The 57,671-nt window shown below is 54.0% G+C and carries 51 protein-coding genes and 2 pseudogenes (2 of these 53 running past the window's edge); 33 read left to right on the top strand and 20 right to left on the bottom strand.

What is annotated here, in order from left to right; translation table 11 throughout:
- Positions 1 to 2,085, top strand: the 3' portion of a protein-coding gene (locus BN2106_RS15210; protein ID WP_050699396.1) for a TasA family protein. It extends 132 nt beyond the left edge of the window; only the last 2,085 of its 2,217 coding nucleotides appear in the window; its start codon lies beyond the left edge, outside the window; the stop codon is at positions 2,083 to 2,085.
- Between the two features lie 147 nt (positions 2,086 to 2,232).
- Here the strand turns inward: BN2106_RS15210 and BN2106_RS15205 are convergent, their stop codons facing one another.
- Complete coding sequence (locus tag BN2106_RS15205) at positions 2,233 to 2,688, bottom strand: hypothetical protein (protein ID WP_050699395.1); 456 nt, start codon at positions 2,686 to 2,688, stop codon at positions 2,233 to 2,235.
- 596 nt (positions 2,689 to 3,284) lie between these two features.
- Here BN2106_RS15205 and BN2106_RS15200 point away from each other — a divergent pair.
- Positions 3,285 to 3,824, top strand: a complete 540-nt coding sequence (locus tag BN2106_RS15200; protein ID WP_050699394.1) for a stage V sporulation T C-terminal domain-containing protein — start codon at positions 3,285 to 3,287, stop codon at positions 3,822 to 3,824.
- 303 nt (positions 3,825 to 4,127) lie between these two features.
- Positions 4,128 to 8,576 (top strand): leucine-rich repeat domain-containing protein, encoded by a 4,449-nt coding sequence (locus tag BN2106_RS15195; RefSeq protein ID WP_082236546.1) that lies wholly within the window; start codon positions 4,128 to 4,130, stop codon positions 8,574 to 8,576.
- 344 nt (positions 8,577 to 8,920) lie between these two features.
- Here BN2106_RS15195 and BN2106_RS15190 read toward each other — a convergent pair whose 3' ends face one another.
- The gene (locus BN2106_RS15190) at positions 8,921 to 9,478 is read right to left on the bottom strand and encodes a GNAT family N-acetyltransferase (protein WP_050699392.1); all 558 of its coding nucleotides are present in this window, start codon (positions 9,476 to 9,478) and stop codon (positions 8,921 to 8,923) included.
- Positions 9,479 to 9,984: 506 nt separating this feature from the next.
- On the opposite strand from BN2106_RS15190, the gene BN2106_RS15185 reads away from it, so the two are divergent.
- The 8 genes and pseudogenes from BN2106_RS15185 (at position 9,985) to BN2106_RS15155 (ending at position 17,713) form a co-directional block, all read left to right on the top strand.
- Complete coding sequence (locus tag BN2106_RS15185) at positions 9,985 to 10,491, top strand: ribosome maturation factor RimP (RefSeq protein WP_242846343.1); 507 nt, start codon at positions 9,985 to 9,987, stop codon at positions 10,489 to 10,491.
- A pseudogene (locus BN2106_RS16865) lies at positions 10,488 to 10,793 on the top strand (NusA N-terminal domain-containing protein); the annotation flags it as partial. The gene BN2106_RS15185 and the pseudogene BN2106_RS16865, both read left to right, overlap by 4 nt.
- 369 nt (positions 10,794 to 11,162) lie before the next feature.
- A pseudogene (locus tag BN2106_RS16860) lies at positions 11,163 to 12,026 on the top strand (translation initiation factor IF-2); the annotation flags it as partial.
- A 60-nt stretch (positions 12,027 to 12,086) separates the two neighbouring features.
- A complete protein-coding gene (gene rbfA, locus BN2106_RS15175; RefSeq protein WP_050699390.1) occupies positions 12,087 to 12,458 on the top strand; it encodes a 30S ribosome-binding factor RbfA in 372 nt (123 codons plus the stop codon).
- Positions 12,459 to 12,628: 170 nt separating this feature from the next.
- Complete coding sequence (locus tag BN2106_RS15170; RefSeq protein WP_050699389.1) at positions 12,629 to 13,609, top strand: DHH family phosphoesterase; 981 nt, start codon at positions 12,629 to 12,631, stop codon at positions 13,607 to 13,609.
- Positions 13,610 to 13,896: 287 nt separating this feature from the next.
- Positions 13,897 to 14,817 (top strand): riboflavin biosynthesis protein RibF, encoded by a 921-nt coding sequence (gene ribF / locus BN2106_RS15165; protein ID WP_050699388.1) that lies wholly within the window; start codon positions 13,897 to 13,899, stop codon positions 14,815 to 14,817.
- 191 nt (positions 14,818 to 15,008) lie between these two features.
- Positions 15,009 to 15,272: a 30S ribosomal protein S15 gene (rpsO, locus tag BN2106_RS15160; RefSeq protein ID WP_050699387.1), complete on the top strand. Its 264-nt coding sequence runs from the start codon at positions 15,009 to 15,011 to the stop codon at positions 15,270 to 15,272.
- A 176-nt stretch (positions 15,273 to 15,448) separates the two neighbouring features.
- The gene (locus BN2106_RS15155) at positions 15,449 to 17,713 is read left to right on the top strand and encodes a polyribonucleotide nucleotidyltransferase (protein WP_082236543.1); all 2,265 of its coding nucleotides are present in this window, start codon (positions 15,449 to 15,451) and stop codon (positions 17,711 to 17,713) included.
- A 98-nt stretch (positions 17,714 to 17,811) separates the two neighbouring features.
- Here the strand turns inward: BN2106_RS15155 and BN2106_RS15150 are convergent, their stop codons facing one another.
- Positions 17,812 to 18,327 carry a helix-turn-helix domain-containing protein gene (locus BN2106_RS15150; protein WP_050699386.1) on the bottom strand — a complete coding sequence of 172 codons (516 nt, stop codon included), beginning with the start codon at positions 18,325 to 18,327 and terminating at the stop codon, positions 17,812 to 17,814.
- Between the two features lie 347 nt (positions 18,328 to 18,674).
- Between BN2106_RS15150 and BN2106_RS15145 the strand changes: the two genes are divergently transcribed.
- A complete protein-coding gene (locus BN2106_RS15145) occupies positions 18,675 to 19,664 on the top strand; it encodes a TasA family protein (protein ID WP_050699385.1) in 990 nt (329 codons plus the stop codon).
- Positions 19,665 to 19,961: 297 nt separating this feature from the next.
- Here the strand turns inward: BN2106_RS15145 and BN2106_RS15140 are convergent, their stop codons facing one another.
- Together BN2106_RS15140 and BN2106_RS15130 are read right to left on the bottom strand one after the other, a co-directional pair.
- A complete protein-coding gene (locus BN2106_RS15140) occupies positions 19,962 to 20,297 on the bottom strand; it encodes a hypothetical protein (protein WP_050699384.1) in 336 nt (111 codons plus the stop codon).
- Between the two features lie 975 nt (positions 20,298 to 21,272).
- Positions 21,273 to 22,574 (bottom strand): cation:proton antiporter, encoded by a 1,302-nt coding sequence (locus tag BN2106_RS15130; protein WP_082236542.1) that lies wholly within the window; start codon positions 22,572 to 22,574, stop codon positions 21,273 to 21,275.
- A gap of 978 nt (positions 22,575 to 23,552) precedes the next feature.
- Here BN2106_RS15130 and proB point away from each other — a divergent pair.
- From proB to BN2106_RS15115, 3 genes are read left to right on the top strand one after another with little or no spacing between them, the layout of a single operon-like run.
- Positions 23,553 to 24,353: a glutamate 5-kinase gene (gene proB / locus BN2106_RS15125; RefSeq protein ID WP_050699382.1), complete on the top strand. Its 801-nt coding sequence runs from the start codon at positions 23,553 to 23,555 to the stop codon at positions 24,351 to 24,353.
- Between the two features lie 55 nt (positions 24,354 to 24,408).
- Positions 24,409 to 25,653: a glutamate-5-semialdehyde dehydrogenase gene (locus BN2106_RS15120; RefSeq protein WP_050699381.1), complete on the top strand. Its 1,245-nt coding sequence runs from the start codon at positions 24,409 to 24,411 to the stop codon at positions 25,651 to 25,653.
- Between the two features lie 33 nt (positions 25,654 to 25,686).
- Positions 25,687 to 26,673 (top strand): hypothetical protein, encoded by a 987-nt coding sequence (locus tag BN2106_RS15115; protein WP_050699380.1) that lies wholly within the window; start codon positions 25,687 to 25,689, stop codon positions 26,671 to 26,673.
- Between the two features lie 111 nt (positions 26,674 to 26,784).
- On the opposite strand, the gene BN2106_RS15110 is transcribed toward BN2106_RS15115, so the two are convergent.
- Genes BN2106_RS15110 through BN2106_RS15100 form a run of 3 tightly spaced genes read right to left on the bottom strand, consistent with a single transcriptional unit; the run spans position 26,785 to position 27,924 of the window.
- Complete coding sequence (locus BN2106_RS15110; RefSeq protein ID WP_050699379.1) at positions 26,785 to 27,294, bottom strand: hypothetical protein; 510 nt, start codon at positions 27,292 to 27,294, stop codon at positions 26,785 to 26,787.
- A 53-nt stretch (positions 27,295 to 27,347) separates the two neighbouring features.
- A complete protein-coding gene (locus BN2106_RS15105; protein ID WP_050699378.1) occupies positions 27,348 to 27,716 on the bottom strand; it encodes a hypothetical protein in 369 nt (122 codons plus the stop codon).
- 28 nt (positions 27,717 to 27,744) lie between these two features.
- On the bottom strand, positions 27,745 to 27,924 hold the full coding sequence (locus tag BN2106_RS15100; protein ID WP_050699377.1) for a hypothetical protein: 180 nt from the start codon (positions 27,922 to 27,924) through the stop codon (positions 27,745 to 27,747).
- 145 nt (positions 27,925 to 28,069) lie between these two features.
- Here BN2106_RS15100 and BN2106_RS15095 point away from each other — a divergent pair, with 145 nt between their 5' ends.
- The 6 genes from BN2106_RS15095 (at position 28,070) to BN2106_RS15065 (ending at position 35,188) form a co-directional block, all read left to right on the top strand.
- On the top strand, positions 28,070 to 28,561 hold the full coding sequence (locus BN2106_RS15095) for a YfcE family phosphodiesterase (protein WP_050699502.1): 492 nt from the start codon (positions 28,070 to 28,072) through the stop codon (positions 28,559 to 28,561).
- Positions 28,562 to 30,036: 1,475 nt separating this feature from the next.
- Positions 30,037 to 31,731, top strand: coding sequence for a phospho-sugar mutase (locus BN2106_RS15085; RefSeq protein ID WP_050699375.1), 1,695 nt, complete (start codon positions 30,037 to 30,039; stop codon positions 31,729 to 31,731).
- Positions 31,732 to 31,860: 129 nt separating this feature from the next.
- The gene (locus BN2106_RS15080) at positions 31,861 to 32,787 is read left to right on the top strand and encodes a DUF7916 family protein (protein ID WP_050699374.1); all 927 of its coding nucleotides are present in this window, start codon (positions 31,861 to 31,863) and stop codon (positions 32,785 to 32,787) included.
- A gap of 327 nt (positions 32,788 to 33,114) precedes the next feature.
- Positions 33,115 to 33,903 (top strand): alpha/beta hydrolase, encoded by a 789-nt coding sequence (locus tag BN2106_RS15075; RefSeq protein WP_050699373.1) that lies wholly within the window; start codon positions 33,115 to 33,117, stop codon positions 33,901 to 33,903.
- Between the two features lie 160 nt (positions 33,904 to 34,063).
- A complete protein-coding gene (locus BN2106_RS15070) occupies positions 34,064 to 34,411 on the top strand; it encodes a cupin domain-containing protein (protein WP_050699372.1) in 348 nt (115 codons plus the stop codon).
- Between the two features lie 63 nt (positions 34,412 to 34,474).
- On the top strand, positions 34,475 to 35,188 hold the full coding sequence (locus BN2106_RS15065) for a nitroreductase family protein (RefSeq protein WP_050699371.1): 714 nt from the start codon (positions 34,475 to 34,477) through the stop codon (positions 35,186 to 35,188).
- 193 nt (positions 35,189 to 35,381) lie between these two features.
- Here the strand turns inward: BN2106_RS15065 and BN2106_RS15060 are convergent, their stop codons facing one another.
- Positions 35,382 to 35,903 (bottom strand): ClbS/DfsB family four-helix bundle protein, encoded by a 522-nt coding sequence (locus tag BN2106_RS15060; RefSeq protein ID WP_050699370.1) that lies wholly within the window; start codon positions 35,901 to 35,903, stop codon positions 35,382 to 35,384.
- On the opposite strand from BN2106_RS15060, the gene BN2106_RS15055 reads away from it, so the two are divergent.
- On the top strand, positions 35,887 to 36,285 hold the full coding sequence (locus BN2106_RS15055) for a hypothetical protein (protein ID WP_154666556.1): 399 nt from the start codon (positions 35,887 to 35,889) through the stop codon (positions 36,283 to 36,285). The genes BN2106_RS15060 and BN2106_RS15055 overlap by 17 nt on opposite strands.
- A 704-nt stretch (positions 36,286 to 36,989) precedes the next feature.
- Here the strand turns inward: BN2106_RS15055 and BN2106_RS15050 are convergent.
- Positions 36,990 to 37,187 (bottom strand): YlcI/YnfO family protein, encoded by a 198-nt coding sequence (locus BN2106_RS15050; protein ID WP_050699368.1) that lies wholly within the window; start codon positions 37,185 to 37,187, stop codon positions 36,990 to 36,992.
- 139 nt (positions 37,188 to 37,326) lie between these two features.
- On the opposite strand from BN2106_RS15050, the gene BN2106_RS15045 reads away from it, so the two are divergent.
- The 4 genes from BN2106_RS15045 (at position 37,327) to BN2106_RS15030 (ending at position 41,132) form a co-directional block, all read left to right on the top strand.
- Complete coding sequence (locus BN2106_RS15045) at positions 37,327 to 37,539, top strand: helix-turn-helix domain-containing protein (protein ID WP_050699367.1); 213 nt, start codon at positions 37,327 to 37,329, stop codon at positions 37,537 to 37,539.
- 242 nt (positions 37,540 to 37,781) lie between these two features.
- Positions 37,782 to 38,252: an RNA polymerase sigma factor gene (locus tag BN2106_RS15040; protein ID WP_195891860.1), complete on the top strand. Its 471-nt coding sequence runs from the start codon at positions 37,782 to 37,784 to the stop codon at positions 38,250 to 38,252.
- The gene (locus BN2106_RS15035) at positions 38,249 to 40,327 is read left to right on the top strand and encodes a DUF5050 domain-containing protein (protein WP_050699365.1); all 2,079 of its coding nucleotides are present in this window, start codon (positions 38,249 to 38,251) and stop codon (positions 40,325 to 40,327) included. Before BN2106_RS15040 ends, BN2106_RS15035 begins: the two co-directional genes overlap by 4 nt.
- A 28-nt stretch (positions 40,328 to 40,355) precedes the next feature.
- Positions 40,356 to 41,132 (top strand): YdcF family protein, encoded by a 777-nt coding sequence (locus BN2106_RS15030; protein ID WP_050699364.1) that lies wholly within the window; start codon positions 40,356 to 40,358, stop codon positions 41,130 to 41,132.
- A gap of 111 nt (positions 41,133 to 41,243) precedes the next feature.
- On the opposite strand, the gene BN2106_RS15025 is transcribed toward BN2106_RS15030, so the two are convergent.
- Positions 41,244 to 41,477 carry a helix-turn-helix domain-containing protein gene (locus BN2106_RS15025; RefSeq protein ID WP_050699501.1) on the bottom strand — a complete coding sequence of 78 codons (234 nt, stop codon included), beginning with the start codon at positions 41,475 to 41,477 and terminating at the stop codon, positions 41,244 to 41,246.
- A 540-nt stretch (positions 41,478 to 42,017) separates the two neighbouring features.
- On the opposite strand from BN2106_RS15025, the gene BN2106_RS15020 reads away from it, so the two are divergent.
- Positions 42,018 to 42,281: an AbrB/MazE/SpoVT family DNA-binding domain-containing protein gene (locus BN2106_RS15020; RefSeq protein WP_050699363.1), complete on the top strand. Its 264-nt coding sequence runs from the start codon at positions 42,018 to 42,020 to the stop codon at positions 42,279 to 42,281.
- 342 nt (positions 42,282 to 42,623) lie between these two features.
- On the opposite strand, the gene rbr is transcribed toward BN2106_RS15020, so the two are convergent.
- The 9 genes from rbr to BN2106_RS14965 form a co-directional block, all read right to left on the bottom strand.
- On the bottom strand, positions 42,624 to 43,163 hold the full coding sequence (rbr, locus tag BN2106_RS15015; protein ID WP_050699362.1) for a rubrerythrin: 540 nt from the start codon (positions 43,161 to 43,163) through the stop codon (positions 42,624 to 42,626).
- A 610-nt stretch (positions 43,164 to 43,773) separates the two neighbouring features.
- Positions 43,774 to 44,613, bottom strand: a complete 840-nt coding sequence (rsmI, locus tag BN2106_RS15005) for a 16S rRNA (cytidine(1402)-2'-O)-methyltransferase (RefSeq protein ID WP_050699360.1) — start codon at positions 44,611 to 44,613, stop codon at positions 43,774 to 43,776.
- Complete coding sequence (locus BN2106_RS15000) at positions 44,610 to 45,371, bottom strand: tRNA1(Val) (adenine(37)-N6)-methyltransferase (protein ID WP_242846342.1); 762 nt, start codon at positions 45,369 to 45,371, stop codon at positions 44,610 to 44,612. The genes rsmI and BN2106_RS15000 overlap by 4 nt, the downstream gene beginning before the upstream one ends.
- Positions 45,372 to 47,223: 1,852 nt before the next feature.
- Positions 47,224 to 47,775, bottom strand: coding sequence for a hypothetical protein (locus tag BN2106_RS14990; RefSeq protein ID WP_050699357.1), 552 nt, complete (start codon positions 47,773 to 47,775; stop codon positions 47,224 to 47,226).
- Between the two features lie 225 nt (positions 47,776 to 48,000).
- Positions 48,001 to 48,171, bottom strand: coding sequence for a DUF362 domain-containing protein (locus BN2106_RS15705; RefSeq protein ID WP_074017534.1), 171 nt, complete (start codon positions 48,169 to 48,171; stop codon positions 48,001 to 48,003).
- A 101-nt stretch (positions 48,172 to 48,272) separates the two neighbouring features.
- On the bottom strand, positions 48,273 to 49,166 hold the full coding sequence (locus tag BN2106_RS14980) for a PSP1 domain-containing protein (protein ID WP_050699355.1): 894 nt from the start codon (positions 49,164 to 49,166) through the stop codon (positions 48,273 to 48,275).
- Positions 49,167 to 49,215: 49 nt separating this feature from the next.
- Positions 49,216 to 50,094, bottom strand: a complete 879-nt coding sequence (locus BN2106_RS14975) for a DNA polymerase III subunit (protein WP_050699354.1) — start codon at positions 50,092 to 50,094, stop codon at positions 49,216 to 49,218.
- Positions 50,091 to 50,414 (bottom strand): cyclic-di-AMP receptor, encoded by a 324-nt coding sequence (locus BN2106_RS14970; RefSeq protein ID WP_050699353.1) that lies wholly within the window; start codon positions 50,412 to 50,414, stop codon positions 50,091 to 50,093. Before BN2106_RS14970 ends, BN2106_RS14975 begins: the two co-directional genes overlap by 4 nt.
- Positions 50,415 to 50,468: 54 nt before the next feature.
- On the bottom strand, positions 50,469 to 51,659 hold the full coding sequence (locus BN2106_RS14965) for an aminotransferase class I/II-fold pyridoxal phosphate-dependent enzyme (RefSeq protein ID WP_050699352.1): 1,191 nt from the start codon (positions 51,657 to 51,659) through the stop codon (positions 50,469 to 50,471).
- Positions 51,660 to 51,923: 264 nt separating this feature from the next.
- Between BN2106_RS14965 and BN2106_RS14960 the strand changes: the two genes are divergently transcribed.
- From BN2106_RS14960 to ilvN, 6 genes are all read left to right on the top strand, one after another.
- Positions 51,924 to 53,426 carry a CARDB domain-containing protein gene (locus tag BN2106_RS14960; protein ID WP_050699351.1) on the top strand — a complete coding sequence of 501 codons (1,503 nt, stop codon included), beginning with the start codon at positions 51,924 to 51,926 and terminating at the stop codon, positions 53,424 to 53,426.
- A gap of 12 nt (positions 53,427 to 53,438) precedes the next feature.
- Positions 53,439 to 54,047, top strand: coding sequence for a hypothetical protein (locus BN2106_RS14955; protein WP_050699350.1), 609 nt, complete (start codon positions 53,439 to 53,441; stop codon positions 54,045 to 54,047).
- 235 nt (positions 54,048 to 54,282) lie between these two features.
- Entirely contained in the window at positions 54,283 to 54,822 is a 540-nt protein-coding gene (locus tag BN2106_RS14950; protein WP_050699349.1) for a hypothetical protein, read from the top strand.
- A gap of 71 nt (positions 54,823 to 54,893) precedes the next feature.
- Positions 54,894 to 55,226 (top strand): DUF2500 family protein, encoded by a 333-nt coding sequence (locus BN2106_RS14945; protein ID WP_050699348.1) that lies wholly within the window; start codon positions 54,894 to 54,896, stop codon positions 55,224 to 55,226.
- 430 nt (positions 55,227 to 55,656) lie between these two features.
- A complete protein-coding gene (gene ilvB, locus BN2106_RS14940; RefSeq protein WP_050699347.1) occupies positions 55,657 to 57,279 on the top strand; it encodes a biosynthetic-type acetolactate synthase large subunit in 1,623 nt (540 codons plus the stop codon).
- A gap of 12 nt (positions 57,280 to 57,291) precedes the next feature.
- Positions 57,292 to 57,671, top strand: the 5' portion of a protein-coding gene (gene ilvN, locus BN2106_RS14935; protein WP_050699346.1) for an acetolactate synthase small subunit. 121 nt of this gene lie beyond the right edge of the window; only the first 380 of its 501 coding nucleotides appear in the window; its start codon is at positions 57,292 to 57,294; the stop codon falls past the right edge of the window.

The raw sequence follows: 57,671 nt of genomic DNA, 5'->3' as shown, positions 1-57,671 counted from the left end.
CTGGATATCAACGTGAAGCCGGACATTGAAAATCAGGCAACCTTGGAATTCAAGAATCTGCGCCCGATGCAGTATGACAATTTCTATGCCGAACTGAATGCAGCGGGTGGCGCCAACAACGTGGCGGCAAATGAAATGGATGAAAATGATTTCGCGCCGGCGCCAGTCTACTTCCAGCCGGTCAAGATCACGAACGACGGCACACTGCCTGTCAAGTATGAAATTTCCGTTGAGGACATCGGCGCACAGAATGACATGGTCAAGAATGTGCTTAAAAATGACGAGGGCGGCGTTTATCAGCCGAAGGACCAGCTTGAAATCCCCTGTGAGGAAGCTCCCTATATCCTGAAGGATGTCCTGAAAATTTTTGTTTACAAGAATGTGAATAATGTCTGGACCCTAGTAGAAGGCGTCAACCTCAATAGTGTAACTGCAAAAGCGGACAAGGAAGAAGACGTCTATAAGGCGGATGCGATCATGCCCGCCAAGGGTGAGGAGACCTATGTAATCGCGGGTTATCTTCCGGAAGGTGTAACCAACGAATATCAGGGCAAACATTTCCACGGCAATGTGGTTGTAAATGCTTATCAGCCGGACAGCACGGAAGGCGCGAGCAGCGGCGGAAGCAGTGAGCCGGAAGTAAAGGATATTCCGATTACGATTCACTATACCCTGGCGGATGGCACAAAGGTAGGGAATGATTATCAAATTACCGCAAAATCTGATGCGTTCCCCTACACGGTAACGGAAGCGAAGGCAACTCCAGGCCTGCCGAAGGGCTACCATTTTGCAGATCCGGAGCAAAGCTATGAATCCACCTTAACGGGAGATACGGCTTCTGACGTAACGTTCATCGTAGAAAAAGATGAAGAGCCGGTTCCGGAATACGATGTAACAATCAATTTCTATGATGTTATCAATGAAAATTCTGCGGGAAGCACAGTTGTAAAGGTAAGCGAGACAACAGTCTTTAATAAGGATAATCTCGTCCTGCCGGAGAAGTTTGTTCTGTTCCCGGAAAGCCAGTCCTATACCGTTACGGTAGAGAATAACACCGTAACTCCGTCTTCCATCACAGTCAATGTAGTTAAGATGGATGGCGACAGCATCGTTTTGAACACCAAAGAGGGTGTTTGGAATGTTGGTAAAGACATGACTGCGAAATACGTCATGGAAAACGATATTACTCTTGCCCGTGGCTGGGAAGTACTTGGACTGGGCAGCAACACGGACACCAGCTTTACTGGTACCTTTGATGGAGCGGGCTATACAATTTCCGGCTTGCATTCCGTCAAGAATGATTACAATAATATTGGACTCTTTGCGCTGAACAACGGTACAATTAAAAACCTGAACTTGTCTGTAAATCAGATGGAGGGCAGCCAGTATGTCGGTACGGTTGCAGGCCAGAATGAGGCAAGCGGCGTTATCTCCAATGTGCATGTAACCGGAAATTATGTTGGTGCGCTCAGTAAAGGCAGCGATGGCGGTTTCGCGGGCGGTATTGTTGGTGTGAACAGAGGTGTTATGGAAGATTGCAGCAGCAATATTAAAGGTTCTGGAGTCACTAGGGGCGTTGTCGCTTATAACTACGCGGGCGGCATTGCAGGCGGAAACTATGGAACCATCCGTACCAGCTATGCGCTTGGTGGTATCAACAGCGGATATGTAAATGATATTAATGCTGGAAATGTATCTACATATTATGCAGGCGGTTTGGTTGGAGGAAATACCGGAACCATTGAAAACTGCTATGCAAATGTAGGCGATTATATTGCTGGAGTGCAAAACGTAGGCGGTTTTGCCGGATTAAATGGTAGTACTGGTCAAATCCGTAACTGCTATGTAATTCCGAATGATAAAGTATATGGTGGCACATATAATAGCACCATCAGTATCGGTAAAAACTCTGGTTCTGTCAGCAACAGCTATGCGGAATCCACAACTTCTGGTACGGTAAATGGCTTTACCAGAAGAACCAAAGCTCAGATGACCTCCAGTACTGCTCTGAACGGCTTTGATGCTTCTATTTGGAACTTCACCGCTGGCAGCTATCCGGACCTCGTCAGCAATCCCAGAGCGTAATTTTAACACACAGAACCCCCGGCACTTGCCGGGGGTTCTCTTTATGTCTCTATCTTTTTACGTTTCATCAGCAGGTATGAGAAACGCCCGGCAGGACAAAGTAAAGCTTGTCCCGCCGGGCGTTTGCCATTTTTCAGTTGCCATACATCAATATTTGATGCTGTCAAACAAGGTGTTCATTTTATTCTGGTGAATAATTTTGCCTTTACCTAGCGCTACCGTATCTTCCAAACGAACCACCACGTAATAAATTTCGCCGTTCTCCACCGTATAGCGGCTGTAAGCGGAGGAATCCACATTTTTGGTTTTTGCCAGATCGGTCATTTTAATGTTGTTTTTAATGCTGTTGTAGGTGTCGACGGCGGTCTGCTGGTCCTTGCAGACGGCGAAGTCGACCTCCATACCGGCTTCCTGGTCCAGTGCAATGCGGAAATCCACAAGGTCTTCCGAGCTCGTTTCGGGCGCCTGTACGATAAATCCGGCGTTTTCTGCGTGCGTTTGAAACTCCTCTGAGGAAACGGGCGTGCGTGCCGCGCAGCCGGTGCACGCGAGTACGGCGGCCAGCGCCAGTGCAACGGCGCCCAGTCGAAACCAATTTTTCAAAAGAAACCCTCCAACTTGTAATAGGATGCTTCTATTATACGACTTTTTTTCTGTTTGTACACCCTCAATTGTGAGAGCAGAACGCACGAACGGTGTTTTCCGGGAGCATATTGTTTCTGTCATGCTATTGCGTTTTATCTTTGGCATAAAGAAGCGCTGTGGAGTGAGATATAAAAGAAACCGTTAATGATAATGACCTACGGGAAAGACCACCGCAGATGCGAAAAAGGAAATACCTTCGCTCGCTCTATCTTGGTCGGAAAATCGGGAGCATGTCATTTCCGTCGCGGACATCCGTGGTACCGTGCTTTGCGCAACGACCGCCCGCGCCGACCCGACCGGAGGTCCCGTCGCGGACATCCGTGGTACCGTGCTTGAGTAAGCGACCGCCCGCGCCGACCCGACCGGAGGTCCGGAGGTCAAAATTTGCCTTGTCAAAACCTGTATAGTCAGGAGTTTCCTGTGGATAATAAGACCATGCCGGATCAAACGCCGTTTTAAAATGGTAAACAGGGCGGGAGAACCATCCCCGCTGTGAGGTGGGTCCGGATTAATCGGTGAATGTGTCTCATTAAATAGATCAGGAGGGAATTAACTTGAAGGCCACAGGAATTGTCAGACGTATCGACGATCTCGGAAGAGTCGTAATCCCAAAGGAAATCCGCCGCACGCTGCGCATCCGTGAAGGGGATGCGCTGGAGATTTTTACTGACGCGCAGGGCGGTGTTATTTTTAAGAAGTATTCGCCGGTCGGCGAAATGTCCGTGTTTGCGGGCCAGTACGCGGAGGTGTTGGCAAAGGTAACCAACCTGCCCGCTGTTGTCTGCGACCGCGACCATGTGATTGCCGCGGCGGGCGTGTCCAAGAAGGAGTATCTGGAACGCCGGGTTTCTCCGGAACTGGAGGAATACATGCAGAACCGGCATTCGTATGTCAGCGGAAAAGACAGCGGCGAGGTTCGCCCGGTTGAGGGCGTCGATAAAAGCGCTTGCGTGATTTACCCGATCATTGCCGCCAGCGACGTAACCGGCGCGGTGATCCTGCTCAACGGCGAGACGAAAGAACCCGCCGGAGAGACAGAGGAAAAGATTGTACAGACCGCCGCCTGCTTCCTTGCAAAGCAGATGGAGGAATAAGCTCCCGGAACGGGTAAATGCCAGTCAGTCTTCTGCTCTTGAAAGCGGACGGAATCGATGAAAAATTTTGCCTGCCGGAAATGCATTTTAATAGAAGATGATTTCATTTGATCCTAGTATTCCCGGCTTTTGCGCGGTTCTGCAGCGGTTTATCCTCTTTTAGAAACAAAATAACATGTTCTGGAATCCCCTGAGTTTTTCGGGGGATTCTTTTTTATGGAAATTTATTTATATTGAATAATAAATATGAATGCATGTTTACAAATTTTAGGGAATGTATTATGATCGAAGGAGAAGAAATTTATGAAAAGGAGTGGTTTCATGTTCAAAAAGTATCTGTCCCTCTTGCTCTGCCTGACCATGGTGTTTTCCTGTGTAAGCTTCTCCGCGCAGGCAGCGCGCGGGGCGGACGACGCCGGGCCGGAAATTGCCTGCTCCGAGGAAGGCATTCCGGATGCAAATCTGTATGCGGCGCTCTGCAAAGCGGCAGGGACCGAAACGCTGCATGAAAACGACCTTGCGCAGGCAACGGAACTGGACCTGCGCAGGAGTGAAATTGCCTCCCTCGCGGGCCTCCAGCTTTTAAATCTGGACAACCTGCAAACGCTCGACCTGAGCCGCAACAGCCTGACCGCGATTGCGGCGGAATCGCTGTCCGCGCTTCCGGCCCTGACGCATCTCAACTTGGAAAACAACGGTTTCACGGACCTTACCGCGATTGAAATGGCATCGGACACGCTGGAAATCCTGGATCTGTCCAACGAAGCGTTCACGGAGCTGCCGGAAGGGGCGTTCCAAAACCTGGACCTGCCCGCCCTGAAACAGTTGTACTTCTATGAAAATGACATCGCGGACATCGCGCCCGGCGCGTTTGAGGGCGCGCCGCCGCAACTAGAATGGCTCGACCTGTCGTACAACAGCCTTTCCCAGACGCCGGTGGGGGCGTTTGAAGGGCTTTCTCAGCTCACAACGCTCGACTTGGAGTACAACGAGGTCGAGGTTTTCAGCGAAATGCACTTCGACGGTTTGGACAGCCTGGAAAACCTGCTGTTCAGCTGGAACAATCTGGAGGCACTGGAGTCCGGCGACTTTGACCGCGAGGGTTTGCGCAATTTGAAGTACATCGACTTTCGGCGCAACGCCATCGACAACGTGCCCGCCGGGACCTTTGCGGGCGCGGACAGCATTGTTTCCATCGATTTCACCAGCAACGTGCTGGAGAACTGGACCTATGTGGATGAGGACACGCCCTACGTCGACCTCACCGGACTGGACAACCTGGAGACGCTCGACCTGAACGACACCTGGATCAAAACGCTTCCGGCGGACGCGTTTGCCGCCATGCCGAAGCTCAAGACCCTGATCGTTTCCACCACCTATCTGGAGGCCCTTGTGCCGGGAACCTTCCGCGGCCTTGCCCAGCTGGAGACGCTCGATCTCAGCGGAAACCGCGTCACAAATATTCCGGCCGGCGCGTTTGAAGGCCTGGGCGAGTCTCTGACGACGCTTTCTCTCTGGAACAACGACATTGAATCCATTGAGGAAACGGCGTTTGCCGGATTGACTGGCTTGCAGCGGTTGAACCTGAGCAACAATAAACTTGCCGCACTGCCTGACCTGACCGGCCTGACCGCGCTCAATACGGAGGAGAGCGAAAACAACTGGATCACCAATTTCCGGGGAAATTATCTGCTCAGCACGGAGCTGGCGGACAAGCTGCCCGCACAGCTCACGGCGGACGCGGACTGGCTGCTGAACCAGGCGGAAGGACAGCAGTATACTGTCGTGTCGGTTACACAGCCCGGCGACGTCAGCGTGGAAAAGGGTGACGTGCTCTTCTTCCTGCAATTGCCGAACCAGCTGACCGCGACGATGGAGGACGGCGGCACCTATCCCGTGACCGTTTTCTGGGACAGCAGCCCCGTGAATATCAACGCCTACGGCACTTATCCGATCACCGGCAAGGTGCCCGGCTACAGCCAGCCGGTACATATCAATGTGATCGTCGCCCGCCCGCCGCGCACGGACCCGATTCCCAGTTCCGCCTTCACGGTCTCCGCCAATTCGGTCGACCGCGACCAGGTGGCGATTGCGAACGCGTTCGACGGCGACAACGATACCCGCTGGCACACGAAGATCAGCGAGCCGGACAGCTATCCCTATATTGTGGAAATCCTCTTTAACGAAACGCACACCATCAACGAGGTGCAGTATGTTCCGCGCCAGGACGAGACGGACAATGGAACCATCCAGCAGATGGCGATCTACGCGGGCGCGGACGCCGCATCCGCCGTCAAGGTGGGCGACTATACGCTCGTGAACGACAAAACCACCAAAATCATGAACTTTGACGCGGTCGAAGCGGATTATGTGAAATTTGAGATCACACAGGGCGTCGGTGGATGGGCCAGCGCCTCGGAATTCCGCCTGTACGACGCGTCCGTGCCGCTCAGCAAGACGGAAATCGTCTCCGTCGCGGCCAGCTCCACGCAGCCGAACAACAACACCGACATTGAAAATGCGTTTGACAACAACAATGATACCAAGTGGCACAGCAAATGGGACGAGGTCAACCAGTACCCCGTGACCGTGGAGGCCACACTCAAGAGTTCGCATGTGCTGCACAAGGCGCAGTATGTGCCGCGCCAGGACAGCCAGACGAACGGCATCATCACCAGCCTGTCGGTCTATGTCGGCGCGGACGCGGAAAGCGCTGTCAAGGTGGGCGATTACACGCTTGCCGGCGACGCGACCGTAAAGTGGCTGGAGTTCGAGCCGACAGCGGGCAGCTATATCCGGTTTGAGATCCACGCGGGTTTGGCCGGGTTCGCCAGCGCGGCGGAATTCCGCTTGTATGAGACGTACGAGGAGCCGCAGCCGGATACGTATGATGTCACCGTTGCATCCGTTGTTGGAGGCACTGCCGCGGTTACAGCGGACAAGCAAATTGCGGCGGCGGGCGAGACCGTCACCGTGCGCATCGCGGACGTTGAGGCGGGCAAGCGCTTTCAGAGCATCGCGGTCACAGACGCGAGCGGCGCGTCCGTGGACGTGGCGGAGGTCACCGCGGGCGAAGCTTATACGTTCACAATGCCAGCCTCCGCCGTCACCATTACGGTAACACTGTCCGCCCCGGTGGACAAATCCGGACTGGAAGAACTGTTTGAGCTCTGCGGCGTGGCGGATGAGAAGGACTTCACCCCCGCAACCTGGGCAGAGATGGTCAAGGTCTGGGACGAGGCGAAGCTTGTCTATGAAAATCCCAATGCCACACAGGAACAGGTCACCGGCGCATACGATGCATTGTATAGCGCGTTGGAAAACCTGAAAATCCGCGCCAATACCGCGGAATTGCAGAAGACAATCGAAGAAGCGGCGGCGGTCAGAACCATCATCGACCGGTATACTTCCACCGGCAAGGCGGAATTCCTCCGCGCGCTGGATGCGGCAGAAATCGTTCTTGCGAACGGAGAGGCGACGCAGGCGGAAGTCAACAGCGCCAGAGCAGCATTGTCCGAGGCCATGGCAGTGCTCGTCCCCAAGGGAGATAAAACCCCGTTGGCGGAGATGATTGCGGGCACAATGGAACTCAATCCGTCCACCTACACAGCGGAGAGTTGGGCCGGTCTGCAAACCGCGCTGGCGGCGGCGAACCGTGTGATGGCGAACGAGGACGTAACAGAAGAAAACGTCCAGACCGCATTGAAAGAGCTGGCGCGGGCGATTGCCGAACTGAAACCGGCGGAAACGCCTACGCATCCGGAGCTGGACGCGCTCGTCAAAGCCGCCCTTCTTCTGAAAGAGGAAAACTATACCGCGCCGAGCTGGAGCGTGTTCCGCGCGGCGCTGACCGTGGCACAGACCATTCTGGAGGATCCGGACGCGACGGACGCGGAACTCGACAGCGCCTATAATGTCCTTTCGTACGCAATGCGCAAGCTGGCCTATACGGCGGACGCCTCCACGCTGCGCAATCTGGTCGCGGCGGCGGAAAAGCTGGTCCCGGATCTGGAAGAGCAGTACGTTCCGGAGGGACAGGCGGAGTTCCTGAAAGCGCTGGACGACGCAAAGCTCCTTTTGGAAAACAAGGACGCCACCCAGAGTGAAACAGACGCGATGGCGGCACGACTGTTGGAGACCATGATGGCGCTGCGCGTAAAGCCCGACAAGGCGCTGCTGGAAAAATTGCTCACGGAGGGCGAACAGTTTGAGTTGAGCGGCTACACCGCGTCGAGCGCCGCCATGTACCGCGCGGCCCTGCGGCTGGCACGCACAGTCTATGAGAACCCGAACGCCACGCAGGAGGATGTGCAGAGTGCCTGCACCCAGATGCGGAACGCCCGCATTCTGCTGGTGAAGGACCCCGGCACAACGCCGGAGCCGTCGGCGCCCAAGGGCAAAAAGCAGACGAGCCGGATGCCCGCGCGGAATACCTACGGCAAAGAAGGCTACGCGGTAGTGTCCGCCGCACAGAGCGTACTTGCCCCCGCCGCCGTCCGCTGCGATACCACCAAGGACTTCACGCTGCAGCGCGGCAGCAGCTATTGCTTTAAAATTACCGCGGCAAACGGCATCGTTCCGCGCTTCACCGTTGGCAACGGAAGCGTGCTCAAAACGCAGTTTGTCAAACAGGCCGGCAGCGATTATTATTATACGGTCTACGCCATCGGCAAAGCGGGCGAGAGCACCGGCGTTTATATGGCAGTGGGCGACGGCGCGCCGCAGAAGCAATGCGTCGTGACGATCGGATAAAAATTGCGCTTTAAAAAGGCTGGACCATAGTTATTAAAAAAACGCGGGGCGCGGCAGAGACGAATGTCAATGCCGCGCCCCGTTATGTGAAGATGGCGGTCTGCCGTGCATTTCAATGGGCAGCAGGTAAAATTTGCGCAGTTGCGTGGAAAAAGGCTTTTGCGAAAAGCCCCTCTTTATAAAAGATGAAAAAGCGGGTTATACTATGTTTATTGCCTGTATGGCTAAATTAGCCGTCATAAGATGGAAAGTTGTTTCGTATAAGAACGGCTAAAGAGGAAATACATCTTATATCAAGAAGGCATCCTGCGTAAAATGCTCATAATCTCATCAAAAACAAAAATTTATTGAACTGCATAGGTAAATACATTCAAATCTACGGTTTCTTTACCGCCCCAATTTTTCTCCTGAACAGAATCGGACTCTTTTATAAAACCGTTTTTTATCAGTGCTTTTTCAGAAAATATATTTTCAGGCATAACAAATGCCTTCAGCGTCTGAATACCCATTTCATTACTAAGATATTCCACCATAAGCTTTACTGTATCGGTTGCAATCCCTCTGTGCCAATACGATTCGTTTATACGATAGCCAATCGTTATTTGGTTCATTCTTTTTTTATAATCAAACATTTCTGCAAGTCCAATGAGCTTATCAGGTTCCTCGCAGAGATAAATGCCTGCGATAATCAGTTTCTTTTTATCGAAATCTCTCCCGCCGAGATTTCTGATTGCAGCCAGCAAGTTTCCCCTGCTTTTTCGATACAGGAATGGAGGTATGTGTTGATAGACATTAGGATTATGCGTAATTTCTATAAGGTCATCCACGTCACCTTCAGCCATTTTCCTGATTATAATATGGTCATTTTCAAGGTGTGGAAATGTATGAAATAGTTCTGCCATTCATAATTACCGCTTTCGTAAAATTTAAATACTCTTTGTCCGTATAAGGCGTACAAACCCATAACCAGTATTTTTCATTTTAATGAGAGCGCATGGAAATGTCAAACAGCTCATTTCGTTTCATTGCTTCATGTTATGGTTCATAATCCTGTTTACTCGCCCGGGCGCCGTTTTACCCTTAGCAGGACGGCTTTTCACATAGCAGAAATGCTGATTTCACAGGCCGCTCCGGCGGGAAAAAAGATTTTGTAACCGCCGAATATCTACTGTTTTTTATTAATCCTTCGCTCCCTGCGCGGGAATTATGCTGTCCGCGTAAACAAGAAAGTCTCGGGAGCGGGTTCTTTCCGTCGCGGACATCCGTGGTACTGTGTTTGGGCAAACTTTCGCCCGCGCCGCCCCGACTGGAAGTCTTGCATTTTGGGGAGAGGTGTGGTACAATAACAAAAGTAATATTATGAAGGATGAAAGAGTGGGGCAACCCACTCTTTTGTTTGCATTATGAGGTGAAATCATTGGCAGCAAAAAAGAAAGGCGGCAACACGGTTGCCCTGGTGCGGCAGCTTGCGGAACCCATCGCCCGGGACCTGGGCCTGATGGTCTGGGACGTCCGGTTTGTCAAAGAAGGGGCGGACTGGTTCCTGCGCATATTCATCGATAAGCCGGAGGGCATCGGCATTGAGGACTGCGAGGCGATGAGCCGCGCCATCAACGGCCCCCTGGATGAGCTGGACCCGATCGAGCAGGCGTACTGCCTGGAGGTCTGCTCGCCCGGCATCGACCGGGATCTCACGCGCGACGAGCACTTTGCCGCCTATCTGGGCGCCGCCGTGCATGTCAAGCTGATCCGTCCGGGTGAGGACGGCAAACGGGAGCTGACCGCCATTTTGGCGGATTACAAAGACAGCACGATGCTTCTGCGGACGGCTGAGGGAGAAGAACGTGCGATTCCGCGCAAGGACGCGTCCAGCGTCCGCCTTGCGGAAGACGATTTTGGAGGTATTGAGGAATGAACAGCGAAGTTTTTGAAGCGTTAGGCCTGCTGGAACGGGAACGCGGCATCCCGGTCGACTTTATGGTGGACCGGATCAAAAAGGCCATCGTAACCGCATGCAAGAACAGCTACGGCAACGAGGATACGATTATCAATATGGAGCCGGGTAAAGGCGCATTTGAAGTATTCCTGCGTAAAACCGTGGTGGAAGAGCTGACAGACCCCGGCAGGGAAATCCTGCTGGAAAAGGCCCGTGAAATCGATCCCGCCGCAGCGGTGGACAGCATCGTCAACGTTCCGCTCAATACCAAGGAATTCGGACGCATTGCGGCGCAGACGGCCCGCAACATCATCCGCCAGGGCATCCGCGACGGCGAGCGCGGCCAGATGATGCAGGAATTCCAGAGCAAACATCAGGAACTGGTCTCCGCGCTGGTGGAACGCATCGACCCCCGCACCGGCGCCGCCACGCTGAAAATCGGCAAGGCCGAGGCCGTCCTGCCGAAAAACGAGCAGGTTGGCAACGAGGAACTGAAAGAGGGCGACCATATCAAGGTCTATGTGGCGGACGTGCGCGAGACGGAAAAAGGCCCCCGCGCCATGATCAGCCGTACGCATCCGGACCTGGTCAAGCGTTTGTTTGAAACGGAGGTGCCGGAAATCTACGACGGCACCGTTGAGATCAAAGCGGTTTCTCGCGACGTGCGCGCCATGACCGACGAAAACGGCCGCCGCATTGAGGCGGCGGGCCCGTCCGTCCCGGTGGAGATCACCGGCCTGGACGACGTGCCGGCGGGCGGCGACATCATGAACGCTGTTTCCGATGAGCGCCTGGCCAGGGAACTGGTCGAACAGCGCCGCACCCAGCAGAAGGAAGAGATGTTCAATTCGCAGACGAAGGTCACGCTGGATAACCTCTTCGACCAGATGCAGCAGGGCGAGATGAAGGAACTGCAAATCATCGTCAAGGCCGATGTGCAGGGCTCCGTTGAGGCGGTCCGCCAGTCGCTGGAGAAGCTCTCCAACGAGGAAGTGCGCGTCAAGGTCATCCACGGCGGCGTGGGCGCGATCAACGAGTCCGACGTCATGCTGGCGAACGCCTCCAATGCGATTATCGTCGGCTTTAACGTCCGTCCGGAACCGCTCGCGGAGGACAACGCGAAGCGCAGCGGCGTCGATATGCGCCTGTACCGCATCATTTACGACTGCATCGAGGAGATGGAGTCCGCGATGAAGGGCATGCTTGCGCCGAAATTCCGCGAAGTCCTGCTGGGCCGTGCGGAATGCCGCCAGGTCTATAAGATCACCAACGTCGGCATGGTTGTCGGCGGCCACGTCACCAGCGGCAAGATCACCCGCAGCGCGGAAATCCGCGTGGTGCGCGACGGCATCGTGATCGCGGAGGACAAAATGGCTTCCCTCAAACGCTTCAAGGACGACGCCAAGGAGGTCGCGGAAGGTTACGACTGCGGCATCACGCTCGAAAAATTCAGCGACGTCAAGGAAGGCGACGTATTGGAAGCCTTCATTATGGAAGAATACAAGGAGGACTGACCGGGAACGTTTCCCGGCCGTCCATCAGCCGGGCAATGCCCGGCGCGGAGGTGAATGGATATGCCAAGCCATAGAATGGGACGGACCTCGGAGGACATCCGCCGGGAACTGACCGCGATCTTCCGGGAGCTGAAGGACCCGCGCGTACAGGGGCTGATCAGCATCGTGCGTGTGGACGTCACCAGCGACCTCTCGTACTGTACAGTTTTTGTCAGCGCGATGGAAGGGCTGGACCGCGCCAAAGAAGCGGTCGCCGGTTTGAAATCGGCCTCCGGCTTTGTCCGCCGGGAACTGGGAAACCGGCTCCGTCTGCGGCATGTGCCGGAACTGCAGTTCCGAGCGACGGACTCCATCGAATACAGCGCCAACATCTCCAAATTGCTCAACGATCTGGAGACGAAGGAAGAGGCGCGGACAGAACCAGACGAATGACCAAGGCCTCGGGCGGGGACGCGCGGGGGCGCTCAATGCGGCCCCGGACGGGAGTGACACTCCCGCATGGAACGCGGCGGCGTCCCATGCGCGTCCCCGCCCGGGGTTTTTACATGCAATAACCGGAACCGCCGGGACAAGCCCCGGCGCGGAAAGAGGAGGATACAACGATGATCACGCTGGACGACGCGGCGGAATTCCTCCGCGAATCGGACGACATCGTGCTATTAAGCCACCAGTTCCCGGATGGGGATACCTTCGGCTCCGCGGCAGCCCTGTGCATGGCGCTGCAGAGCATGGGAAAGCGCGTCATGACGCGCTGCCGCCATGAAATCAGTGAAAAATACGCCTCTATGTTCCGCGGCGTGCAAAAGCAGGACTTTACACCGAAGACCGTGGTCGCGGTCGATGTGGCGGACATTGACCTGCTGGGCGACGCGCTGAAGGAGGAATATGAGGGCAGAGTGGACCTGTGCATCGACCACCACGCGTCCAACCGGCCTTTCTCGGAGCGGACCTTTGTGGACAGCGCCGCCGCTTCGACGACGGAGATCATCTATGCGCTGATCACCAAGCTGGGCGCGAAGATCACAAAAGAGATCGCGGAGGCGATTTACACCGGCATCACGACCGATACCGGCTGTTTTAAATATCCGAACGCCACGCCGCGTACCTACCGCGTGGCGGCCTGCATGATGGAAACCGGCATCGACGCGGCGGACATCAACCGCCGCATGTTCGACACCAAGACCCGCGCCCGCCTGGAGATGGAGCGCATGGTGCTGGATTCCATCCAGTTCTATCACGACGACCGCTGCGCCGTCGCGTACATCCTGCGCGATATGGTCGCTTCCAGCAAGGCGAACGAGGACGACCTGGAGGGCCTTGCGGCGATTCCGCGCCAGGTGGAGGGCAAAAAAGCAAGGGTGGAGAAGAGGGGGGGGGGGGTGGGGGGTGTTGCGCCTTTTTTTTATCCCATTTTAGTGGTGAAAAAGAGACGGCCCGCCGGTTTGGAAACGGCGGCGGGCTGGACCTGGGCCGTACGGCGTTGGCCCGGAAGGAACCGGCGGACGGCGCGGTGTTCCGCGTCTGCACGCAGGAGGGCGGCTTTCTCGGCCTGGGACGGGCGGACACAGAGACAAACGAACTAAAGGTATTGAAATTGTTTTGAGAAACACGGACCTCTGGTCGGGACGCGCCTACGGCGAGGATCATTTTTACCTGACAGGGAATGACTAAAAAGCGTTTTTCCGCTTTTCAGAAAAGCGGCGGTTTCCAAAGGCAGGGCCTTTGGCCGCTCCTCGCAAGGAGCGGAACTCTTGTTCCTGAGAAGAGCGAGTGGGAACGAGTGATATGGTTGTTTATGAGGCATAGTGCTGCCGGACAAAATTTCGGGGCCGTTACAGGATTGCCCCATGGATATAGCAAAGGATAATCTATGAAAGTATATCACGACTTAACCCCGGGCGCACCGCGCGCGGCGGTCGCATTGGGCTGCTTTGACGGCCTGCACCTGGGGCATCAAAAAGTAATCACCGCGGCATGTGGTCCCGGCCTGACGCCGTCCGTGCTGACGTTTGCCGATCCGCTCGGCGAACTGGGCGGCAAGTCCGGTGGGCAGCTCGCGACCAAGCGGCAAAAGCTGCGGCTGTTCGATTCGCTCGGCGTGGAGCAGGTGTATTCGCTGCGTTTTTCCGCGATCCGGAACCTCAGCCCGGAGCAGTTTGTGGACGAGGTGCTGGTCGGGGTCTGCCACGCGGAGAAAATCTGCTGCGGGTTCAACTTTACCTTCGGCTACCGGGGCGCGGGCACGGCGGAGACGCTGAAAGCGCTCTGCGCGCCGCGCGGGATCGACTGCGAGGTAGTGCCTGCGGTGGAACTCGCGGGCGAACCGGTCAGTTCCACGCGCATCCGCGCTTTGGTGGAAAAGGGAGACATCGAGCGGGCCAACCGGCTGCTGGGCCGTCCGTTCGGCTTTGACTTTGAGGTGGTGCGCGGGCGGCAGCTGGGCCGCACGCTGGGCACCCCGACGATCAATCAGGTCTTCACCCCGGAGTTCGTCCTGCCGCGCTTCGGTGTGTATGCCTCTTTGGTCCGCCTGAACGACGGCGACTATTACGGCGTGACGAACGTGGGCGTCAAGCCGACGGTCGGCGCGGACGCCCCGCTCTCCGAAACGTGGATTCCGGAGTACCACGGCGAGGACCTCTACGGCGAAAATATCCAGGTGGAGCTCATCGGCTTTATCCGCCCGGAAGTCAAGTTCAGCGGGGTGGAGGAGCTGCAGGAGAACATTCTGCGGGACGGCGGGACGGCGGAGCGCATGATGCGCGCGTATCTGGCAAAACAGAATTCCTGAAAATTCCAGTTCACGCGGGAAAAGGAACTTTACAAATGAAATTCCGCATGATATAATCATTTGGTATGGTACCCTATTCCCGGTTGCAGGGGCAACCCCGTCACGGGGACTCACCGGCCTGCTACTGTGAGTATGGGCGTATCTCAAAAAAGGGGCAAGCCCCCGAATTTTTTGAAAAGGTGGAAAAGCAAATGCTGAAAGAAGAAAAAACCGCAATTATCGAGCAGTATGCCACACATGAAGGCGACACCGGTTCTCCGGAAGTGCAGATCGCGGTGCTGACCAAGCGCATCAACGACCTGACCGAGCACCTCAAGGTGCACAAGAAGGACCATCACTCCCGCCGCGGCCTGCTCAAGATGGTTGGCCAGAGAAGAAGCCTGCTCAATTACCTGATGAAGGTGGACATTGAGCGCTATCGTTCCATCATTGCGAAGCTTGGCATCCGTAAATAAGAAATTGCTGGTTGGGCAGGCAGCTTCGCGCTGTCTGCCCTTCTATGCGTTCAGATGGAGGCATGGGGGACCGGGACTTAGCCGTGAAACGAACGCCGCGCGAACGCGGGGCTGGTTTCATTGCTAAACCTGTTTCCTCCGCCCTCCCAAACAAAACCGAAACAGGAGGAAACAGCATGTTTGAAAACTTCAAGACCTTTACAACCGATTTTGCAGGCCGCCCGCTGGTTATCGAGACCGGCAAAATGGCGCAGCTCGCCAACGGCGCGTGTCTGGTCCGCTACGGCGAGACCGTGGTGCATGTGGCCGTGACCGCATCCGCCAAGCCCCGCGAGGGCGTGGACTTTTTCCCGCTCTCCGTCGACTTTGAGGAGAAGCTCTATTCCGTGGGTAAAATCCCCGGCTCCTTCCTTAAAAGAGAAGGCCGCCCCAGCGATAAGGCGATTCTGACTTCCCGCGTGATCGACCGCCCGATCCGCCCGCTGTTCCCGAAGGACATGCGCAACGACGTTTCCGTTGTCTGCACCGTGATGAGCGTGGACCATGATTGCGCACCGGAGATCGCCGCGATGGTCGGCACCTCCATTGCGCTGACCATTTCCGACATTCCGTGGAACGGCCCGATTTCCGGTGTTTCCGTCGGCATGGTGGACGGCGAATTCGTGATCAACCCGACCGCGGAGCAGCGTGAAAAGAGCCGCATGGCGGTCACCGTCGCGTCCACCGATTCCCGCATTGCCATGATCGAGGCGGGCGCGGACATCGTGACCGACGAGGAGATGTACAACGCCATCATGGCGGGCCACGAGGCCAACCAGAAGATTATCGAGTTCATCAAGGGCATTCAGGCGGAGATCGGCAAGGAGAAGTTCAGCTATCCGAGCAACGAGCCGGACGAGGAGATGCTTGCCGCCGTCAAGGAATTCGCGATGGAGGACGTCAAGCAGGCGCTCGATACCGACGACAAGAACGTCCGCGACGAGCGTTTGAAGCCCGTCTATGAGAAGGTCCACGAGAAGTTCGACGAGATTTATCCGGATCAGGCCGCGAAGATCGACGAGTGCATGTACCGCACCCAGAAGTATGTGGTGCGCCGCTGGCTGCTGGACGAGCAGAAGCGCGTCGACGGCAGAAAGATGGACGACATGCGCCCGCTGGACGCACAGATTGACCTGCTGCCCCGCGTGCACGGTTCCGGTATGTTCACCCGCGGTCAGACGCAGGTGCTCACCGTCGCGACGCTCGGCCCGGTCAGCGACCAGCAGATGCTCGATGGCATCGACGAAGAGGAATTTAAACGGTATATCCATCAGTATAATTTCCCATCCTATTCCGTGGGCGAGACGAAGCCCAGCCGCGGCCCCGGCCGCCGCGAGATCGGCCACGGCGCTCTGGCGGAGCGCGCGCTGGTTCCGGTCATCCCGCCGGTAGAGGAGTTCCCGTACGCCTATCGTCTGGTGTCCGAGGTGCTTTCCTCCAACGGTTCCACCTCTCAGGCGTCCATCTGCGGCTCCACGCTGGCATTGATGGCCGCGGGCGTGCCGATTAAGGCGCCAGTCGCGGGTATCTCCTGCGGCCTGATCACCGAGGGCGAGCGCTGGATGACCATGGTCGATATTCAGGGCCTGGAGGACTTCTTCGGCGATATGGACTTTAAGGTTGCCGGCACCAAGGAGGGCATCACCGCCATCCAGATGGACCTGAAGATCAGCGGTCTGACCCCGGAAATGGTCAAAGAGGCGCTGGAGAAGACCCACAAGGCGCGCAACTACATCCTTGACGAAGTCATGGGCAAGTGCATCGCGGAGCCGCGCACGGAGCTGTCTCAGTACGCGCCGAAGATGATGGGCACTGTGATCCCGGTGGATAAGATCCGTGAGGTTATCGGTTCCGGCGGCAAGGTCATCCAGAAGATCTGCGCCGAGTGCAACGTCAAGATGGACGTTGAAGAGGACGGCCATGTCTATATTTCCGGTCTGGATAAGGACAACTGCCAGCGCGCGCTGACGATTGTCGAGACCATTGTCAACGATCCGGAGCCGGGTGCGTTCTACAACGGCAAGGTCACCCGCATCATGGACTTCGGCGCATTTGTGGAAATCGCGCCCGGCAAAGAGGGCCTGGTGCACATCTCCCGTCTGGACGTCAAGCGCACCGAAAAGGTCACCGACGTGGTCAACGTGGGCGACGAGGTCATGGTCAAGGTCCTGGAGATCAAAAGAACGCCCCGCACAGAAGGAGAGCCCCCGGTCTCTGAGCCACATCGGGAGGGGAAGAAGAGACGGGCCCGGAGCGCCGCGACGGCGGACGTTTCCCCCGCCGCGATGATCGCCGTGACGATCGTCCGCGCGCCAGCAATGGGTTCATCGCCAACACCAACAAGAAGCCGGAGTAATGAAAACAGGCGGAATGGGCTGATTCACAGTGCACATTTCGCATAAAATATGAGCAAGCCGAACGACTCCCCCTGCCTTTGGCGGGGGGAGTCGTTCGGCTTCGGCCTTGTTTTGTGGCTTTGGTTTCTTTTCCGTTGACAGAGTCAGGAAGCCTTCTTCTGCCGGATCATATAAACACCCAATAAGACCACGCCGATGATTCCGCAAACGGCTGCGGCCACATAGGCCTCGGAATAGTCGGCGGGCGCATAGGCATATTCCCCAACCGCGATGTACCGGTACAGCATATATTCCAGGCTGACCAGCGCGCTGTCCATGATGGAGATCACAAAAAAAGCGATGATCCCGATAAGGAGGAATGCCGCGGCGCTCGCGGCTAAAAAGATCATCCTCCGGTTGTGGCTGTTCATTCTGACAATGTCTTCAATCGTCATTTTTTCGGAATCAACCGGCGCGGGCTCGCCTTCTTCCCGGACCAGCTCGTCCATTGAGACGCCGAAAATCCGGCTGATCAGGACCACCTTGTCCAGATCCGGCATACAGGTTTCCAGCTCCCACTTTGAGACCGTCTGCCGGGACACGTCCAGTTTGTCCGCCAATTGTTCCTGTGTCCACCCGGCGGCTTTGCGCAGTTTTTGAATTTTTTCTCCGATACCCATTTTAGCATCTTCCTCCCCTGTGTTTTGATTGTAATTATAGGGGAAAACGGCTCCTTTTTCCAGCAACTTGCGTTGGCATTTGCGCCCGATTCACGCGCATTGCAGTAGTTCAGGCATTTTGCATACAAAAATGTTCTGGTTTCACTTCACGCAGCAGAAAAAACATCTTTTGCGATAGAAAAAAGCAACGGTGTTTCACAGATTCCTGAAGGAGAGCAGGAAAATACAGTTTTTTTATGTATATTTCGTGGGAAGGCTTGTGTATAGAGTACCAAATACTGTATAATATAATGGAATATTGGCCCATAATATGGTAGCATATCACAGAGGAAGAAGCGTGAGGACAAATGGGCAGAACATCCAGACGATTGCTTCTCTCGGCGTGTTCCCTTTTTATTGTGCTGGCCCTTGCGGCGGGCAGCACATTTGCGTGGCTTTCCGATACCGTTCGTGTGGATGCGGTGTTTGAAGCAGGAACGTTAGACTTGGTGCTCACGCCGGATGGAACGCAGGTGGGACAGGGTCTGCATTTTTCCGGATTGCGCCCGCTGACAGAGGAACAGCTGGAAGAACGCTGGGCGGAGCAGGGGAACCAGCCGGCCGAAGAGGAATCCTGCTGGTTCCAGCCGGTTCAGGTTTACAGCGCGGGTTCGCTGGCGAGCTTTGTGACGCTGTCCATCGAGGAGCAGGTGGCGGACACGGATTCCGGCGCATCCCCGTACGGCGATCAGGTTTTAAACTTTCAGGACAACGGCGCGGGCGGCCTGATGCTCGGCGAGCCGGAACGGGTGGACTGTCAGAACGCCCTGCGGGACGATATCCAGATTCTGCTGTATACCTGTGAGACGGACGGTTCCCTAAAGCCCGTGGAGCAGAACGGGCAGGCGGTTGCGCTGTGGGAAGAGGGAAAATCCATCAGCTACACATTGCCGCAGGCGCTGGCGGCGGGGGAAACACGGGACTACATTTTGGCGGCGCGGCTGCCGGAGACTATGCAGGACAAGCTCTTTGGCCAACATTTCCACGCGAATATTGTGGCAAATGCAGTTCAAACGGAAAGCAGTCCGGCGGAAACGGTCACGGTGCGGGACCTGCCGGTCAGTTATGTATATAAGGATGCAGATGGTTCGGTGCTGTATCGCGCGGCGGCAAAGCGTACACTGTCGTATATCCTCCCCGGCGAGGTATGGATTCGTCCGGACTTGCAGGAATTTGACAGTGAAGCATATGCGCTGGCAGACCCGGAGACGATGTACGTGATCGAGGCGGATGCAACCGGCGCGGCGGCGTTGCCGGACGGCGAGACGGAACTGCTGTTTGAGCTGGTGGGAAAGTAGTTGCTTTTCATATTGAGAAGCGGGCCCTTCGGTCAGATCGCACCTGTGGCGAGAATAAGTGACTAAAACGCGTTTTTCCGCTTTTCTGAAAAGCGGCAGGATCAAAGGGCAGAGCCCTTTGCCGCTCTCCGCAGAGAGCGGAACTCTCTTTCTGAGAAGAGCGAGTGGGAACGAGTGATAAAGTTCTTTATAACCCTTTATGTTGCCGTGTAAATTAAGGCCGTTGCAGTCTACAAACTGCAACGGCCTTTTTGTATGTACATCGAGTCGGCAACGGGGGAATACAGAAAGCCTGTTTTATGGCTCCAATTCGTCCAGCACGTTTTTGATAGCAATATTGACCAATTTATAGATACTCACCCCAAAACGATCCTTTAGATTTTCCAGCCCCGAAAGATTGCTTTCGCGTATCGACAGAGAGTGAGTGGAGGACGCGTCGTGACGCGCCTGTTCAAAAAGGGTGATGTTTTCCGTTTCGATCAACTGCTGAATACAGACGTTGATCAGGTCGGTCAGAGTCGCGTCGTAAAGGCGCGCCTGCTCCTGCAACCGCTGGTAGAGGGTGTCATCGATTTCGTAATTTCGTTTCAATTTGGATTCTTTTTTATCGAACCGCCGGTCTAAAATACCCATACAATTTCCCCTTTGCTGTATGGGTATATTTTACACCATAGGACTGCCTATTGTGCGATATACAAAGCGGTATTTTTATGAAAATGCGAGGTTAAATATCGTATAGCGGATTATTTAATAGTTGTGTCTTCTCAGTTCCTGAGCGCTTTCCTGGTTGGCCTGATAGAAAAGAATTTTTTGATACGTTTAGAAGTGGAAAATCTGATGATTTTCTTAATGCAATAGAAAATATCTATTTTCTTTATATTCTCTCAGCTGACAACCGTATGAATGCCAAATTAAAAATCAAAAGGCCCAAGCTCCGCCGGCAATGAAGAGCACACCGCCCTCCCTGAGCAACTCAGGCATATGAGGATACCGGGGGTTGTAAGGGGGGCGTGAGTCGAAGTCACCCGGAGCCCACTCTCGCGCCCCCCTTTCGCGGTCTTTGCTTCCTTTTCGACAAGACGGAAAGGAAGTGCCCGCCCGACATGAGGGCAAACCAGCGGTTTTCTCCCGCTTTTGCAAAAGCGAGTAAGCGATAAACGTTGTATGTGCAATCGAATTACCTGGTTGTTTATGTAAAGCGCTAATGGCAATTAGAGTTTTAACATAAGATTGTTTATACAATAATCTGCAATAGTTGTGTTATGAAATGAAAGTTTTGGGAAATATTTGTTTGCACAACAAAATTTCTTTTGCTTTATAAAAACAAAGAATCTCATTGTTTCTGCGATGCAAAAAGATTGCTTTCATAAAATTTGTTTTACTTTTTAAAAGTAAACAGTCTTTGCCGTCGCTTTTCAAAGCGACGTATGTTCCCCGGCGAAAGCCGGGGAACAAAAAAGCCCCAGAGGCAGCATCCTGCCTCATAAACGACCATATCACTCGTTCCCACTCGCTCTTCTCAGAAAGAGCGTTTCGCTCCTTGCGAGGAGCGACCAAAGGCGCCGCCTTTGGAAACCGCCGCTTTTCAGAAAAGCGGGAAAATACGTTTTATCGATCACGCAGGCTGGGAACCTCTGGGTACATTTCAGAGTGGGAACCCATATTATCGCCGGTAAGAACCTGATAGTTCTTTTCCAGCGGCTCCTCGGCGGGTGCATCCGGCGGTGTGGAGTCTTTATCCTTGCGGAACGCGATCTTCAAAAGGATGGGCGCGATAATCGTCGTGACGACTACCATGATGATAACAGGGCCAAAAAACACGGAGGACATCAGTCCCAGTGCCGCGCCCTTGCTTGCCACGATCAGCGCAACCTCGCCGCGCGATACCATGCCCGCGCCGATCTGGATGCTTTCCCGGTTGCTGAATTTGCAAAGCTTCGCGCCCAGACCGCATCCGATGATCTTGGTCAATACTGCAACGACGACCAGCAGTACGGAGAACAGAATAATGGTGGCGGTCATGTCCGGAAGGGCCACCTTCAGGCCGATGCTGGCGAAAAAGACCGGCGAAAGGAAGGTGTACGACAGCGTTTCAAACCGCGCCGCAATGTAAGAACTGTGTTCCGTGTTGGAGATAATCAGTCCCGCAATAAATGCGCCGGTGATGTCCGCGACGCCAAAATAACGCTCCGCACAGAAGGAGAGCACCAGGCAGAAAACAAACGCCAGAATCACAAAGCGCCGCATGTCCCGGTTGTAGCGCGCCTGGTATTTTTTAAACAGGATGTAGAACAGCACGCCGGCGGCAATGGCAACCACGAAGAACAATACCACCTTGAGCAGGACCACCCAGAGGTTCACGGTCGAGTCCGCAAGGCTGGTGACCACGGTCAATGCCACAATGCCCAGAATGTCGTCGATGATCGCCGCGCCCAGAATCGCGTTGCCCGCGCGGGTGTTCAATTTGCCCATCTCTTTGAGTGTTTCCACGGAAATACTCACGGAGGTAGCGGTCAGAATGATGCCGATGAAGATATTCTGTAAAAAGAGATTTGCGTCCGGTCCCGCGATGGAGGCGTTGTTGAAGAAATGTGCCAACAGGAAGCCGCCGCCCAGCGGGACGATTACGCCGATCAGCGCGATGATAAAGGAAGCTTTGCCTGTCCGCTTCAATTCCTTGATGTCGGTTTCCAAACCGGCAGCGAACATCAGGACAATCACGCCCACCTCGGACAGCTTGTTGATGAAGTCTGTTTCCTGTAGGATGTTGAGCATGGCCGGTCCCAGGATCAGGCCGGCGGCCAAAGCGCCCACCACCTGCGGCATTTTGAATTTTCGGGTCAGCAGCCCGAAGAATTTTGTGCTGAGGAGGATGAGAGCCAAGTCAAACAAAAAGCCGTATCCTTCCATCTTCTGCGCCTCTTTTCTGCAATGATTTGTGAATTTTAAATGAACAAGTACCCATTATAGTCCGATTTCTTGCATGTGACAATGGGATGTTTCGACGAATTTCAGTAAACTGCGCGCGGCAATTTTAAGGAGAATTTCCACACCGGTGAAAGAGATGAGCGGGGAGGAAAATACGGGTTAAAGTTGTGTAAAGATGCGCCCCAATCAAATAAAATGCGTTGGAGGGTTCCCCGCATGGATCGCCTGACAGAAGCGGAGCCGCCCTGGCTAATTTTTACTTTCTTCTTTTAATGTGGTATGTTATAATAACCTCACGCCGTAAGCGGAAGCGAAGCTCCCGACGGCTGAGAGAACATTGAATCGTTCCGGCAGGAGTGGGTATTTTTGCATAAACAATCTACCGAAAGCCAAGCAGCGAAAGGGAACGATTGAATAACCTCACGCCGTAAGCGGAAGCGAAGCTCCCGACGGCTGAGAGAACATTGAATCGTTCCGGCAGGAGTGGGTATTTTTGCATAAACAATCTACCGAAAGCCAAGCAGCGAAAGGGAACGATTGAATAACCTCACGCCGTAAGCGGAAGCGAAGCTCCCGACGGCTGAGAGAACATTGAATCGTTCCGGCTGGAGTGGATATTTTTGCATAAATAATCCACCGAAAGCCGAGCAGCGAAAGGGAACGATTGAATAACCTCACGCCGTAAGCGGAAGCGAAGCTCCCGACGGCTGAGAGAACATTGAATCGTTCCGGCAGGAGTAGGTATATTTACATAAATAATTCACCGAAAGCCAAGCGGCGAAAGGGAACGATTGAATAACCTCACGCCGTAGGAGGAAGTGAAGCTCCTGACGGCGAAATCATCACAATAATCGACCTTTTCAGGCAGGCGGAAAGATTGGCCTGTCCGGAAAGTGTGGAAATATAGTATGGAAAAGCGGTGCGAACGCACACGCGATCAGGGAAAAGAGGGGCATTAAAATGTCTGCCATTACACAGGCGAAACGGGTCGTGGTCAAGGTGGGAACTTCCACGCTGACCTATGAAAATGGAAAGATCAATCTGCGGCGTATGGAATCGCTCTGCAAAGTGCTCTGCGATTTGCAAAATTCTGGACGGGAGGTCGTGCTGGTCACGTCGGGCGCGATCGGCGTCGGCGTGGGGAAGCTGGGATTGGCCGAACGACCGCAGGAGACGGAGAAAAAGCAGGCGCTGGCGGCGATCGGCCAGTGCGAGCTGATGTTTATGTACGATAAATTCTTCGCGGAATACAACTGCATGGTGGCGCAGGTGCTGCTGACCGGAGATGTCGTCTCCAACGAACACAGCAAACAGAACGTTATCAATACGTTTCAGGAATTGATCAGCATGGGGATTGTTCCGGTGGTCAACGAAAACGACACCGTTTCCATCGACGAGCTGGTCGGCAATCAGATCGGCGACAACGACACGCTTTCCGCCATCGTGGCAAAGCTGGTGGGCGCGGATCTGCTGGTGATCCTGACGGACATCGACGGCTTGTATGACGCGAACCCGCGCGCGGATTCCGGCGCAAAGCGCATCCCGTTTATCCGCGAGGTGACGCCGGAGGTGCTGGCGCTGGCGGGCGGCACGGGTTCCAACCGGGGCACGGGCGGCATGCGCACCAAGGTGAACGCGGCGGCAATCGCCAACGAAGCAAGTATCTGCTGTTGTGTGATGAGCGGCGCAAATCCTAAAAACCTGTACCATCTTTTCGACGGCGAGCAGATTGGGACAGTTTTCGGCACCGGTAAGCAGTAAAATAAGGGCACGGGCGGGCTGCCGTCCGCGCCGCAGACAGAAAGGTGGATCGTCCATGACCGTACTGGAACAAATGGGACAACAGGCAAAGGAAGCGGCACGCGTGCTGGCGGTGGCCGGCGCAAAGAAAGACGCCGCGCTGCTGGCGATGGCAAGCGCCATTGAAGCGCAGGAAGCGGAGATTCTGGCGGCGAATGAACTGGATTTGCAGGCCGCCCGGGAAAACGGCATGAAGGAAAGCCTGGTCGACCGTCTGGCGCTCAGCCCGGCCCGTGTGGCGGGAATGGCGCAGGGCGTACGCGATGTGGCGGCGCAGGAAGACCCCGTGGGGCAGGTCATCAGCGGGTTTGTCCGCCCGAACGGCTTGCAGATTCAGCGCGTGCGCGTGCCGATGGGCGTCATCGGGATCATCTATGAGGCGCGGCCGAATGTCACGGCGGACGCGGCGGCGCTCTGCCTCAAGGCGGGCAATGCGGTGATCCTGCGCGGCGGCAAGGAGGCGATCCACTCCAATACGGCGATCATGAATGCAATGCGCGGCGCGGTGGAGCAGGCGGGCCTGCCCGCAGACTGCATCCAGCTGGTGCAGGATACGACGCGCGCCTCCTCTCTGGAGATGATGGGCCTGACGGGTTATTTAGACGTGCTGATTCCGCGCGGCGGCGCGGGGCTGATCCGTTCCGTCGTGGAAAATTCCCGTGTTCCGGTGATTGAAACGGGCGTGGGCAACTGCCATATCTATGTAGACGCTTCGGCGGACGTCGATATGGCGGCCAATATTGTATTCAATGCGAAAACCTCCCGACCTTCCGTCTGCAACGCGATGGAAAAGTTGCTGATTCATAAGGACGTCGCGGACCGTGCGCTTCCGGCGATCAAAGCAAAGCTGGATGAGAAGCAGGTGGAGCTGCGCGGCTGTGAGCGGACGCGCGCCATTCTGGGCGAAAGTGTGCTTCCCGCGGAGGAAGAGGACTGGGGCCGCGAGTATCTCGACTATATCCTTGCGGTCAAGGTGGTTGATTCCTTTGATGAAGCGGTTGCGCACATCGCAAAATATTCCTCCGGCCACAGTGAGGCGATCCTCACGAACGACTATGCAAACGCGCGGAAATTCACGGCGCAGGTTGATTCCGCGGCGGTTTATGTCAATGCGTCCACCCGATTTACGGACGGCGGCGAGTTTGGCTGCGGCGCGGAAATTGGAATCTCCACGCAGAAGCTGCACGCGCGCGGCCCGATGGGCGTGCGGGAGCTGACATCCACCAAGTTCATCATTACAGGGGACGGGCAGATTCGATAAATAAAAAACCGTTTGTTGATATGGAGAGCATACATGAGTAACAACCTGGAAAATCGAAAAAACCGAGGAAAAAAACGCCCCGCGCCCGCACAGGAGCGGCGCAGGACGGATGAAGAAGAAATTCTGGAATATTCCACGGCCCGGCGGCAGGAGAGCCAGCAGGTCGAGGGTTTTTCCGCCGACTATCGCGGCCTGTACGGACAGGAACCGCAGCTTGTCCCGGATGTTCCGGCGGAGGACGACGAGACGGAAATTGACGACTTCTATCCGGAGGCGGACGAAGACGACGGCCTGCTGGCCAAATGGTCGGATGAGGAACCGGAGGAGATTCCCTCTGTTGCGGAACAGCCGGTCCGCCGCCGCGGCAAGCGCCGGTACGGCATCGCGGTGGGCGCGCTTGTGCTGCTGCTGGCACTGGTCGGCGTGGGCTTCATCGCGGGGACCATCGGGAACCAGATTTATAAAACGGTAACGGACGATACCCAGCTTCGCGAGTACGATACGTTCCTGGGGCCGGTCGTCATGCAGGACCCCTCGCCGTTTGAGTCGCCGCAGGAGGCGGACGAAAATTTTGTGCTCAACGCGTCCCTGTGGAAGACGATTACCGCAAACAACGGCACGAACTATTCAGAGTATGACGACGCCGGGCGCGCATTGGTGCCGCTGGGCGACGTGGTCGAGGCTTGCCGTGAGCTGTTCGGCCCGGACTGCCAGCTGCAGCCGCGTACGCCCGCGGAAGAAACTTTCTTTGAATACGATTCCTCCGCCAATGAATTCCATGTGGCTCTATACAGCTCGGACAGCACCTACACGCCTTATACGGAAAGTATACGAAAAAACGGCGATAAGATCTTGCTTCGCGTAGGATATGTGTCGCCCAGCGACGAATGGCGCAACCAGACCACCAGTGACCTGGAACGTCCCTCACCAACCAAATACATGGAATACGAGCTGTCTCTGGACCCCACTACGCAGAAATATTATATCTCCGCCATTCGTTCGTTGGACGGTGAGGAGTAAAAACAGCGGCGTTTTACTGGTTTTAAAGTGCTCCCGTTGACTTGGCAAAAGTGGAAAGTCCAAGAATTTTCTTGATGTAATAAAAAAGACGCCCCATAATCCGGGACGTCTTTATAGAGCAATATACATGAGGGCGAAAAGCAGCGACGGATCGGCCTTTTCCTCATACAACACCAGAAGCAGCGCCAGGATTAGCGTGCGGTCGCTGTCTTTGAACAGCATTTCAAAGAACCCGGTCAGTGGACTTGCCGGCTTTGCCGGGACTGCCTGCGGCGGGGCTTCCTGCCGGACCGGTTCCGGTTCCCGCTGTGCATGGTGTGGTTCCGTGTGCGCCGGCTCCACACGGCTGGAGTGAACGGTCCCCTGCGGGGGATGCGGCGCGGTTTGGCGCGGCGCCGGTTCCGGATGCCGGTTTGGTGTGCGCGGCTCGTTCCGGGCGGCGCTGTGCTGTGCGGCATTGGGGGAATGGGATGTGGAAGCGGCCTGCCGCGGTTGTGTGCGGCCGCCGCGCGTGTCCTGCTGATTGACGGGCTGCGGCGGCATGGCACGCGTCTGCATTTCCCGCATACGCCGGATCGCGTCTTGCTGCATGCGGTTCATTTCACTGTCGAGCACAGCCATAGCGGGTCCCCCCTTCCCAAAAGGTTTCTAAAAGATTGTTTGCCGTGGGCGGGTCAGAGGATGCCCTGGCTCTTCAGAATCGGCAGCATGCGCATCAACTGTAAAATCTTTGCCGCCTCGTCCAGCTTTTTCTGACGCTCGTCGCTCAGCAGCGGACGGAGTGCATGAAGAAAACGCGTATTGTCGTCCTCCTGGTTCATGTTGGAGAGCAGCGGTGCGATCTTCATTACGGTCTGGATGGTATCTCCGTCGATGCCGAGACCGGAAAGAGGGTTCCCCTGCGGCGCGGACTGCGGTTGCGGCTGCTGCGGCATATCAGGTGCCTGCGGCGCTTCCTCCTGCGGTCCGCCGAACTGACCCAACAGATTGGCAATGGCAGGGTTCTGGAGCAGTTCGCCGATTTTTCCGGCGAGATCATCCATGGGTTCCCCTCCTTTCCGTGGCGCGGTGTTATTTCCCGCTGGTGAATTTTTGCAGAAGCTGCTGCGCCTGCGGCGTACTCAGAATTTTGTTGGTTGCTTCCTTGTCGTTCAGGATTTTGTTCAGCTTGTCGGTATCTGCCGGGCTGAGGGATTTCAGCAGATTGTTGAGCAGTTGCTGCTGATCTGCATTCGGCTGGTTTGCTGGCATAAAGACCACTCCTTTTTTGCAGGCGGGACTTTTCCCGCGTTACTGGTCATACTAATATATGTTTTATCATCACAGTATATGATTGCGGCCCGGATTTGGCGCATACATGGCGTCCATGCGGGCGTTTATGGAGGGAAAAGGAGACATGCGAATTTTAGTCGTCTCGGATACGCACCGGGACCAATATTCTCTGGAACAGGCGGTTTTGCGCCAGTCGAAAGCGGAAGTAGTAATCCATCTGGGTGACGGCGCAGACGAAGCAGACCTGGTCAAGGCAAAGTTTCCGGAAAAAATGTTTTTGCAGGTACGCGGTAACTGCGATTGGGGGAGTACGCTCCCGGCAGATGGGGAAATTGTGCTGGAAGGCAAACGAATTTTCTATACGCATGGTTATTCGTATAATGTCAAATACGGACTGTATCAGGTTTGCTGTGCCGCAAGAGAAAAGGGCGCGGATATTTTGCTGTTTGGGCATACGCATCAGGCATTGACGGAATATGACAACGGGCTGTATCTGATGAATCCCGGCAGCCTGCATGGGGCGCTGGGAACGTATGGGGTGATCGATATTACCAAAGCGGGGATCGTGACGAATATTGTCGCATTGAATGGCGGAGGCCAACACAACTGGCGGTGATTCTTTCCCTTGCCGGGGTAGGATCTCCGGTCAGGTCGCACCTACGGCGAGGATTATTTTCACCTGGTTGGTAATGGTTAAAACATATTTCTCCACCTTTCTAAAAGGTGGGACCTGCGGTCGGCTCGCGCCTACGGCGAGGATCATTTTTTACCTGACAGGTAATGATTAAAACTTGTTTCCCCACCTTTCTAAAAGGTGGGACCTGCGGTCGGCTCGCGCCTACGGCGAGGATCATTTTTTACCTGACAGGTAATGATTAAAACTTGTTTCCCCACCTTTCTAAAAGGTGGCGGTTTCCAAAGGCAGAGCCTTTGGTCGTTCTCCGCAGAGAACGAAACTCTCTTTCTGAGAAGAGCGAGTGGGAACGAGTGATAGGGTTGTTTATGAGGCAGGGTGCTACCTCTGGGGCTTTTTCTAATTTCCCAGCTTTCGCTGGGAATGTACGTCGCTTTGAAAAGCGACAGCAAAGACTTTTTACTTTCAAAAAGTAAAACAAATTTTTATCTTTCAAAAATAATGGGGTTCTTTGTTTTAAACAAGCAAAAGTAAATTTTCACATTGCGAAAACAACGGGATTCTTTGCTTTAAGAAAACAAAAGAAGATTTGTTGTACAAGCAACATTTCTTTTAAAAGTTTTATTCCATAACGCAATTACAGTGAATGTTGTTGCGTAGGCAACCTTGTATTAAAAAGAAGAATTAGAAACACTTTACATGAAACAAGCAAATTGATTGCACATGCAATCTTATCCCTTTTTACGCTTTTAATAAAGCGGGAGAAAACCGCTGGTTGCCCTCATGCCGGGCGGCACCTCCGGTGGGGACGCTCGCTTGAGACTGAAGCCTCGCACGACGCTCCAAACGACCATCGCCGTAGGCGCGTTAGACACTGTGTGTCCGGTTTTGCCACGAAAGTTGGACAAAGGCACGGACGTGCAACGTCTTTCGCGGACCTGTGGTCGGGACGCGCCTACGGCGGGAAGCATTTTTTCTTGCATACCATTCTTAAAATATATTTCTACATTTCTAAAAGCGGCGGTAAACAGTGGCTGATTTGCGTTAGTTTGTCACTTGGTGCGTGTCAATTAGGTTTTTGGGGCGCGAGAGTGGGCTCCGGATGACTTCGACTCACGCCCCCTACACCCCCGGTATCCTCATATACTTGAGTTGCTCAGGGAAGGCGGGGTGCACTTCATTGCCGGGGGGAGCTTTGGTTGGGGTTGCTTTTTTATGGGTTCTTGCGGATCGTCGGTTGAGATTGCCCAAACGGGAGATTGTTCTTTCCGTCCCGCCACTGTGCAAATGCGATTTTGCATATGCTGCATGGCGGGCCGCGCTGACCGCAGGTCCATTGACAGGGGCGGAATTGAATGGTACTCTATATATAGAAATGTTGATTGAATGGAATCCGGTGAAACAGTCTTTCCGGATTCCATACAAATTTGTCATAGGTATTGAAGGGGGATATAAACATGAGTGAATATGAAAGATGGCTGGCCCAGAAGCTGGATGACCCCGATTTGACGGCGGAACTGGAATCCATCCGCAACCAGCCGGAAGAAATCAACGACCGATTCTACTGCAACCTCGACTTCGGTACGGCGGGCCTGCGCGGCGTGATCGGCGCCGGAACCAACCGTATGAATGTCTATATTGTCCGCAAAGCGACCCAGGGATTGGCGGATTACCTGAACGCCCATGTGCGTAGCGCCCATGTGGCGATCGCGTATGACAGCCGCATTAAATCCGACGTCTTTGCAAAAGAAACCGCCGCGGTTCTCGCCGCCAACGGTATCACCGCGCACATCTATCCGTGGCTTTCCCCGGTGCCGACGCTTTCCTTCGCGACCCGTTATTTAAAATGCGACGCGGGCGTCTGCGTGACCGCGAGCCACAATCCGTCCAAATACAACGGCTATAAAGTATACGGCAGCGACGGCTGCCAGATCACCAGCGAGGCCGCGGACGAAGTTTCCGCCGCCATTGCCAAAACCGACGTCTTTACCGGCGTAAAGCGCATGGACTTTGAAGACGGCGTTCGGGAAGGCCGCATCGTCTACATCAAGGATGAGGTCATCAACGCGTTTTTGCAGGAGGTTCTCAACCAGAGCGTGATCCCGGAGCCCTGCAAGGGTCTTAAGGTGGTCTATACGCCGCTCAACGGTTCCGGCCGCGTATGCGTCACCCGCATTCTCGACATGATCGGCGTGGACGACGTGACCGTTGTTCCGGAGCAGGAGATGCCGGACGGCAACTTCACCACCTGCCCGTTCCCGAACCCCGAGGTCAAGGAAGCGCTGCAAAAGGGCTTGGAGCTTGCTGAAAAGGTGCAGGGCGACCTGCTTGTCGCAACCGACCCGGACTGTGACCGCTGCGGAATCGCGGTGCGCCACGATGGCCAGTATGTGCTCATGAGCGGCAACGAGGTCGGCGTGCTGCTGATCGACTTTATCGCACAGGCCCGTATCAAGAACGGCAAAATGCCGAAGGACCCGGTGGCGGTCACCACCATCGTCAGCACCGATATGGCGGACGCCGTCGCGGCTTCCTATGGCATTGAGATGCGCCGCGTGCTGACCGGCTTCAAATACATCGGCGACCAGATCGCTTCTCTGGAGGCGGCGGGTCATCCGGAACGCTACATCTTCGGCTTTGAGGAAAGCTACGGCTACCTGTCCGGCGGCTATGTGCGCGACAAGGATGCCGTGGACGCCAGTATGCTGATCTGCCAGATGGCGTATTACTACAAACAGCAGGGCAAGACGCTGGTGGATGCCATCAACGCCCTGTATGAAAAACACGGCTATTACCGCAACGGCCTGCTCAACTTCGGCTTTGAAGGCGAGGACGGCATGAAGACCATGAACCGCATCATGGATACGCTGCGCGCCAACGCGCCGGCGGAGATTGCGGGCTACAAGGTTTCCGGCTGGTCCGACTATGAGACGAGCAAACGCACAGACGGCGGCGTGGTCAGTGCAATCGACCTGCCGAAGTCCAACGTGCTGGAATACCGTCTGGAAAACGGCAGCAAGGTGATTGTGCGCCCCTCCGGCACGGAACCGAAGATCAAGATATACCTGTCCGCAAAGGGTGCGACACAGGCGGATTCCAATGAGATCGTCGGCAAGCTGGAAGCGGCGGTTAAACCGCTGCTGGGCATTTAAGACGCATGATTCCTCACGATAGGGTAAAATAAAAGGGCAAACAAATGGGGGCGGATGGGAATCCGCCCCTTTCTGCTTATTTGAAAGATTGGCCTTTTATTAACACGTAAATACAGGAGGTTGAAAAATATGCTGAAACGTCTGCTGGACTGCAACACCACCGACCTGGAAAACATGAACAAGGACCAGATTTTAAAATCCATTGCGATGAGCGAGGGGCGCATTCTTGCGTGCGAGACCATCGGCGCGGTGCAGCCGATGCTGGGAAATATCACGAACGCGGAGTTTGTCTCCGCCATGGGCGCGGACATCGTGATTCTGAACATGTTCGACGTGATTGAACCGCAGATCTGGGGACTGCCGAAGGTGGAGCCGAAAGATACGATCCGTGAGGTGAAGCGGCTGACGGGGCGGTTGGTTGCCGTCAACCTGGAGCCGGCGGAGCAGTCCTTTTCCAAGGAGACGGATGAGGACATCTGGAGCCTGACCAACGGGCGCAGGGCGAGCCTGCAAAACGCGAAGGCCGCCGTGGAGATGGGGGCGGACATGATTATCCTGACGGGGAACCCGGGAATCGGCGTGCAAAACAAGCTGATTACGGAGTCCTTGAAAGCGATTGCGCCGGAGCTGGGCGACCGCGTTATTCTGGTGGCGGGCAAGATGCACGCGTCCGGCATCCTGAAAGAGGCGGGACAGGGGATGATCACCCGCGAGGACATCAGCGAGTTTGCGGACGCGGGCGCGGATGTGATTTTGATGCCCGCGCCGGGAACGGTGCCCGGGATTACAATGGAATATATCCGCGAGCTGGTGGGGTACGCGCATTCCCTCGGACTGCTGACGCTGACGGCGGTCGGGACCTCACAGGAGGGCGCGGACCAGCAGACGATCCGGCAGATCGCGCTGTGGTGTAAAATGGCGGGGACCGACATGCACCATCTGGGCGACGCGGGGTATATCGGCATGGCACTGCCGGAAAATATCACCGCCTATTCAACCGCGATCAAGGGAATCCGCCACACCTACCGCCGCATGGCCCGTTCCATCAACCGCTGACCTCCGGTCGGGACGGCGCGGGCGGAAGTTTATTGAAGCACAGTACCACGGAAGGCCGCGACAGAAAGGACTCGCTCCCGGGACCTCCGGTCTGTACAGTTTACTCTTTCCCGTATTCTGTGCAATGGTGTGACGGAAATGATCTGCTCCCGACACCTGTGACGGATGATTGAATGAAAGGCGCCGTTATTTGCGGTAATCGTCTGGCATAGTTCATAGTTCCGGTACCAGCGTGCGGGATGACTAAATTGGAGTGGATAACATTACTCAGTTTAACTGAAAATTTCCCCGGAAAATTTAAACATATAACTGTAAGGAGGGGATTATTTGAGCGCATTAAAAGTGGAGGCGCTTCCATTTTACAGCAACATACTGAACAAATACATGCGGGCAATGGTGTATCTGCCGCGGGACTACGATAAATTGCCGCCCTTGCCCGTCCTGTATTTTCTGCATGGGAGAAGCGGGGATGAAACAATTCTGTCCCTATTGGAAATGGACACGTTGGCGGACCGCATGATACAAAATGGAGAGATCAAGCCGATGATCATTGTCTGCCCACGGATCGAGAACAGCCGAGGGATGAATTCAGCCCCTGTATTTGAGAATGTTACTGGTTCAGACGGGAAGAACAGCATTCAGATCGGACGGTATGAAGATTATTTGATTGATGAAGTCATTCCCTTGATCGACCGTACATACCGCACTGTCCCAAATAGAAGCGGACGGTATATCGGCGGCGCATCCGGCGGCGGCTATGCGGCGCTTCACAATGCGTTCCGGCATCCAGACCTATTCACCAAGGTAGGGGGGCACATGCCTGCCGTAGAATTGCGGCTTGAGGAAGAGGATCAGCCATTCTTTAAAAATATGGACATATGGAAGGCCTATGACCCCATATCCATTGCAAAGAGTCCTTTCATGCCGGACGGCTTAACTGTTTATCTTGATGCCGGCGATCAGGACGAGGGTGGATTCTACGAGGGGTGTGCGATTTTGCAGGACATATTGCAGAGAAAAGGGATTGCATCACAAAATCATATTTTCCCGGGACATCATAGCGTGTCATATATAAAGACTAATCTGGAGAAATATCTAATGTTTTATGGCTCGTAAACCAAAGAGAGCAGGGCTGGCTGTTTGAGCTTTAACCTGGAATAGGAATATTGAGGAGAGGACGGACAACCAACATGTACCCCGGTGGACATAAAAAGCAAACGAGTCGTTCTAGTGGGATTATGTAAATAAGATTCAGCAGGCGGGAGGCTGACTTCATATGTTAGACAAAATCAATTTACTGGCGGAAGCCAACAAAGTCAATCAGCTATATGTTTATGAGAAAGTGGGCCGTCTGAACGGGCATACTTTGAGTGTCGTCAATGTGGAAAACAGAACCTTGGACTTTCATGTCCATGAGAACTCGGATGAACTGTTCTATGTCCTTGAAGGAGGCTTTCAACTGGAAACAAAGGACGGATTGACCAGGGTGGACGAAGGGGAATGTATCATTGTTCCCAAAGGCGTTTTGCATCGACCGGTGGTCAAATCGTTGACCAGGTTTTTAATGATCGAATTAGAGGGCACACTGAATAAAGAAAACAGCGGAGATTTATATGAGGATTAACGGCAAATGAACGTTTATCCCATCGTCTGATCCGCGGTTTCTTACAGCAAAGGAGCGTTTGCCATGAACTTATATCAATCCATCGCACAGCGGAAATCCTGCCGGAAATACGACATGCAGCCCTTAAAACAGGAGGAACTGGCAGCTATTGAAGAGGCAATCAAGGGGTTTGAACCGCTTGATCCCGGTTTGCCGGTGCAATACCGTTTTACCCGGAAGGTAAAGGGCCTTTACCATGTGGAAGCGCCACATTATCTGATCATCGGCGGACAGGGGAAACCGGGAGAAGCGGAGAATATCGGCTTTGTATTTGAACAGCTTGTTATGTGGTTTGACGCGATGGAGCTTGGCTGCGTCTGGCTCGGCGAGTCAAAGGACGCTGAAAACACAAAAGAATCCAAGGGGGACGTGATTACCATCGCGTTTGGCCGCTCGCCGGAGTCGGTACACCGGACCAAAGGGGAATTCAAGCGCAAGCCGATTGCAGACGTCACCAACGCGCCGGACGATGTTTGCATTCAGGCGGCCCATTTGGCTCCGTCCGGCCTGAACACACAGCCCTGGTATTTTGAAAAACAGGACGGCAAAACCCTTGTCTATCAGCGCAAGCTGGGTTTGCCGGTTTCCCTGCTCTACAAACATTCAGATACCGATATGGGCATCGGCCTGTGCCACTATGCGCTGGCCTGCAAAGAAACCGGGAAGCCGTTTCATTTTACCCGCACCACAGAAATCCCGAACAAAGCGGGATACTACCCATTCGGGATTCTTTCTTAAAAACATTTACAAAAGGCCGGTGATTTCAAATTTGAAATCACCGGCCTTTGTGCATATAGTGCCGCCGCCTTTTTTCGCACGGCGGCAGGTTGCAATAAAATGTTGTATGATGGTCAGAATATTGCTGTTCCAGAAGCGGCAAGGAAGCAGGCCAAAAGGGCAACGCCCAATGAGACACAATCGTATGATTGCCTCACACACGGGTTGCTTCTTTGTACGTTTTATGGTGCAGCTTGATCTTTTTTATCGCCCAATCGTAATGGCTGGAGGTTGCCGAGATACAGTAACTGCCCAGAGAAGTGGTGCCTGTCCAGGAAAAGTGCTTCTTCTCAAACAATTCCTCGTCGGTGAAGCCCTCTATGATCTGCATCACCTGGGCATGGCTCTCTTTGAGCATTTCCATAGAAGTGCCGTACGGGGTATCCTGATGTTTTTCCCAAAACCCCACGTTCATCTGCGGATAGGTTTTCCAGTTGTACGGCGCGGGCAAAAAGGGCGCAGAAATGCCGCTTTGATTGCTTTGTATCCATTTTAAAAGCAGCTGATGCCACTCGTATAGATGAATCAGGATGTCCCGCAGGTTTTTGTCCCGGTCCTCAAATTGAAACACAGCGGTCTGTTCTTCGTCCGGCAGGCTGTCAATTAGTTTCCACAGTTTGGAAAACTGGCCGTTGGCTGCCTCGAGCAGACCGGATTTTGTGGATGGCCTTGGCATCGTGCGTCCCTCCGATATAATCATTTCCTCCCATTCTAAAGGATATAAGATAAAAACGCAAGCCTGGACGCCTTTGCGGACAGTCCGTGAAACAAATAAAATAGTTTATGTGAAAAATATTGACTTATTTATGCAAAAAGATTATAATTTAGACAAATGTTGGACCGGTATCGATAAAGACAAAAGAAGTATTGAAAAAGCAATGGTCATCCGGAAGGATAAAATTGGGTACTTGCTCCTACATCTTCTCCTTAGTAATATAGGTTCCAAAGCTGAGAAGGGCCCCGGCGGTTTTTATTCCGCCGGGGCCCTTCTCGCTTTTAGACCTCTGGTTGGGACGGGACGTGCAAGGTCTTCCGCACCTACGGTGGTTTTCCCATAAGGTTGAATGCTATAAAAAAACGCAGAGGTTCCACCCAACAACGTCCTCATGTAAAATGATAAAGCCCAGCTGATAATTTGGCATAAAACTCATAAAAAGCAAACCTGACCGACAACCACATGAAAGCCAAAATAAAAAAACAGAAAGCCAAAGCTCCCCCGGCAATGAAAAGCACACGGCTCTCCCTGAGCTATTCAGGGATATGAGGATACCGAGGGTGTATGGGGGCGGACCTCCGGTCGGGACGGCGCGGGCGGAAGCTTATATAAGCACAGATCCACGGATGCCCGCGACAGAAAGTACCAACTCCCGTGTGACATCTCAGCCGGTAACTTGATTAAATTTTCTTGTTGAAAGTTAAAAACACCCAGCTGACCCTGGGCAAAGAATCCCCATAAAGCATAGAAAAACCGGAGCTCCGCCGTCAATGAAAAGCACATTGCTCTCCCTGAGCATTTAAGGTATATGGGGATACCGGGGGTGTAGGGGGGCGTGAGTCGAACTAATCCGGAGCCCAGCTCTCGCGCCCCCCTACGCGTGCCTTTGTCCAACTTTCGTGGCAAGACCGAAAGTTGGTGCCGCCCGGCATGAGGGCAACCAGCGGTTTTCTCTCGCTTTATCAAAAGCATAAAAAGTAATATGATTAATAAAAGCATAAAGAATATGAAAAACAGGATGCACCATATTGTCTGGTACATCCTGTTTTATTCTGTATGCTCTTTTTCTTCCATCTCGGCTTCCTTCAAATTTTCCAAGGCAATCCGAACCGCTTCAATGACAAAAGCAGAAAAGTTGCATTCTTTTCCGACAATAGCCTTTTCAACTTCCTCAATCATATCATTTGGAAAACGAACGCTTTTGCTTGTAGTCGGCGGAATTCGAGGTATCTTGAACTTTTTCATATACGTTACCCTCTTTAAGTGCTACGATTGTATTACATATAGTATGCGGCAAATCTGCTAAGAAATATGTATTGCGTTTGTCTTGCAAAATATTGGAGATAGTGTTACAATAAAGAAAAAGTTCAGGAAGTGAATAAAAATGCAAAACCTCCCCCTTGCCAATAACCTTCGGGTCCTTCGCCGCCGCTCGGGGAATACCCGTCAAGAGTTGGCGAACGAACTTAAAATCCACAGGTCGGTTTATGCCTGCTACGAAAACGGATACGTCGTTCCGCCAATTGACTGCCTGCTCCGGCTGTGCCAGCGCTACGGCCTGACACTGGACGAACTGGTGCGGGACGAGCTATGTTGAATCAAAATGTACTTGTACACGTAACAAGTGATAAAGAGTCAATTGAAAAATTGGCAGACGAGCTGATAGAGGAAAATCTGGAGGCATTTCAGGCGCTGGCCAAATGATTCAATAAATATCTGCTTTTTAAAAACCAATCTTTTCCAAGCCCCCCTTTGGGGGCTTTTTTGCGTTATAATAGAACCGTCATGCAAGCAAACCCCCGTTTGCTTTGTGTTATAAAAAGAGGGGAGGTGAGGGGATTGCGGACAAACCTGGAAATCGAGCGCGTCGTGGAGGAATACGCCACCATGCTGTTGCGCGTGACGTTCTCACAGCTGAACAACCGATCGGAGGCCGAAGACGCTGTGCAGGAGGTCCTGCTGAAATATATTGAGAAAGCGCCGGAATTCACCAGTGAAGAGCACGAAAAAGCCTGGCTGCTCCGTGTGGCGATCAACCACTGCCGCAACCGCCTTGCCTGCGCGTGGAACCGCAAACGGACAGAGTTGGACGAGAGCATCCCCGCGCTGGACCCGGTGGAAAACGAGGTGCTTCACGCAGTATCGACGCTGCCAGCCAAGTACCGCACCGTCGTTCACTTGTACTACTTTGAAGGCTACTCCACAAAGGAGATCGCAGAGATTTTACATAGCCGGCCCAACACCATCTCGTCGCGCCTGAGCCGCGCACGGGGAATGCTGGCGCAGGCCCTGAAGGAGGAGATCGAATGAAACGGGAATACCAATCCGGCTACCGCAAGCTGTACGCCGATAAGGCCTTTCAACAGCGCCTGGTGCAGAATCTGGAGGATTACCGCGCCCACCCGAACCCCGCGCGCCCGCGCTGGATGGCCCCGATGGCTGTCGCCGCCTGTTTGATCCTGTTGTTCGGCCTGGGACTGCCCACGATGCAGCGCGTCCTCAACCAGGAGGGCACGACCTCCGGCCTGTCCGCCCCCGGCAACGAGGGCGTGACCATCACGGACGGCGTTTACCGCGACAGCCAGGTGACCAACCTGCTGGTGCTGGGCATGGACAACGAAAACGGCTATAATGACTGTGTAATGCTGCTCTCACTGGACCGGCGGCGCGAAGTCCTGAAATGCAGCTTCCTCCGCGGCGACCTGACTGTGGAGCTGCCGGAGGGCGGAACCCGCAGCTTGAACCGCCTGTCCAGAAAGAGTCTCTCCCCGGGCGAGGCGGCGTCCGCGATAGAAGCCGCCGCCGGCGTCGGCGTGGACGGGTATCTCCAGATGGACATGGCGGACCTGCCGGCGATTATCGACGCGATGGGCGGTGTAACACTGAACCTCTCTTCGGAAGAGGCCATGTATTTTGCCCTGAGCAGCAGCCTGGAAATTGGCCTGCCCGGGCTTGATGCCGGGACCTATGAGCTCAGCGGCACGCAGGCGCTCTATTATCTCCGCATCCGGCTGGGCGATGAGCATGACCAGATGCTGCGGCGGGAAAAGCTTTTTCAGGCGTTGGCTGGGCAGGTGAAGGGCCAGGACCTGGCGGCGCTGGCGAATACCATCCTCTCCGTGGCGAATACCAACTTTTCCGTCTCGCAGACGACGGAGCTGTTGCTGGGGCTGCCCGGTTTTCTCGACAGCCCGGTGCGGATGCTCCGGGCGCCGGCATCGCAGGACGAAGAAGCCGTTACATTAAAGGACTGCGGAAAAGAGCTGGCGGAATTTATTTATGAGGAGCTTCCCGATAACTCCGGCGCGTATGTTGCGCCGGCCACACCGTCGGAAGACCGTATGCGGGCGGGCAATACCCCGGGCAATCTGGCGAACGGCGGAATCGTGGCGGAGGAGGACGGGCGCCTCTATTATATCGACCACAGCGACAGCAGCAGTATCTGTATGTACGATCCGGAGAACGGCACGCAGACGGCGCTGACGCAGACCCCGTGCAGCTCGCTGAATGTCCTGGACGGTCATTTGTACTTTATCAGCCAGACGGACGGCGGGATTTACCGCATGGACAGTCTTGGTGAGAACCGGATTCCCATATCGGTGGGAATAGAACCGCATGAAAACCTCGTGGTCACACCGGAGTATCTCTACTATTCGCGCGGCAATACCGTGTACCGGATGGAAACCGGGATCGTTGAAACCAGCTTGATGATGAACGTTGTCCCGGAAGAGGTTATTCTGGAATGGAGCATCGGTTCCCTGTTGGATTTGCAGTGGAGCAACGGCTCGCTGTATGCGTTTGCCAGAGAAGACAAGCTCCCCTGGCAGATTAATGTGTACCGGCTCGAGGCAGATAAAAGTATTGAACTTGTCTGTGCATTTAACCGCTCGATGGATGACAGCTGCTTTTTCCACTGGGATGGGGACGCTCTGTATTATACAAACGAAGACGGACTCAACCGGTGGCAAAACGGGGAAACCGCCAAAATCGTTTCCGGACGGATCACCAGTATGCTGGCGGTGAATGGAACCATCTACTGGCAGGATGAATCCGGCGGGCTTTATCGCGCGGAATGGGACGGCAAGGCATTGAAAAACAAAGAAAAACTGTACCAGGCGTCGGATTCCATCGCGCGTCTCTGTGAGGCAGGCGGCAGCCTGTACTATACCAATGCGTACAAAACCATCACCTGGCGGATGGATCTGAACGATCCCGAACATCCCCGGGCGCCGATGGGCATTTCCTTCACGGCAAATGCTTATGACGGTGTGGATGTAAACAGTTCCGCATCGGAAAAAGTGGATATCAAAGGAAACCATGCGAATTCTGTACGTGGGTATACACATCTGGACGGGCAGGTATATTCGGATTTATCCTCCAGATAGCTGCATAGAAAGGGAGAAAAAGGACGGAATGAAGAAAAAGACGCTGAAAATAGTCGGGCAGGTGCTTCTGTTCCTGCTGGGAACGGGCCTTCTGGTCTGGTTTTGCATCCCCATTTTTTGGGGTGTGTTCCACATCGGCAATGGAATGGGCATCTGCTTCAGTTTGCTGCTGATGGCGGGGGCGGTTTGGTATGTCCCTGTCCGAAATTGGATGGAACAGTCAGCGCATGCGCGGGGGTTCCGTTTCCTGCGCCGGGGCCTGTGGGCCTGCTTTGCGCTCTGTATGGCCTGGTTTGCGTTCCTGACCGCCTGCATGGTCGTGCCGCAGCCCGCGCCGCCGGAGGAGCCAAACGGCACAGTGGTCGTGCTGGGCTGCAAAATCGGCAGCGCCGCGCTGAATGCGCGGATCGACCGCGCGGCGGATTACCTGCGGGCGCATCCGGAACTGCAAGCCGTGGCCAGCGGCGGCTTTGACGACGACTTGCAGCTCTCCGAGGGGGAGGCGATCAAACGCGGCCTGGTCTACCGGGGGATTGCGGAGCACCGCATTTATGTGGAGGGCGGCAGTGCCGATACCAAGCAGAACATCGCCTTTACGCGCGCGGTCATCGAAGAAAACGGACTGGCCCACGAGCTGGTAATTGTGACGGAGCAATATCACGAATACCGCGCGGTACAGATCGCGCGGCGGCAGGGCCTGTCCGCCAGCGCCGTGCCCGCAGAGACGCCCTGGTACATCCTGTCCGCCAGCTATGGGCGGGAGCTGCTCGCGCTGACAAAGTTTTTTGTGTTCCCCTGGCTGTGAGCGGATGCGGTGACGCACCAGCTGCCCGGGCACAAAATTTCCGGGTTGAAAGATATCGAACCTGGTCACAGCAAACCGCCCGCCCTGCAAGGAAGCAGGGCGGGCGGTTTTTTACAGTTCTATTTTGCGGCTGCGTTCATGGGGCTTGGGATCATCCGTCAGGCCCATGAGGTAATCCACACTGACGCCATAAAACACGGAAAGCGCCTCCATTACCTCCAAAGAGGGCTGCGCTTTGCCGTTTTCATAACGGGAATAGGTCTGCTGGCAGCAGCCGAGGTATTCAGCCAGTTCCTGTTGCTTTTTATCGCTGTCTTCACGAAGCTCTCGCAGTCTCAAGCGCATATTATCACCAAGGTTATAATAGGGTAGATCAAAATGTGGGATTGCGTTATACGCAGATTCTGTGTATAATGAAAGCGTATTATGCGTGTGAATAAAATTGACGGAAGAAATGGATAAAAAATACAGGGATTTGGAAGGCTTTCGGGTAAAAAAGGATACCAATCTACGGCTTTTTTGAAAAGAAAAAAGAGTTGAAGATTAAAAAGAGAAAATAATTATTTGTTGCGTGAATGTAATTCACCATCATTTCCAGCGTTTCCAGATAATTCAAATTTAATAAGCTGTTAATCTGAAAAGGAGTGTCTTTCCCCGGCTGGATAGATTGTAAATATACAGGTATCTCTTGTGGTCAGGGGTAAATTTGCGTTATAACGGGTATTTAAAATTATTATATTGAAAATAAATGCCTTACAACGCTAAGTTTTTGCATATTGCCAAAAATTCAATCTCACGAAGCATGATATTATGTGATTTTTGAATTGACATTTTTTACATATTATGTTATTCTGAGTAAGACGAAAAGGAAAGAGGGGGCAGTATATGATGGAAATGAAACAGGTTCGCAAATTAGACGAGCTGGGACGCGTCGCACTTCCTGCAGAGGTGCGGGAGAGCTTCCGCTGGCAGGCTGGGGACAAGCTGGAAATTGTGATGCAGGAGGACGGGATTCTGCTGCGCAAACAAGGGACCAGTTGTATGTTCTGTGGAGGCAGCGAGGATCTTTTGCACTATCAAAAACACTTTGTGTGCTCGAACTGTGCCAGATCAATTTTTGCAATGGCAGGCGCAGAGAAAGAAGCATAAGGGAGTTCATATACCTTAAAGCACGCCGGGACAGCCGCACGGATACGTCTTTCCTTGTTAGGGTAAACAGGGGAAGGCAGTGCGGCAACCGGCGTGTTTTCTATTTTTTATGTCACAGTAATTGTCACAGGTTGTCTGGATAAAACCGGCGTGCTACAATAAAATTGTATCCCGGCAGTGGGATATATGAGAGCGTCGCCCGCTGATTCTCCCGCATACCGGTTGAGCGCCCGGCCGAAAAAAGCGGTATGTGTACAGCGGGCGGGGCCGTTATAGCAGATGAAACATAAAAAAGACCGGCCATGCATTGCATGGCCGGTCTTTTTGGTGTTTGACAGAAATTTAATAGTTTACCGCACGGCGCTCAAAATAGGCCTGCGGATGTTTGCACGCCGGGCAGATCGCCGGGGCGGCCTTGCCGATGTGGATATATCCACAGTTGCGGCATACCCATACGGTTTCTTCGCCCGCCTTGAAGACGATGTCTTCTTCAATGTTCTGCGCGAGTTTGCGGTAGCGCTCCTCGTGGGTCTTCTCGACAGAAGCGATCAGGCGCATCTGCGCGGCGAGCGCGGTAAAGCCCTCTTCCTCCGCGACGTCTGCAAATTCCTTGTACATCTCGGTCCACTCGTAGTTTTCGCCCGCGGCGGCGTCCTTCAGGTTGTCCAGTGTGGTGCCGATGCCACCGTCGTGCAGCGCCTTGAACCACAGCTCCGCGTGCTCCTTCTCGTTGTGCGCGGTTTCCTCAAAGATGGCCGCGATCTGCTCATAGCCTTCTTTTCTCGCCTTGGATGCGTAGAAGGTGTACTTGTTGCGTGCCTGGGACTCACCCGCGAATGCGGCCATTAAGTTCGCTTCTGTTCTGCTGCCTTTTAATTCCATAGCTTTTTTCCTCCTGCATGTATCATTTCAAGCGTAAATTCCGTCGCTTGATCCCGGAACAAATCGGCGGTTTGCCCGCCTGCCGGAGCAATACTAGTTTTCCAGCTCCTACCAACTATTATACATGCCGAGGAAATTATAATCAACGGAGAAAGAAAGAACATTTTGTGAAAAATTGTAAAAATCTGGGTGACAGTTCCCGCTTGAGATAGAGCATATCCACACATTGGAAGCCGTTTTCCCAAATTGATTCCGGATTGGTTTTCGTTCAAAATAGTTGTATTTTTTGAATTCCTGAGCGCTTTCCGATTGGGGTGGCAGAAAAGGATTTTTTGTTGCGTTTAGAAGTGGAAAGTCCAAGGATTTTCTAAATGTAATAAAAAATTCCCGCTCCGTGTGAGGGCGGGAAAGTGAAACTGTTTGTATAGGGAACCATTCGTTTAGAGGCGCCAACATACAGACGCTGATGCGCACAGGCTGTGGCTGCGGCAAGGCAGGGACGCCGTTTTCTCACGGCGGGTACAGGCTGCCCGGTTCCAGACAGCGGCCGGTCATCGTATCACATGGTCTGCGGGCAGCGGAAGGGGGGACTTTTTTCATCAGGACAGGGTCAATCCAAATTCGGTTGGGCCAGTATCTCCCGGTAGATATCGCGCTTGGCCAGACCGCTTTCCTGCGCGGCGCGTTTGGCGGCTTCGGACGGCGCGGTGCCCTCCGCAATCAGCTCCTTTGCCAGCGCGACGGCCTCCTCCAGCGTGTAGCCGTCTGTTTCCGGTTCGGGCGCGCCTTCGATGACCAGGACGATCTCCCCCTTGAAGGGCTCCTCCTTGCAGCGCCTGACCGCCTCGCTGAGTGTGGTCCGCACGGCTTCCTCGTGGATTTTGGTCAGCTCCCGCACGATCGCAATGCGGCGGTCGCCCCACGTGGCCAGCATGTCGCGCAGGGTGGCGTACAGCTTGTGCGGCGCCTCATAAAAGACCATGGTGCGCCGTTCGTTCTTCACGTCGTCCAGATGGTCCCGGCGGCTCTTTTTGTTGACGCTCAAAAAGCCCTCAAAGGTGAAGCGGCCCGTCGGCAGGCCGGAGATTGCCAGTGCGGAGACGACGGCGCTGGGCCCCGGTACCGCCAGCACCGGAATCCCCCGCTCGGCGCACTGGGCCACCAGCAGCTCGCCCGGGTCGGAGATGGCGGGCATTCCCGCGTCGGAGACCAGCGCGCAGGATTCCCCTGCTTCCAGCCGGGCGCAGATCAACTCGCCGCGCTCGCGCTTGTTGTGCTCAAAATAACTGACCAGCGGTTTTTTGATGCCGAAATGGTTCAATAGCTTGAGTGTAACGCGGGTATCCTCCGCCGCGATAAAATCAACGGAAGAAAGCGTTTCCGCCGCGCGCGGCGAAAAGTCCGATAGATTGCCGATGGGCGTGCCTACAATGTACAATGTGCCGGTCATAAATGGCCCTCCTTGTATGCGCCGTAAATTTGAATCATTTCCGGGGAAAAGCCGCCGGATGCGTCCTCAACGAACAGAACAGGTTCCACGCGGAGTCCCGGTTTACCGCCGCGCGCCGCCTGCAAGAGGAACAAAGACGGCGGCTTGTCCGTCCGCTGCTGCACAAAGCGCAGACGTTTTGGTTCCAGCCCGGCGTTCCGCAGGTCATCCATGACACCGCAGAGGCGTTCCGGCCGCAGGCAGCAGCAGAACCTTCCGCCGAACCGGAGCTGGTAAGACGCTGCCTTTGCGATGTCCGCGAATCCGCACGCAACCTCGTGCCGCGCGATGGACATGCCCTCGTGCGGGTTCCGGATGCCGGTCCCCTCCGGCTTGTACGGCGGGTTGCAGCAGACCAGGTCCAGCCCGCGCGGCGCGTGCAGGTAGGGGAGCTGCGTCAGGTCCCCGTGGACGATGGAAATGGTTTTGTCCAGCCCATTTTCCAGAACGGAGCGCTCCGCCATGGAGCAGGCGTCTTCCTGAAGCTCGACGGCATAGACTTTCGCGGGCAGGGAACCTTCGCCGGTCCGGGCTTTAGCGCACCAGATCAGAGGGATGGCCCCGCAGCCGGTTCCAAAATCGGCGCAGGCCTCATTTTTGCGCGGTGCGGCAAACCATGCGAGAAGCACGGTATCTGTATTAAACCGATGGACGGGGGAAACGATCAAGGAGATTCCCCCGGAGAGGGGTTCGTAGTGTTCGTTGGGAAGTAACATCATAACCTCCAGACCTGCGGACCTGCGGTCAGCACGGCCCGCCCTTTTCTTTTTCCGGGGTTGGTTCCGCGCAGTGGCGGGACGGACGGGACAAGCTCCCGGGTCTTTATTGACCCTTGTAGGTAACGGCTTTAACGCGTTTTTCCGCTTTTCTGAAAAGCGGCGGGATCAAAGGGCAGGGCCCTTTGCCGCTCCTCGCAAGGAGCGGGACTCTCTTCCTGAGAAGAGCGAGTGGAAACGAGTGATAGGGTTGTTTATGAGGCAGGGTGCTGCCTCTGGGGCTTTTCTTTGGTTCCCCGGCGAAAGCCGCGGAATGTACGTCGCTTTATAAAAGCGACAGCAAAAATTGTTTACTTTAAAAAAGTAAAACAAATTTTTATCTTTCAAAAACAATGGGATTCTATGTTTTAAACAAGCAAAAGTAAATTTCACATTGCGAAAACAACGGGTTCCTTCACTTTGAGAAAACAAAAGAAGATTTATTGCATAAGCAACATTTCTTTTATAACCTCTGTTTTATTTCACAACACGATTATAATAGAAATTGTTACATAGACAATCTTGTATTAAAAAACAAAACCCAAAACGCTTTACATGTAAGAAGCAAAATAATTGCATGTGCAATCCTATCCCTTTTTACGCTTTTGAAAAAGCGGGAGAAAACCGCTGGTTGCCCTCATGCCGGGCGGCACCTCCGGTGGGGACGCTCGCTTGAGGCTAAAGCCTCGCTCGATGCTCCAAACGACCATCGCCGTAGGCGCGTTAGACACTGCGTGTCCGGTCTTGCCACGAAAGTTGGACAAAGGCACGGACGTGCAACGTCTTTCACGGACCTCCGGTCGGGACGCGGACTTCCAGTCGGGACGCGCCTCCGGCGAGGAACATTTTCACCTTGCAAATCATGCTTAAAATAGGTCTTTCTACGTTTCTAAAAGCGGCGGGAACCATTTTTATCTTGCATACCATTCTTAAAATATATTTCTACATTTCCAAAAGCGGCGGTAAACAGTGGCTGCTTTCCGTTAGTTTTTTACTTGGTGCATGTCAATTGGTTTTTTTGGGGCGCTAGAGCTGGGCTCCGGATGACTTCGACTCACGCCCCCCTACACCCCGGTATCCTCATATACCTGGGATGCTCAGGGCGAGCGGCGTGCTTTTCATTGCCGGTGGAGCTTGGGCTGCGTTTGCTTTTTATGGGTTTTATGCAAATTCTCAGCTGGGCTTTATCATTTTACATGAGGACGTTGTTGGGTGGAAACTCTTGAGTTTTTTATAGCATTCGACCTCATGGGAAAACCACCGTAGGTGCGGAAGACGTTGCACGTCCTGTCGCGGGCATCCGTGGGTTTGTGCTTACACTAAGTTTCCGCCCGCGCCGTCCCGACCGGAGGTCCGCCCCCCTACGTCCCCGGTATCCTCATATACCTGGGATGCTCAGGGAGGGCGGCGTGCTCTTCATTGCCGGTGGAGCTTGGGCTGCGTTTGCTTTTTATGGGTTTTATGCAAATTCTCAGCTGGGCTTTATCATTTTACATGAGGACGTTGTTGGGTGGAACCTCTTGAGTTTTTTATAGCATTCGACCTCATGGGAAAACCACCGTAGGTGCGGAAGACGTTGCACGTCCTGTCGCGGGCATCCATGGGCCTGTGTTTGAATAGGCTTCCGCCCGCGCCGTCCCGACCGGAGGTCCGCCCCCTACACCCCCGGTATCCTCACATACCTGAGTCACTCAGGTAGGGCGGTGTGCTCTCCATTGCCGGGGGAGCTTGCGTGTGTTTGCTTTTTATGGTTTTCAGCGAATTGTCGGCTCTATTATCATTTTACATAAGGACATTGTAGGGCTATCTTTTTGCATCAGACCTGGTTTGGGTCCGTTTGCCGCTTTACCGCGATTATTTCAAAGTAAAGATACCGGTACATTTCATCGATGACCAAAGACATTTCTTTCATATATGATTCGTCGAAAAGAAGCTTCGGATGAAACGGGTGTTCCCGCCATAAGCGGATGCCGATATCGTCAAATTCATAATTTGTACTGAGCTGTTCGTCTCCCAAATCATAGGAGCAGGGGCTGAATGGTTTTAAAAACGTTATGCATTGTTCTGCTGGGGTTCGAAAAACCTCCAGATCATAGAGCATGATCTTTGCGCGTTCTTTTAGCGTATCATCAACCGCGACTTCCACGGCTCGATTGTTTTGGTATCGGACCAGGAAAAAGAAAGCGTCGTCCAGATATCGCAGGGAGAACCCATCGTCCTCTGTGTCTTTTGAAATTTGGATTTCCCGATTGTCTGGCAAATGAAATGCGGAACGCAGCTGCTTGATTGCGGCAAGAATCTGTTCGGGATACAGGCCCAGCTTTAATGGGCCGATTCCCACATGTGGAACAACGGGAAGTACCTTCATTTTTATGTATACCTCTTAGCCTGTTTTAAAAGACATGACAATTTCTGAAACGCGGGACCTGCGGTGAACTTCAGCCAATCGTCGGCTGAGCGCGCACACGGGAGCGGGTTCTTATCCGTGGACGCATGCTTGCGCAGGCGTTTGCCCGCGCCGTGCTGACCATGGCGGAGGTGCAAAAAAGGCGAAGCGTCAAGCGCTTCGCCTTTTAGCTTGCATAGATGAAAATTATTCCTGACCAGGAGCGCCAACCGGGCAAACCTCTGCGCAAGCACCGCACTCTGTGCAGGTCTCGGGATCGATAACGTACTTGCCGTCACCTTCGGAAATTGCGCCAACCGGGCAGCCACCTGCGCAAGCGCCGCAGGAAATACATTCATCGCTAATTACGTATGCCAAAGGAAACACCTCCAATAATTTTTACAAGCTTATTTTAACACAGATTGACAAAAAAGCAACAGTTTATTGTGTGTTTCATAAAAAATTCCAGCGATTCGACCTCACTTCTGTTCCGGCTCTTTCGGCGGTGCGGCTTCCGCTTTGTCAGAGGGTTTTTCCGCCGGCTTTTCACTGCCGCCGCGTGCGCCGCGCACCAGTTTCACCTGCTTGACGGTAAAGGCCTGCGGCGCGGCTTCCGGCGCGGAATCCAGCCGCACCAGCAGCTTGCCGGTCAGGATATTCTGGTCCACCACGACGCCCTTGCCGGACGGCGTGATCACCACGGAATTGACCGAGGGCGTGCGGCGCAGCAAGTCGGAATAGGCCTCCTGTTCGTATTTCAAACAGCACATCAGCCTGCCGCAGGTGCCGGAGATTTTGACCGGGTTCAGGGACAACCCCTGTTCCTTGGCCATCTTGATGGAAACCGGCTGAAAGCCGCTCAAAAAGGTGGCGCAACAGAACGGCCGCCCGCAGATGCCCAGTCCGCCCAGCATCTTTGCTTCGTCGCGCACGCCGATCTGACGCAGTTCGATGCGGGTGCGGAACACGGACGCAAGGTCCTTGACCAGCTCGCGGAAATCCACGCGCCCGTCCGCCGTAAAATAAAATAAAATCTTGCTGTTGTCGAAGGTGTATTCCACGTCGACCAGCTTCATATCCAGCTTATGTGCCGCAATCTTTTTCAGGCAGATGCCGAACGCGGTCTTTTCTTTGATTGAATTTTCCGCCACGCGTTTGAGGTCGTCCTTCGTCGCCACGCGGATCAGCTTTTTCAGCGGCTGTACGATTTCCTCTTCGGTGATCTCTTTTTTCTCCATGGCGACTTCGCCGCATTCCACACCGCGCGCGGTTTCCACAATCACGTTGTCGCCCAGTTTTAATTCGTTGCCGTCCGGGTCAAAGTAATACACCTTGCCCATGTTTTTAAAACGAACGCCTATAACCTCGGCCATACAAACCTCCCGTACAATGTTTTTCTATGGTTAGGATACCCACATTTTCCTATTTTTTACGTCCGTGCGCCGCTGTGCAGAGCCGCGCGCAAAAAGCGGTAACCAAAAGCGCCGCGTTGGCGTTTTGTTCCTGTGCCCGCTGCGCCGTTTTTACCTGCTCCAAAAGGGCAAGGAGCCTGTCCCGCGTCAACGCGTGCGCGAGTGTGTCCGCCGCCTCCCGCTGGCCGGAAAGGCAGGCATTCCCACCCGCCCGCAGGACGCAGGCGTCCCGGAACAGCAGGTAGAGCTGCTTAAAAATCCGGCGCAATCGGTCTTTATCCCGGATGAGCGGCGCGGTCAGCTCCAGAAGCGCTGCTTCCGCCGCCGCGGGAATCGCGGCGCACAGGGCGGCACAGAGTTCCATGTCCTCCGGTGCGGCGGCTGTTTCACCCTCCAGGGTGTAAAGCTGCGCGCGGGACCGCACGGTAGAGAGCATCGCCGACGCGGATGTGACCGTCAGGACGAACAGCACGCGGTCCGGCGGCTCCTCAAAAACCTTCAACAGCGCATTCTGCGCCTGTTCGGACATCGTTTCCGCGTTTTCCAGCAGGAACACGCGGCGGGGCGCCTCATTCGGCTTGATATACGCGTCCGAACGGATGGCGCGGACCGTGTCCACATGGAACGACCGGGCGGTCGTTCCGCCTCCCGCGATGGTGATGTCCGGATGCGAGTTCGCCGCGGCCTTTATGCACCCGGGACAATGCCCGCAGGGGCGTTCCCCTTCTCCGGTGCAGACAGCCGCTTTTGCGATCCAGCGGGCCAGCGCTTCTTTACCGCTGCCCGCCGGTCCCTCGATCAGGATCGCGTGCGGCAGCCGGTTTTCAGAAAAGGCAAGGGACAGGCTCTGCCTGACCCCCTCGCCGCAGGAAATTCCTTCGAAATTCATACCTTTTCAAAACGGTCGACGTCCAGCACGAAGATGGTCGCGCCGCCCACGGTGACTTCCACCGGCATGGAGGTGTACATGCCCATATCCATGGTGGAGGTGCTGGGCACAAGTTGCGTGCGCCGGCTGCTCTGCTGTTCGATGATGCGGATGACCTGATCGACCTTGTCGTCCTCCACACCGGAGATAAATGTGGTATTGCCCGCCATCAGGAAACCGCCTGTAGTGGCAAGCTTTGTAACCGGGAACCCTTCCTGGGTCAGCGCAGCGGAAACCATGCTGCTGTCGTCTTTATTCACAATGGCAAGAACCAGCTTCATAATGATTGCCTCCCATTCTCTATGTAATCCGATCCGGAACCCGCCGGATCGTTTTTATTTTAGAGCCAGCGGAACGGACTCCGCCGGGGCGAGAACCGCTTCCCGCAGGGACGCGCGTACCGGCGGGAGGGGCGGCAGCTGCGCGATTGTATTTCCGGCGGGGAGGGGCGCGCCCGCGTGCCGGAGCAATTCACGGAAACCCGTCTCCAGACGCGTAAAATCCTCCTCCGTGTTGAACGGCGTCGCGATGCAGACCACGCACTGGCTGTCCGCGTATTCCGGCTCGCAGCCCGCCTGGCGCAGGCGCTCCGCCGCTTTCGTCCCCGCCAGTCCGATGGAGGCGGTGTCCACCGTGACGCGCGTGGGATCCCATCGCAGGGGGGAGTCGTCCGGGGCCATCCCCAGCACGCGCAATCCCATGGCTTGCAGGGCCGTTTTCAACGCATGTACGCGCGCCTGCAACTGCGTAAAGGCCGCTCTGCCGTGTTCCTCCAGCCATGCGCGGCAGTAGTCGAGCGAAGCCATGATGGGGTATGATGGGCTGGTGGAGCCGAACAAGCTCATGGCGTTTTTCGCGCCGTCCGCGAACCGCGCGTCCGCTAGGTTCAGCCAGGCCCCGCCTGTCAGTACGTTCAGCGTCTTGTGCGCGGAGCAGGCGGTCATCGACGCGCCCAACGCGATGGGGTGCAGGACCGGATCGGTGAAAAACAGGTGCGCCCCGTGGGCGTTGTCCACCAGCAGAGGGATGCCGTGTTGGTTACAGGCCGCTGCGAGGGCGGGGATGTCCGCCAGCTCGCCATAGTAGCTGGGGCTGGTGAGGTAGACGGCCTTCACGTCGGGATGCTGTTCCACGGCGGCGCAGAGGTCCTCCGGCATGGACCAGACGGGCGTCAATCCCAGCAGGGCCATCGTATTGACCGCCGAGCGGTGCACCACGCGGCTGCACAGGACGCTTCCGCCGCAGGGCGCGGCCAGCCGGAGCATTGCCTGGATACAGAGCGTGCAGCCTCCGGCGGAAAACAGCGTGCGTTTGGTGCCGAACAGCGCGGCTGCGGCCTCCTCCGCCCGTAAAATCGGGCCTTCCGCTTCAAACAGGCTGTCCGTGTCCGGCAGTTCCGTGTAGTCGAGGGACAAAAGCTTCTGTGGCAGGGCGGCGGGGTTGCTCTTGTGCCCCGGCGTGTGGAACGACGCGCGGCGGAGGGACTGGTGGGATAACAAGGCGGTATAGAGGGGCGTTTCAGTCATGGCGGGAGTCCTTTCGTGAATAAGAGTTTAAATTATTATTATAACATTTTAGAAAAATTGATTCTAGTGACAATATAAATAAAACTCAAAAGGAATTTTTTACAGGAAAAAATAAACAAAATCAGAAAAAGTTGTCCCCTTTTGAAGATTTTTATCGTTACTAGTTAATAGAGGCCTTTTATGAAGAAAGGAGGAGATTCCAATGGGCCGTTTATCTGTAAAAGTGTTTCTGAAACTAAAACAGTACATTAAGGAGGAAATGCAATGAAAATGAGATGGAACCAAAAACTGTTGGCATGTATTTTGTGTATATCCATAAGTGGATGTTTAGCAGGACATGCTGCAGCTCAGGATCAATCAAGTCTAAAGCAAAATGTGAGTTCTGATGAACAGATAATTGCTCAAATTGACTTGTCTGATTTTCAATCAGAGGGAATTTCTCTAATAGAAGAAACTGTTGAAGAAGAAAATGTAGATGATTTAGAAGTAAATGAAATTCCCGAAGTTGAACAGGGTGAGATAATAATTATCCCAAAAGAGAAAAATGAAAATCAAATATTATCCCGCGCGACGGGGACAGATTTGGCAATATCCAATATGCGGGCACCCAATAACACTGAGCCGCTTCCTAATATGACTGATGTTAAAATTGTTTCTACAATTCAAAACTTAGGAAGCACCACAATTTCCGGCTTTAATTATTCTGTTTATATGGATACGCAACTTCTGACAACGAAAAGTGTGGCAGTGACATTGGGGGCAGGTGCTTCCGCCAATCTAAATTTAAATATTAAAAATAGAGTTGGCGGTAGCCATACGGTTATGGTAACAGTGTGGTTGCCTAATGGACCGACTGAGACGAACACTTCAAATAATTCTGTTAGTAAAGCGTTCAGGTGGCAAGATGCGGTCTCTGTTAGAGCATATGAAATCAGTGGATCGAGTAAAATTGAGCCAAATGTTGATCATGCATATGAGATCAGTGTAGCGAACCTTGGCAACCTTGATGGAGTGGATATACCTATTAAAATATTATTAAACGGTAAGATGTTGGATGGAACAGCCCGTGCCAGCATACCCGCTAGGAAAATATTAAATTTTGCTGTTAATGCTAAATTTGAGAATTCAGGAGGTACTAGTCTAGGCATTTACATTGATCCCCAGCACACAAGTGCAGATATCGATCCCGATGATAATCAGTTATCGAAAAGTATTCAAGTACTTACACCCGAGCAATCATGGGGTGGAACATGGAGAAATTCTGATGGAATTTCGGTGCAGATTTTGGATAAAGTAAAAGACCTTGTCGCTAAGGAAAATTTCCGAATCAGTATGGATCAAATTGTTTCTAGTATAGAGTCTTGGAATGGGGTCGCTAGTGGTGTGTCTTTCGGAGAAATATGGGTGTCTGATACGAATGATGACGTGGGGAAAGATATTGTTTTGACGAAAGGGTCAATTCTGGGTGCAGGAAAAAATGTGTTAGGAATAACAGTAACTTATGATGAAAATGGAAATGAAGTGGATCAGGACGGTGGTCGGTTAAAAGATGTTTTTGTCCATTCAAGAATTACTTTAGAGCAGGATCATCTTTTAGAAAATAGTTCAGCGGCGCAGGCGCAGACTGTTACCCACGAATTTGGACATGCTTTGGGCTTAAGACACCCACCCTGTTCTGATACAGCTATCATGCGAGAAAGTACGGCTACAGCAGCTTACCGTATTCTGGAACATGACGAACAGGCACTACAAGAGACATATAAATAAGAGGTGGACAAAATGAAAAAATACTTATGTGTATGTATCGTTGTTCTACTGATAACAACTTTAGCATTCTCTGGGTGCTCAGTCGAAAAGGAGCCGAGAGTTCAAGACTTACCTATTAAAAATATGGGTGGTTATTTGGCAAAGAACCCTGAAAATTTGAATGACTTGGAAGAGTGGAGCACCTGTATTGTAAAAGGAGTGTTGGCTGATGATGCCGTAAACCACGACGAGATGTTGAACGATCCGGTTTATGGGGATTCGACAGGGTTTACCTCCTCCACATTGACGATTACCGAAACTTTTAAGGGGGATTTATCACCCGGAGATCAAGTTGCCTTTGTAGAACCATATTTTGTGAAAACAAATAAAAAAGGCGAAACGTATATCGTAGCATATTGTGGTTATACCCCGGCGATTCCCGGGCAGGAGTATGTCTTTTTCCTCGATCCCTCGGAGTCTCCATTACTTGGAGGGGAATATTATGAAATTTCTTTCCCCGAGCGCTCCCGGTATGCGGTTCCGTCGAAGAATGAGATAGAACCTTTAGGCTTGAACAATCAGGAAGAGGAAGGAACGTATCAAAGATTGTATAAACAAGTTATAGACAAATATGTAGAATAAATTGATTTCGATCCGTTCAGTGGGGTTTACTCTGCTGAACGGATCATTATATAGAGCGGAGACCAAAAAATTTTTAAGGAATGTGAGCAATGTAGAGAGGGCGATGACTGCGTACAGTAAGAGTGGTTTGCCATAGTAAAAACTTATCACCTTTCGGTTGCGTTTAAATCTTTGTGTGATAAGCTTATTAGTGGCAGACTTTTTAGCCAAAATGATCATTTGATTGGAGAAAACCATGAAGAAATGGATCAGGAGAATGCTGTATGTCCTTCCGCCCGTTGTTTTGGTATCCTTATTCTTTATCCTGTCGCCCCGTCCTGAAGACCCGGTACGGTCCTCGTTCCAGGAGCGCTTCAACCTGACACTCCCCGCCGCCGCGGAACCCATTTTGCAGGAGGACGACTACGGCTGGATGGGCGACGGGCACCTGTTCTGCGTCTATCAGCTGTCCCCCGGGGACATGCGGGAATTTCTGAAGCAGGGGGCGATGGCGCGGTGGTCTCCGCTGCCGATGAGGAAGGACACGGCGGAAAACCTGTATCGGGACATGCGGGCGCTTCTCTCCCAGACCGCAAAAGAAGAGGAGCGGGAATACTTGCAGGAAGCCAATAAAAAGCAGGGATATTACTGCCTTGTCAACACCTGGCAGGGCAACCCGGGCCGTGTCCTCAACCACACGAAATACGACCGGGACAATTTCCAGTTTCAAAACATCGCCTTGGGCATTGTGGACACACAGAGCAAAAAAATTTACTACTACACCCAGGACCGCTGAAACACTAGAATCGATTGTTAAAAAAACCTGGTGCGGGCGGTTTGTGGCGTATGGTTTGGGAGGAAGCAAAGATGCAGGTGATCGCAGTTCTATTTTTGATCCTCTGGGGCGCGTCCGTTGTCTATGGGGTTCTGTATGGAATACTGACCGTGCGGGAACGGAAACAGCGGCCCAAATGTAAACGCGCGACGGTTCTCCGTAAGGAGGAAGCCCGCTACGAAGCCTATTCCATGACAAAAGCCATTATGGAGACAAAAAGCGATTTTCTGATTACCTTTTCCATAGACGGAAAAGCACAGACATTTAAAGGCGGGCCCGGCTTCTACACGGGTCTGCAAACCGGGGAACAGGGTATGCTGTTCTATCAGGGGGACCGCGTCGTCGATTTTCAAAAAGATCGCTGACGCGGTTTTTTATGAGAGAAACAGAATCTATTTTATCATAAACCGGCGTCCGGCGCCATACGGATGCATCCGGTTCGTCCGCAGGTCCGCTGCGATAAAAGGATAAAAATACAAAACAATTGCATGAATTTTCACTCTGCGACAATTTAGCGTATTAACTAATGAAATTCATATCCCGGCGGCGGTCTGTTGTGCGGTTCCGACAGAAAAGGCGCGCGATCCCATCGGAATGCAGGCGGTTTCCCGCCGTCCTGCACCAAGAATCCCGCCCGTTCCGTCGCGGAAAAGCAGGCTTGCGATCCATGGAAGGTCTTGACGGGCCGTGGGATAAATACTATAATATTTTAAATAACGAAAGCGACCGAAACATACGAATTTTGACAGTGCGCTGTGCGGCTGTCATCGGTTTGAGAGATAAAGGAGTGGGTCTATGATCAGCGGAGCGGAAATCATGGTGAAATGCCTGGAAAACGAGGGCGTTTCCTACATATTCGGTTATCCGGGCGCCGCAATTTGCCCGTTTTACGACTGCATTACCCGGACAAAGATCAAGCATGTTCTGGTCCGTCAGGAGCAGAACGCGGCCCATATCGCCAGCGGGTATGCCCGCGCAAGCACAAAACCGGGCGTCTGCGTGGCGACCTCCGGCCCCGGCGCAACCAATTTGATCACCGGCATTGCGACGGCGTACATGGATTCCATTCCGCTGATCGCCATCACCGGGCAGGTCAATTCCTGGCTGCTGGGCCGCGACGTCTTTCAGGAAGCGGACATCACCGGCGCGTGCCAGCCGTTTATCAAGCATTCCTACCTGGTCAAAAATGCAGCGGATTTGCCCCGCGTATTCAAAGAGGCGTTTCACATCGCCACCACAGGCCGGCCCGGCCCGGTGCTGATCGACGTCCCCACGGACATTCAGCTGCAGGAAGTCGAAGCGTTCAACTATCCCGCGAAAGCGGATATCATCGGATATAAACCCCGCACACAGGGCCACCCGATCCAGATCAAAAAAGCCCTGCAGGCGATCAAGGACGCGGAACGTCCCATCATCTGCTGCGGCGGCGGCGTGGTGCTGGCGGGCGCGCGCGACCAGATGGTCGAGTTTGCCAAGAACAGCGGCATTCCCGTGGCGGCCACGATGATGGGCATCGGCGTGATGCCGATGGACAGCCCGTACTATCTGGGCATGATCGGCTCCCATGGGCGGTCCAGCGCCAACAAAGCGATGAGCGAGGCAGACCTCGTGATTCTCTGCGGCGCGCGCGTGGGCGACCGCGCGGTAGCGGCCCCGGAGAGCCTGGCGGAAAAGGCCCGGATCATCCATATTGATATCGACCCCGCCGAAATCGGCAAGAATATGACAGCCCATATCCCGATTGTGGGCGATATCCGCCTGGTGCTCGGCACGCTGGCGGAAAAGGTGGAGAACACCGTCCCACAGGAGTGGGTGGAGCATGTGTTCTCCCTCAAAGAGAAATATCCGCCCCGCGGCGAAGCGCGCGAGGATTTTGTGGAACCGCGCGTCTTTATCCGCGACCTCTCCAAAATGATGCAGGAGGACGCGATTCTCGTTGCCGACGTCGGTGAAAACCAGATCTGGGCGGCGCGCAATTTCAACGTCAAGGAGGGGCGCTTCCTCACCTCCGGCGGCTTGGGCACCATGGGCTATTCCGTCCCGGCGGCCATCGGTGCGAAGATCGCCAAACCCAGGCGGCAGGTCGTCGCAGTCTGCGGCGACGGCTCCTTCCAGATGTGCATGTGCGAGCTAGGAACGCTGATTCAAAACGACGTGCCGGTGAAAATCATCATCATGGAAAACAACCGGCTCGGCATGGTGCGCGAATTCCAGGACCGCCTGTACGGCTGCCGCCACATCGGCACCGTATTGGAAAACGGCAACCCGGACTTCGTCAAGCTGGCGGATTCGTACGGCATCGAGGCCGCGCGCGCGGTGAACAACGCGCAGGCCGTGGAGCTGGCGAGGAAGATGCTGGACAGCAAAAAAGCCTTCATCCTGGTGTGCAGCGTAGACCCGGAAACACCGTCCATATAAGGGGGAACCGCCATGAAATATACGATTTCCATTCTGGTGGAGAATCAGCCCGGCGTACTGTACAAGGTTTCCGGCCTGTTTGCCCGCCGCGGATTCAATATCGACAGTCTCGCCGTCGGCGAGACGGAGGATTCCACCATTTCCCGCATTACGATCGTCGTCAACGGCGACGAGCACATTGTAGAGCAGGTGGAAAAACAGCTCAACAAGGTGATTCAGGTCATCAAAGTCCGCGTGCTGGAGCCGGAGTCTTTCTACAGCTGCTATCTTTCTTTGATCAAGGTCAGCAGCAACGCCCAGCAGCGCGCGGAGATCATGAAAATCGCGGAGCTGATGCGCGCCCAGATCGTGGACGTCGCGACCGACTGCCTGACCCTCCAGTTTACAGACAG

It is taken from the genome of Anaeromassilibacillus senegalensis (assembly GCF_001261775.1).
Lineage (GTDB): Bacteria > Bacillota > Clostridia > Oscillospirales > Acutalibacteraceae > Anaeromassilibacillus > Anaeromassilibacillus senegalensis.
The sequence above is the reverse complement of the archived record's forward strand: the minus strand, read 5'-3'. Positions and strand labels throughout refer to the sequence as shown.

Excerpts from the sequence above, each read along its gene's own strand:
- rsmI (WP_050699360.1), bottom strand. The coding sequence starts at position 44,613 with ATGACCGGCACATTGTACATTGTAGGCACGCCCATCGGCAATCTATCG.
- BN2106_RS15190 (WP_050699392.1), bottom strand. The coding sequence starts at position 9,478 with ATGGCAGAACTATTTCATACATTTCCACACCTTGAAAATGACCATATT.
- BN2106_RS15145 (WP_050699385.1), top strand. The coding sequence starts at position 18,675 with ATGGGCAGAACATCCAGACGATTGCTTCTCTCGGCGTGTTCCCTTTTT.
- BN2106_RS14945 (WP_050699348.1), top strand. The coding sequence starts at position 54,894 with ATGCAGGTGATCGCAGTTCTATTTTTGATCCTCTGGGGCGCGTCCGTT.
- BN2106_RS15045 (WP_050699367.1), top strand. The coding sequence starts at position 37,327 with ATGCAAAACCTCCCCCTTGCCAATAACCTTCGGGTCCTTCGCCGCCGC.
- BN2106_RS14960 (WP_050699351.1), top strand. The coding sequence starts at position 51,924 with ATGAAAATGAGATGGAACCAAAAACTGTTGGCATGTATTTTGTGTATA.
- BN2106_RS15155 (WP_082236543.1), top strand. The coding sequence starts at position 15,449 with ATGTTTGAAAACTTCAAGACCTTTACAACCGATTTTGCAGGCCGCCCG.
- BN2106_RS15195 (WP_082236546.1), top strand. The coding sequence starts at position 4,128 with ATGAAAAGGAGTGGTTTCATGTTCAAAAAGTATCTGTCCCTCTTGCTC.
- BN2106_RS15130 (WP_082236542.1), bottom strand. The coding sequence starts at position 22,574 with ATGGAAGGATACGGCTTTTTGTTTGACTTGGCTCTCATCCTCCTCAGC.
- BN2106_RS14950 (WP_050699349.1), top strand. The coding sequence starts at position 54,283 with ATGAAGAAATGGATCAGGAGAATGCTGTATGTCCTTCCGCCCGTTGTT.
- ribF (WP_050699388.1), top strand. The coding sequence starts at position 13,897 with ATGAAAGTATATCACGACTTAACCCCGGGCGCACCGCGCGCGGCGGTC.
- BN2106_RS15080 (WP_050699374.1), top strand. The coding sequence starts at position 31,861 with ATGCTGAAACGTCTGCTGGACTGCAACACCACCGACCTGGAAAACATG.
- BN2106_RS15025 (WP_050699501.1), bottom strand. The coding sequence starts at position 41,477 with ATGCGCTTGAGACTGCGAGAGCTTCGTGAAGACAGCGATAAAAAGCAA.
- BN2106_RS15095 (WP_050699502.1), top strand. The coding sequence starts at position 28,070 with ATGCGAATTTTAGTCGTCTCGGATACGCACCGGGACCAATATTCTCTG.
- BN2106_RS14955 (WP_050699350.1), top strand. The coding sequence starts at position 53,439 with ATGAAAAAATACTTATGTGTATGTATCGTTGTTCTACTGATAACAACT.
- BN2106_RS15060 (WP_050699370.1), bottom strand. The coding sequence starts at position 35,903 with ATGCCAAGGCCATCCACAAAATCCGGTCTGCTCGAGGCAGCCAACGGC.
- BN2106_RS15000 (WP_242846342.1), bottom strand. The coding sequence starts at position 45,371 with ATGATGTTACTTCCCAACGAACACTACGAACCCCTCTCCGGGGGAATC.
- BN2106_RS15085 (WP_050699375.1), top strand. The coding sequence starts at position 30,037 with ATGAGTGAATATGAAAGATGGCTGGCCCAGAAGCTGGATGACCCCGAT.
- BN2106_RS15070 (WP_050699372.1), top strand. The coding sequence starts at position 34,064 with ATGTTAGACAAAATCAATTTACTGGCGGAAGCCAACAAAGTCAATCAG.
- BN2106_RS15100 (WP_050699377.1), bottom strand. The coding sequence starts at position 27,924 with ATGCCAGCAAACCAGCCGAATGCAGATCAGCAGCAACTGCTCAACAAT.
- BN2106_RS15140 (WP_050699384.1), bottom strand. The coding sequence starts at position 20,297 with ATGGGTATTTTAGACCGGCGGTTCGATAAAAAAGAATCCAAATTGAAA.
- ilvB (WP_050699347.1), top strand. The coding sequence starts at position 55,657 with ATGATCAGCGGAGCGGAAATCATGGTGAAATGCCTGGAAAACGAGGGC.
- BN2106_RS15050 (WP_050699368.1), bottom strand. The coding sequence starts at position 37,187 with ATGAAAAAGTTCAAGATACCTCGAATTCCGCCGACTACAAGCAAAAGC.
- BN2106_RS15030 (WP_050699364.1), top strand. The coding sequence starts at position 40,356 with ATGAAGAAAAAGACGCTGAAAATAGTCGGGCAGGTGCTTCTGTTCCTG.
- rbfA (WP_050699390.1), top strand. The coding sequence starts at position 12,087 with ATGCCAAGCCATAGAATGGGACGGACCTCGGAGGACATCCGCCGGGAA.
- BN2106_RS15115 (WP_050699380.1), top strand. The coding sequence starts at position 25,687 with ATGAGTAACAACCTGGAAAATCGAAAAAACCGAGGAAAAAAACGCCCC.
- rbr (WP_050699362.1), bottom strand. The coding sequence starts at position 43,163 with ATGGAATTAAAAGGCAGCAGAACAGAAGCGAACTTAATGGCCGCATTC.
- BN2106_RS14990 (WP_050699357.1), bottom strand. The coding sequence starts at position 47,775 with ATGAAGGTACTTCCCGTTGTTCCACATGTGGGAATCGGCCCATTAAAG.
- BN2106_RS15150 (WP_050699386.1), bottom strand. The coding sequence starts at position 18,327 with ATGGGTATCGGAGAAAAAATTCAAAAACTGCGCAAAGCCGCCGGGTGG.
- BN2106_RS15105 (WP_050699378.1), bottom strand. The coding sequence starts at position 27,716 with ATGGATGATCTCGCCGGAAAAATCGGCGAACTGCTCCAGAACCCTGCC.
- BN2106_RS15020 (WP_050699363.1), top strand. The coding sequence starts at position 42,018 with ATGATGGAAATGAAACAGGTTCGCAAATTAGACGAGCTGGGACGCGTC.
- BN2106_RS14965 (WP_050699352.1), bottom strand. The coding sequence starts at position 51,659 with ATGACTGAAACGCCCCTCTATACCGCCTTGTTATCCCACCAGTCCCTC.
- BN2106_RS15110 (WP_050699379.1), bottom strand. The coding sequence starts at position 27,294 with ATGGCTGTGCTCGACAGTGAAATGAACCGCATGCAGCAAGACGCGATC.
- proB (WP_050699382.1), top strand. The coding sequence starts at position 23,553 with ATGTCTGCCATTACACAGGCGAAACGGGTCGTGGTCAAGGTGGGAACT.
- BN2106_RS15170 (WP_050699389.1), top strand. The coding sequence starts at position 12,629 with ATGATCACGCTGGACGACGCGGCGGAATTCCTCCGCGAATCGGACGAC.
- rpsO (WP_050699387.1), top strand. The coding sequence starts at position 15,009 with ATGCTGAAAGAAGAAAAAACCGCAATTATCGAGCAGTATGCCACACAT.
- BN2106_RS14975 (WP_050699354.1), bottom strand. The coding sequence starts at position 50,094 with ATGAATTTCGAAGGAATTTCCTGCGGCGAGGGGGTCAGGCAGAGCCTG.
- BN2106_RS15035 (WP_050699365.1), top strand. The coding sequence starts at position 38,249 with ATGAAACGGGAATACCAATCCGGCTACCGCAAGCTGTACGCCGATAAG.
- BN2106_RS14970 (WP_050699353.1), bottom strand. The coding sequence starts at position 50,414 with ATGAAGCTGGTTCTTGCCATTGTGAATAAAGACGACAGCAGCATGGTT.
- BN2106_RS14980 (WP_050699355.1), bottom strand. The coding sequence starts at position 49,166 with ATGGCCGAGGTTATAGGCGTTCGTTTTAAAAACATGGGCAAGGTGTAT.
- BN2106_RS15120 (WP_050699381.1), top strand. The coding sequence starts at position 24,409 with ATGACCGTACTGGAACAAATGGGACAACAGGCAAAGGAAGCGGCACGC.
- BN2106_RS15065 (WP_050699371.1), top strand. The coding sequence starts at position 34,475 with ATGAACTTATATCAATCCATCGCACAGCGGAAATCCTGCCGGAAATAC.